General features: G+C 61.4%; 50 protein-coding genes (2 of these 50 cut by a window edge). 21 read left to right on the top strand and 29 right to left on the bottom strand.

What is annotated here, in order from left to right; translation table 11 throughout:
* Positions 1 to 434: the end of a translational GTPase TypA gene (typA, locus tag ACLIRY_RS06840; protein WP_413204611.1), read on the top strand. It extends 1402 nt beyond the left edge of the window; 434 of the gene's 1836 nt are visible here — the last part of the coding sequence; the start codon falls outside the window, past its left edge; it ends in the stop codon at positions 432 to 434.
* Positions 435 to 1061: 627 nt separating this feature from the next.
* Complete coding sequence (locus ACLIRY_RS06835; RefSeq protein WP_413204610.1) at positions 1062 to 2723, top strand: AmpG family muropeptide MFS transporter; 1662 nt, start codon at positions 1062 to 1064, stop codon at positions 2721 to 2723.
* A 4-nt stretch (positions 2724 to 2727) separates the two neighbouring features.
* Here the strand turns inward: ACLIRY_RS06835 and ACLIRY_RS06830 are convergent, their stop codons facing one another.
* Positions 2728 to 3759 (bottom strand): glycosyltransferase family 9 protein, encoded by a 1032-nt coding sequence (locus ACLIRY_RS06830; protein ID WP_413204609.1) that lies wholly within the window; start codon positions 3757 to 3759, stop codon positions 2728 to 2730.
* A 162-nt stretch (positions 3760 to 3921) separates the two neighbouring features.
* Between ACLIRY_RS06830 and ppa the strand changes: the two genes are divergently transcribed.
* Positions 3922 to 4458 carry an inorganic diphosphatase gene (gene ppa, locus ACLIRY_RS06825; RefSeq protein WP_413204608.1) on the top strand — a complete coding sequence of 179 codons (537 nt, stop codon included), beginning with the start codon at positions 3922 to 3924 and terminating at the stop codon, positions 4456 to 4458.
* Positions 4459 to 4945: 487 nt separating this feature from the next.
* Positions 4946 to 5476, top strand: a complete 531-nt coding sequence (locus ACLIRY_RS06820; protein ID WP_413204607.1) for an O-acetyl-ADP-ribose deacetylase — start codon at positions 4946 to 4948, stop codon at positions 5474 to 5476.
* 45 nt (positions 5477 to 5521) lie between these two features.
* Here the strand turns inward: ACLIRY_RS06820 and phoU are convergent, their stop codons facing one another.
* From phoU to trpS, 9 genes are all read right to left on the bottom strand, one after another.
* Positions 5522 to 6277: a phosphate signaling complex protein PhoU gene (gene phoU / locus ACLIRY_RS06815; protein ID WP_413204606.1), complete on the bottom strand. Its 756-nt coding sequence runs from the start codon at positions 6275 to 6277 to the stop codon at positions 5522 to 5524.
* 122 nt (positions 6278 to 6399) lie between these two features.
* Entirely contained in the window at positions 6400 to 7842 is a 1443-nt protein-coding gene (locus tag ACLIRY_RS06810) for an ATP-binding protein (protein WP_413204605.1), read from the bottom strand.
* A gap of 67 nt (positions 7843 to 7909) precedes the next feature.
* On the bottom strand, positions 7910 to 10171 hold the full coding sequence (locus tag ACLIRY_RS06805; protein WP_413204604.1) for an NADP-dependent malic enzyme: 2262 nt from the start codon (positions 10169 to 10171) through the stop codon (positions 7910 to 7912).
* 920 nt (positions 10172 to 11091) lie between these two features.
* Positions 11092 to 11724, bottom strand: coding sequence for a malonic semialdehyde reductase (locus ACLIRY_RS06800; protein ID WP_413204603.1), 633 nt, complete (start codon positions 11722 to 11724; stop codon positions 11092 to 11094).
* 137 nt (positions 11725 to 11861) lie between these two features.
* Positions 11862 to 12413 carry a NifU family protein gene (locus ACLIRY_RS06795; RefSeq protein WP_413204602.1) on the bottom strand — a complete coding sequence of 184 codons (552 nt, stop codon included), beginning with the start codon at positions 12411 to 12413 and terminating at the stop codon, positions 11862 to 11864.
* A 147-nt stretch (positions 12414 to 12560) separates the two neighbouring features.
* The gene (locus tag ACLIRY_RS06790) at positions 12561 to 13094 is read right to left on the bottom strand and encodes a universal stress protein (protein ID WP_413204601.1); all 534 of its coding nucleotides are present in this window, start codon (positions 13092 to 13094) and stop codon (positions 12561 to 12563) included.
* A 45-nt stretch (positions 13095 to 13139) separates the two neighbouring features.
* Complete coding sequence (locus ACLIRY_RS06785) at positions 13140 to 14006, bottom strand: TIGR02186 family protein (protein ID WP_413204600.1); 867 nt, start codon at positions 14004 to 14006, stop codon at positions 13140 to 13142.
* Positions 14007 to 14114: 108 nt separating this feature from the next.
* A complete protein-coding gene (locus ACLIRY_RS06780) occupies positions 14115 to 15077 on the bottom strand; it encodes a DUF2333 family protein (protein WP_413204599.1) in 963 nt (320 codons plus the stop codon).
* Between the two features lie 105 nt (positions 15078 to 15182).
* Positions 15183 to 16181 (bottom strand): tryptophan--tRNA ligase, encoded by a 999-nt coding sequence (gene trpS / locus ACLIRY_RS06775; protein WP_413204598.1) that lies wholly within the window; start codon positions 16179 to 16181, stop codon positions 15183 to 15185.
* 122 nt (positions 16182 to 16303) lie between these two features.
* On the opposite strand from trpS, the gene bluB reads away from it, so the two are divergent.
* The gene (gene bluB, locus ACLIRY_RS06770) at positions 16304 to 16969 is read left to right on the top strand and encodes a 5,6-dimethylbenzimidazole synthase (RefSeq protein WP_413204597.1); all 666 of its coding nucleotides are present in this window, start codon (positions 16304 to 16306) and stop codon (positions 16967 to 16969) included.
* Positions 16970 to 17019: 50 nt separating this feature from the next.
* On the opposite strand, the gene ACLIRY_RS06765 is transcribed toward bluB, so the two are convergent.
* The 3 genes from ACLIRY_RS06765 to murJ form a co-directional block, all read right to left on the bottom strand.
* Entirely contained in the window at positions 17020 to 18144 is a 1125-nt protein-coding gene (locus ACLIRY_RS06765; protein WP_413204596.1) for a two-component system response regulator, read from the bottom strand.
* Positions 18141 to 21572, bottom strand: a complete 3432-nt coding sequence (locus ACLIRY_RS06760; protein WP_413204595.1) for an MHYT domain-containing protein — start codon at positions 21570 to 21572, stop codon at positions 18141 to 18143. The genes ACLIRY_RS06765 and ACLIRY_RS06760 overlap by 4 nt, the downstream gene beginning before the upstream one ends.
* 1371 nt (positions 21573 to 22943) lie before the next feature.
* A complete protein-coding gene (murJ, locus tag ACLIRY_RS06755) occupies positions 22944 to 24494 on the bottom strand; it encodes a murein biosynthesis integral membrane protein MurJ (RefSeq protein WP_413204594.1) in 1551 nt (516 codons plus the stop codon).
* A 284-nt stretch (positions 24495 to 24778) separates the two neighbouring features.
* On the opposite strand from murJ, the gene ACLIRY_RS06750 reads away from it, so the two are divergent.
* A complete protein-coding gene (locus tag ACLIRY_RS06750) occupies positions 24779 to 26065 on the top strand; it encodes a glycosyltransferase (RefSeq protein ID WP_413204593.1) in 1287 nt (428 codons plus the stop codon).
* A 19-nt stretch (positions 26066 to 26084) separates the two neighbouring features.
* Here the strand turns inward: ACLIRY_RS06750 and ACLIRY_RS06745 are convergent, their stop codons facing one another.
* From ACLIRY_RS06745 to cobB, 8 genes are all read right to left on the bottom strand, one after another.
* Complete coding sequence (locus ACLIRY_RS06745; protein WP_413204592.1) at positions 26085 to 27116, bottom strand: hypothetical protein; 1032 nt, start codon at positions 27114 to 27116, stop codon at positions 26085 to 26087.
* A 17-nt stretch (positions 27117 to 27133) separates the two neighbouring features.
* Entirely contained in the window at positions 27134 to 29917 is a 2784-nt protein-coding gene (locus ACLIRY_RS06740; protein WP_413204591.1) for a [protein-PII] uridylyltransferase, read from the bottom strand.
* 266 nt (positions 29918 to 30183) lie between these two features.
* Positions 30184 to 30981: an SDR family oxidoreductase gene (locus ACLIRY_RS06735; RefSeq protein WP_413204590.1), complete on the bottom strand. Its 798-nt coding sequence runs from the start codon at positions 30979 to 30981 to the stop codon at positions 30184 to 30186.
* Between the two features lie 3 nt (positions 30982 to 30984).
* Positions 30985 to 31986, bottom strand: a complete 1002-nt coding sequence (locus tag ACLIRY_RS06730; protein ID WP_413204589.1) for a 2-dehydropantoate 2-reductase — start codon at positions 31984 to 31986, stop codon at positions 30985 to 30987.
* Between the two features lie 25 nt (positions 31987 to 32011).
* Positions 32012 to 32770 (bottom strand): class II aldolase/adducin family protein, encoded by a 759-nt coding sequence (locus ACLIRY_RS06725; RefSeq protein ID WP_413204588.1) that lies wholly within the window; start codon positions 32768 to 32770, stop codon positions 32012 to 32014.
* Between the two features lie 282 nt (positions 32771 to 33052).
* Positions 33053 to 35728 (bottom strand): DNA mismatch repair protein MutS, encoded by a 2676-nt coding sequence (gene mutS / locus ACLIRY_RS06720; protein ID WP_413204587.1) that lies wholly within the window; start codon positions 35726 to 35728, stop codon positions 33053 to 33055.
* Positions 35729 to 36167: 439 nt separating this feature from the next.
* Entirely contained in the window at positions 36168 to 36773 is a 606-nt protein-coding gene (locus tag ACLIRY_RS06715) for a uracil-DNA glycosylase family protein (protein ID WP_413204586.1), read from the bottom strand.
* Between the two features lie 3 nt (positions 36774 to 36776).
* Positions 36777 to 37535, bottom strand: coding sequence for a Sir2 family NAD+-dependent deacetylase (gene cobB / locus ACLIRY_RS06710; RefSeq protein ID WP_413204585.1), 759 nt, complete (start codon positions 37533 to 37535; stop codon positions 36777 to 36779).
* 137 nt (positions 37536 to 37672) lie between these two features.
* On the opposite strand from cobB, the gene ACLIRY_RS06705 reads away from it, so the two are divergent.
* Both ACLIRY_RS06705 and ACLIRY_RS06700 read left to right on the top strand, forming a co-directional pair.
* Positions 37673 to 38146, top strand: a complete 474-nt coding sequence (locus ACLIRY_RS06705; protein ID WP_413204584.1) for a low molecular weight protein-tyrosine-phosphatase — start codon at positions 37673 to 37675, stop codon at positions 38144 to 38146.
* Between the two features lie 34 nt (positions 38147 to 38180).
* On the top strand, positions 38181 to 38504 hold the full coding sequence (locus ACLIRY_RS06700; RefSeq protein ID WP_413204583.1) for a YbjQ family protein: 324 nt from the start codon (positions 38181 to 38183) through the stop codon (positions 38502 to 38504).
* 142 nt (positions 38505 to 38646) lie between these two features.
* Here ACLIRY_RS06700 and ACLIRY_RS06695 read toward each other — a convergent pair whose 3' ends face one another.
* Genes ACLIRY_RS06695 through ACLIRY_RS06685 form a run of 3 tightly spaced genes read right to left on the bottom strand, consistent with a single transcriptional unit; the run spans position 38647 to position 42688 of the window.
* Positions 38647 to 41193: an ABC transporter permease gene (locus tag ACLIRY_RS06695; RefSeq protein ID WP_413204582.1), complete on the bottom strand. Its 2547-nt coding sequence runs from the start codon at positions 41191 to 41193 to the stop codon at positions 38647 to 38649.
* Entirely contained in the window at positions 41190 to 41936 is a 747-nt protein-coding gene (locus ACLIRY_RS06690) for a class I SAM-dependent methyltransferase (RefSeq protein WP_413204581.1), read from the bottom strand. Before ACLIRY_RS06690 ends, ACLIRY_RS06695 begins: the two co-directional genes overlap by 4 nt.
* Positions 41933 to 42688, bottom strand: a complete 756-nt coding sequence (locus tag ACLIRY_RS06685; RefSeq protein ID WP_413204580.1) for an ABC transporter ATP-binding protein — start codon at positions 42686 to 42688, stop codon at positions 41933 to 41935. The genes ACLIRY_RS06690 and ACLIRY_RS06685 overlap by 4 nt, the downstream gene beginning before the upstream one ends.
* On the opposite strand from ACLIRY_RS06685, the gene ACLIRY_RS06680 reads away from it, so the two are divergent.
* Positions 42687 to 43439 carry an arylesterase gene (locus tag ACLIRY_RS06680; protein WP_413204579.1) on the top strand — a complete coding sequence of 251 codons (753 nt, stop codon included), beginning with the start codon at positions 42687 to 42689 and terminating at the stop codon, positions 43437 to 43439. The two genes, ACLIRY_RS06685 and ACLIRY_RS06680, sit on opposite strands and share 2 nt — an antisense overlap.
* The gene (gene thpR / locus ACLIRY_RS06675; RefSeq protein ID WP_413204578.1) at positions 43436 to 43981 is read left to right on the top strand and encodes an RNA 2',3'-cyclic phosphodiesterase; all 546 of its coding nucleotides are present in this window, start codon (positions 43436 to 43438) and stop codon (positions 43979 to 43981) included. The genes ACLIRY_RS06680 and thpR overlap by 4 nt, the downstream gene beginning before the upstream one ends.
* 8 nt (positions 43982 to 43989) lie before the next feature.
* Here thpR and ACLIRY_RS06670 read toward each other — a convergent pair whose 3' ends face one another.
* Complete coding sequence (locus ACLIRY_RS06670) at positions 43990 to 44847, bottom strand: fructosamine kinase family protein (RefSeq protein WP_413204577.1); 858 nt, start codon at positions 44845 to 44847, stop codon at positions 43990 to 43992.
* Positions 44848 to 44957: 110 nt separating this feature from the next.
* Between ACLIRY_RS06670 and ACLIRY_RS06665 the strand changes: the two genes are divergently transcribed.
* Complete coding sequence (locus ACLIRY_RS06665; protein WP_413204576.1) at positions 44958 to 45608, top strand: tetratricopeptide repeat protein; 651 nt, start codon at positions 44958 to 44960, stop codon at positions 45606 to 45608.
* 149 nt (positions 45609 to 45757) lie between these two features.
* On the opposite strand, the gene ACLIRY_RS06660 is transcribed toward ACLIRY_RS06665, so the two are convergent.
* A complete protein-coding gene (locus ACLIRY_RS06660; RefSeq protein WP_413204575.1) occupies positions 45758 to 46222 on the bottom strand; it encodes a helix-turn-helix domain-containing protein in 465 nt (154 codons plus the stop codon).
* Between the two features lie 176 nt (positions 46223 to 46398).
* On the opposite strand from ACLIRY_RS06660, the gene hisB reads away from it, so the two are divergent.
* From hisB to ACLIRY_RS06630, 6 genes are all read left to right on the top strand, one after another.
* Positions 46399 to 47007, top strand: a complete 609-nt coding sequence (gene hisB / locus ACLIRY_RS06655) for an imidazoleglycerol-phosphate dehydratase HisB (RefSeq protein WP_413204574.1) — start codon at positions 46399 to 46401, stop codon at positions 47005 to 47007.
* Between the two features lie 196 nt (positions 47008 to 47203).
* Positions 47204 to 47848 (top strand): imidazole glycerol phosphate synthase subunit HisH, encoded by a 645-nt coding sequence (hisH, locus tag ACLIRY_RS06650; RefSeq protein ID WP_413204784.1) that lies wholly within the window; start codon positions 47204 to 47206, stop codon positions 47846 to 47848.
* A gap of 98 nt (positions 47849 to 47946) precedes the next feature.
* Positions 47947 to 48669, top strand: a complete 723-nt coding sequence (gene hisA, locus ACLIRY_RS06645) for a 1-(5-phosphoribosyl)-5-[(5-phosphoribosylamino)methylideneamino]imidazole-4-carboxamide isomerase (RefSeq protein ID WP_413204573.1) — start codon at positions 47947 to 47949, stop codon at positions 48667 to 48669.
* A gap of 57 nt (positions 48670 to 48726) precedes the next feature.
* Entirely contained in the window at positions 48727 to 49509 is a 783-nt protein-coding gene (gene hisF, locus ACLIRY_RS06640; protein ID WP_413204572.1) for an imidazole glycerol phosphate synthase subunit HisF, read from the top strand.
* Positions 49506 to 49871: a phosphoribosyl-ATP diphosphatase gene (locus tag ACLIRY_RS06635; protein WP_413204571.1), complete on the top strand. Its 366-nt coding sequence runs from the start codon at positions 49506 to 49508 to the stop codon at positions 49869 to 49871. Before hisF ends, ACLIRY_RS06635 begins: the two co-directional genes overlap by 4 nt.
* A 128-nt stretch (positions 49872 to 49999) precedes the next feature.
* Positions 50000 to 50362 (top strand): histidine triad nucleotide-binding protein, encoded by a 363-nt coding sequence (locus ACLIRY_RS06630; RefSeq protein WP_413204570.1) that lies wholly within the window; start codon positions 50000 to 50002, stop codon positions 50360 to 50362.
* A 609-nt stretch (positions 50363 to 50971) separates the two neighbouring features.
* Here ACLIRY_RS06630 and ACLIRY_RS06625 read toward each other — a convergent pair.
* The 3 genes from ACLIRY_RS06625 to ACLIRY_RS06615 all read right to left on the bottom strand — a co-directional run bounded on the left by ACLIRY_RS06625 (position 50972) and on the right by ACLIRY_RS06615 (position 54148).
* Positions 50972 to 51715: a hypothetical protein gene (locus ACLIRY_RS06625; RefSeq protein WP_413204569.1), complete on the bottom strand. Its 744-nt coding sequence runs from the start codon at positions 51713 to 51715 to the stop codon at positions 50972 to 50974.
* 62 nt (positions 51716 to 51777) lie between these two features.
* Positions 51778 to 53304 carry a YifB family Mg chelatase-like AAA ATPase gene (locus ACLIRY_RS06620; RefSeq protein WP_413204568.1) on the bottom strand — a complete coding sequence of 509 codons (1527 nt, stop codon included), beginning with the start codon at positions 53302 to 53304 and terminating at the stop codon, positions 51778 to 51780.
* 166 nt (positions 53305 to 53470) lie between these two features.
* On the bottom strand, positions 53471 to 54148 hold the full coding sequence (locus ACLIRY_RS06615; RefSeq protein WP_413204567.1) for a cytochrome b/b6 domain-containing protein: 678 nt from the start codon (positions 54146 to 54148) through the stop codon (positions 53471 to 53473).
* Positions 54149 to 54367: 219 nt separating this feature from the next.
* Here ACLIRY_RS06615 and ACLIRY_RS06610 point away from each other — a divergent pair, with 219 nt between their 5' ends.
* The 4 genes from ACLIRY_RS06610 to pssA form a co-directional block, all read left to right on the top strand.
* Entirely contained in the window at positions 54368 to 55219 is an 852-nt protein-coding gene (locus ACLIRY_RS06610) for a hypothetical protein (protein WP_413204566.1), read from the top strand.
* Between the two features lie 143 nt (positions 55220 to 55362).
* On the top strand, positions 55363 to 56589 hold the full coding sequence (locus ACLIRY_RS06605) for a LysM peptidoglycan-binding domain-containing protein (protein WP_413204565.1): 1227 nt from the start codon (positions 55363 to 55365) through the stop codon (positions 56587 to 56589).
* Between the two features lie 70 nt (positions 56590 to 56659).
* A complete protein-coding gene (locus ACLIRY_RS06600; RefSeq protein ID WP_413204564.1) occupies positions 56660 to 57373 on the top strand; it encodes a phosphatidylserine decarboxylase in 714 nt (237 codons plus the stop codon).
* Positions 57373 to 57671: the beginning of a CDP-diacylglycerol--serine O-phosphatidyltransferase gene (gene pssA / locus ACLIRY_RS06595; protein ID WP_413204563.1), read on the top strand. The gene runs 583 nt beyond the window's last position; only the first 299 of its 882 coding nucleotides appear in the window; it begins with the start codon at positions 57373 to 57375; its stop codon lies beyond the right edge, outside the window. Before ACLIRY_RS06600 ends, pssA begins: the two co-directional genes overlap by 1 nt.

Below are 57671 nucleotides of genomic sequence, written 5' to 3'. Positions count from 1 at the left end.
CCGGCGTGATGAACCGGTTGTTCCACGGCTACGCTCCCCACAAGGGGGTGATCGAAGGCCGCCGCGAGGGTGTGCTGATCTCCAACGGCCAGGGCGAAGCGGTGGCATACGCCATCTTCAACCTTCAGGACCGCGGCAAGATGTTCATCGAGCCGGGCAACAAGGTCTACGAGGGCATGATCATCGGCGAGCACAGCCGGGGCAATGACCTGGAGCTGAACATCCTGAAGGCCAAGCAGCTGACCAACATCCGCGCCTCGGGCAAGGATGAGGCCATCCGCCTGGTCCCGCCGGTCCGCATGAGCCTGGAAGAGGCGCTGGCCTACATTCAGGACGACGAGTTGGTCGAGGTGACGCCGAAGACCATCCGTCTGCGCAAGCGCTACCTGGATCCGCATGAGCGGAAGAAGAAAGCGAAAACCGTCGAGGGATAACAGCCTCGATCGGTGTGACGGTTACGGAAAGGGCGGTCCCATGGGGCCGCCCTTTTCTTGTATCCGGCGCCATCTCTTTAAGGTCCTGACCACGCCCTTACAAAACTCTGGGCTCCGCCCAGACCCGCAAAGGGTTACAAACCCTTTGATCCCATGCGTTTAAAAGGAATCAGGCCCCTGACCTTTGGTTTAGCGTAAACAATGAATCACTCTCGTGTTTCATACAGAATATCGTAGCTTCGGCAACCTGGCCGGAGGGCAAAGGAATCTCCAAGACTTTTTGCCTCGTCATCCAAGAACCGATCAGATTGAACGAAGGTCCGATTCACTCCTTTTCCGAATGGATCATTGAAGAGGCAGCAAGATCGTGAAATTCACTGTCTTTGTGTGTTCCACATCGCAATACTCGACAGTGTCTCGTCTTTTTTTGGGCGATTGCTCAAACCCATTTTTTTATGGCCTGGGGTCTGGGGCCGTTCGGCCCCAGTGGGGAACGGGGCAAAGCCCCGTGACGGGAAAACAGACCCCTTGAAGGCCGGGACAAAGCCAGAAGCTCTTCCCCAAACCCTTGACGCAACTCGGGCTTTCTGGCTCCCTGAGTCACCTCTTTCCAGCAGGATATCCGCCATGACCGAGACCTCCGTTCCCGCGCCCTGGCGTCTGCGCGTTTTTCCAAGAGGGACGGGGGCCGTCATCGCCAACTTGGCTTGCGCTGTCGGACTCGCCGCCCTGGGACACGCCTTGCTCGCGCCGCTGCCCCAGCGCTGGAGAGATGCCATCCTCGCCGCCGGGGATACCCGGGTGGGGCGCATGTTCTTCCTGGGGTTCTCCTCGGGTCTGCCATTGCTGCTGGTCTTTTCCACCCTTTCGGTCTGGCTGCGGGAAGCAGGAGTGGACCGCTCGACGGTCACCATGCTGAGTTGGGCCGCCTTGGCCTATTCGGTCAAATTCGTCTGGGCTCCCCTGGTTGACCGGCTGCGCCTGCCGATCCTCACCCCTTGGCTGGGGCGGCGGCGGGGGTGGATGCTGCTCGCCCAATCGGCCCTCTGCGTCGGTATGGTCTGGACCGGATCCTTTGACCCGGCCACCAGCCTGACCCTGACCGCCATCGGCGCCGTGATCATCGGCTTTTCCTCTGCCACCCAGGACGTGGTGCTGGATGCCTACCGCATCGAAGCGGCGGAGCCGGAACTTCAATCCATGATGTCAGCCATGTATATCGGTGGCTATCGGGTCGGCATGCTGGTGGCCGGAGCCGGATCCCTCTGGCTCGCCTCGGCCCTGGAGCACGGGGACGTTTATGACGCCGCCAGTTGGGGGATGGTCTACAAGGCCATGGCGCTCTGCGTGGGGGTGGGGATCCTCACCACCCTGATGGTGCCTGAACCGGTGGTCGAAGGCCGTACCGCCGACGAGAGCCCAGGCCGAACCCGGGACCAAGCCCGCTTCGTCGCCGTGGTCATCCTTGCTGCGGCGGGGTTTCTCACCACGTTCCTTCTCACCGAGACCTGGATCGCCGGTCTCTCTAAAGCCATGAGCGAGAATTGGGGCCTCGCGACCCACCTCGCCGGTTTCTTGGCGGGCTGCCTGCGCTTTGTCCTTTCCGTGGTGGGTGCTGGAAGTTTGGCCGTGCTGTTGATGGTCGCAGGTGTTGCCTCCCGCCGCCATGTGGCCTTGACCTACTACGCCCCCATCGCCGATTTTTTCGTGCGCTACGGCAAGCTCGCCCTCTTGGTCCTGGCTCTCATTGGCTCCTACCGGGTCGCCGATATTGTCATGGGAGCCGTCGCCAATCTGTTCTACGTGGACATGGGCTTCACCAAGGACCAGATCGCCACCTACACCAAATTCCTCGGCCTGTGGACAACCATCGGGGGCGGATTTCTTGGGGGTGTGCTCGCTCTGCGGTTCGGGGTGATGAAGGTTCTGTTCCTCGGCGCGGTCCTCGCGGCGGGATCAAACCTGTTGTTTGCCCTTCTGGCAGTTCACCCTGGGGAGACGCCCTATCTGATGATCGCCATTGTCGGCGACAACTTAAGCTCGGGGATCGCCTCCGCCGCGTTCGTGGCCTATCTCTCGGCCCTGACCAGCATCCAATTCACGGCTATGCAATACGCTCTGTTCAGTTCGCTGATGACCCTGTTCCCCAAGATCCTGGCCGGATACGGAGGCACCTTCGTTGACGCCGTGGGATACGTGAGCTTCTATGTGGGTACGGCGGTGATCGGCCTTCCCGTGCTGATCCTGGTGGTCCTCGCGGCGAAATTCGCGCCCCCCAGAAACAGCTAACCAGTCACAGAGGAGAGGGCAGGGCGGCCCACACGGCCTCCACGACAGCTTCCACGGGAATCCGCTCCATCTCCGGCCCCCCCCAGTCCTGGGCACGCAGGATGGTGCCTTTGTCTGTGCAGGGGGCGAATTTCTCTGGTGCCGTGGGGCCAAACAGGCTGATCAACGGGGCCCCAGAGCCTGCGGCGATATGCCCCACCCCCGCGTCGTTGCAAACCACCGCCGCGCATTGGCCCATCACTGCAGCCGACAGGGTCAGGGATCCCCAACCGGCCTCCTGCAAGGGGAAGCGGGCGGGGGATAGGGCCTTCGCCAGGGGCTCGCGCCATTCGGTCTCATCCGGCCCGAGCAGGAACACCGGTCGGGCCCCCCGATCCGTCAGCTGGCGCGCCAGCCCGATAAAACACTCCAGAGGCCAGCATTTCCAACGCCCTCCGGCCCCGGGACAAAGCGCCACCCAGGGCGCGGTCTCCGTACCGTCGTTGGGAAGCAGCCGCGCGGCCTCCTCCCGGTCACCCGGGGCGGGAATCAGGTCGTAGGCCATGGGGAAGGTCCGGGTCTTCCCCGTTGCCAACCACAGCAGATCCAACAGGCGCCGGGTCATATGGGCCGGACGATGGTACTCGGCGGGGGGCCGCTCGAAACAAAGCCGGTAACTCAGGGCACTGGAAAGATAGAGCCGGTGCGGCACCCGCCAGAGGATCAGGGCCGGGCGGGTGGAGGTCTGGGTGTCAATCACCAGATCCCAGGACCGCCCCGCCCCCGCCGTGCCGCGCAAGGGGTGACCGAGGATCCGTTTCCAGGATTTGGTCAACCCAGTGGTCTGGATGACCTCGTCGATTTTTCCCTCGACCTGGGCTTTCAGCGCCCCATCGAAAACCGTCGGCCCCGTCCCGGCAAGCCACGTAATCCGGGCCTCGGGGAAGGCCAGCCGCAGGCCATTGACAAAGGGCAGCTTCAACAAGCCATCGCCAACGAGGTCCAGCCCCACATGGACAAGAATGGATTCGGGTGGGGAAAAGGGGGGAGAGGGCACGGGAAAAACCTTCCATACAGCAACAATCGGACAATAGCAGGTCGCTTCCCCCCGTAAAGTACGGACTCGGGCTTTTCCCGCACCTGCAAAACAGATACTGTGCGCCCGCCGCCGCCCTGGGGGAGACGGCGATTTCGTCTATCGAGAGAGGAAACAGGTTTCATGGACATCAAGAAGATCCCCGTCGGCAAGAACCCGCCGGAGGACGTCAACGTCATCATCGAGATTCCGATGCGCGCGGATCCGGTCAAGTACGAGGTGGATAAAGAATCCGGGGCCATGTACGTCGACCGTTTCCTGCACACCGCCATGCATTACCCCAGCAACTATGGCTTCATTCCCCACACCCTGTCCGAGGACGGTGACGCGGTAGATGTGGTGGTGATCGGTCGTATCCCCGTGGCCGTTGGCTCCGTGCTGCGGACCCGCCCCATCGGCGTGCTGTACATGGAAGACGAGGCCGGTAAGGACGAAAAGGTCCTGGGCGTTCCCCATTCCAAACTGCACCCCTACCACGACAACGTAAACAGCTACAAGGACGTCCGTCCCGTCGAGCTGCAACGCATCGAGCACTTCTTTGCCCACTACAAGGACTTGGAAGAGGGCAAGTGGGTCAAGATCCTCGGCTGGGGTGGCCCCGAAGATGCGTGGAAGGTGATCCAAGCCGGTATTGAAGCAGAGAAGAAGGCGAAAGCCTAGATCACCCCCCCCCCCCTAAATCGAAACCGATTTAGGGGGGATCATTTGATCTAGGCTCATATGGTTAAAGCATCGCTTGGACCGGCTCCCCACAGGACACGACTGTGTCTCGTGTTTTTTGGGCGAGTGCCCAAGCCCATTTGGGGGCGATGCCCCCAAACCCCTCTTTTTCTTTTGAAAATAACAACCTGGGGTCTGGGGCCTTTCGGCCAGCAACTGCCCGGGGTCTGGGGCCTTTCGGCCCCAGTGGGGAACGGGGCAAAGCCCCGTGACGGGAAAGGACCAGCTGTCGTGTACAGTGCCGGAAAACCGGTTGTCCGCTCCGCGTTCCCTTCGGTCCCCACTTTTCCGCTCGATGCTCTAACCCTTCGCATCCCACGCCACTTGAGAACGCGCGCGGTATTCAGGACCGCGCGCGTTTTGCGTTTTCCGCCAAGACGTCTATCTTGTTCCATGACAGATAGAGAATCTGGGGGAGATGCACACCATGTCCGAAGATATTCGAGACCGCCTGGAGGTGATTCTTGGGGACATCACCACCTTGGCCGTTGATGCCATTGTCAACGCAGCCAATTCCAGCCTGCTGGGGGGTGGGGGCGTCGATGGAGCCATCCACAGGGCTGCCGGTCCAGAGTTGCTTGAGGAGTGCAAGCGGCTCAACGGCTGCGAAACGGGGGATGCCGAAGTCACCCGAGGGTATGGCCTGCCTGCCCGTTATGTGATCCATACCGTCGGCCCTGTCTGGGACCATCATGCACCCAGCGAAGCTGACCGCCTGCTCGCCTCCTGCTACCGGCGGTGCCTGGAGGAGGCGGCGCAGTTATCCCTCGAAACGATTGCCTTTCCTGCGATCTCGACGGGCGTCTATAGCTTTCCGCCCGATCGCGCCGCCACCGTCGCCGTGCGGGAAGTCACGCGTGTTCTCCGCACAACCCCCTATCCCGCCCGTGTGATCTTCGTCTGCTTTTCCGAAGCGTCTGAGCACTTGCTCAGAACCGAAGTCAACACAGCGTGGTGAGGGGGGATCCCTTTCGAGGAAACAGTCTATACCTCAACGGAACGATCAATCCTGAAATCGGGGCTCAACAACCATATCTTGATCTGAAACCGCAACGGCGCTGGATGTGGTGTCGTCCTTGGGACGATCCATATCCAGGTCTTTCCCCGTTGCCCGATAATAGGCGGCTTCGGCAATATTGGTGGCCTGATCCCCCACCCGTTCCAGGTTCTTGGAGATGAACATCAGTTGGGAACAGACCGAAATGTTCCGGGGGTCTTCCAACATATAGGTCAGAAGTTCCCGAAACAGGCTGGAATGGAGAGCATCCACTTCCGTATCCCGTTCCCGCACCTGGATTGCCAATTCGGGATCCCGGTCCTGAAAGGCCCGCAGCGCATCGTCGAGCATGGCGATCACCAACTCGCCCATACGTGTTACCGGGCTTTTCACCGGCACCATGGAACTATCGGCCATGGTTTCGCCCCGGCGGGCCGCATTGGCGGCATAATCGCCCACCCGCTCCAGCATGGAGGACGCCTTTAAGGCGGTTACCACGGTTCGCAGGTCATTGGCCACGGGTTGGCGCAGGGCCAAAAGGCGCACCACCTGCTCATTGACCTGGTGTTCCAGCGCGTTGATTCGCTCTTCCCTTTCCTTGATCAGCGCATCGCTTTCATCGGACTGGTTGACGATTCCCTGGATGGCGTCGCGGGTCTGGGAAATGGCCAGACCGCCCATCTGCTGAATCAGGGAATCCAGACCCCGCAGTTCATCGTCATAGGAACTCACGGTGTGGAACGGCGGGCGGGTCGCAGTCATAACGGCGGCACTCGTTTCAATGGGAGAGAACAGCAAACCTGTTCATATCATTGAAACGGCCTTGACGCAAAATAGACCCGAGAGTGAGAGCAATTTGCGGAAAAAGAAACCTCTTGCCCTCCCTACTCTGCGGCGTTGACCGCCCCCATCCGTTTCGCCCCATGCAAGGGAAGAAAGACACTGATCGTCGTGCCCTCGCCCTGCTTGCTTTCAATGGTCAGGGCCCCACGGTGACGCGCCACCACATGTTTTACGATGGCCAGACCCAGACCCGTCCCCCCCATGGCCCGGGAGCGCGCTTTGTCCACCCGATAGAACCGCTCGGTCAGGCGAGGCAAGTGTTCCTTGCCAATGCCCTCGCCCTGATCACGGACGCTGACCTTGAGGCAGGGCGCGCGCAAGGCCGCAGGCATGGCCGGCGGACCTCGGTCGCACAGGGCGACGCCGACCATTACCGGCGTTCCAGGGCGTCCGTATTTGATGGCGTTGTCCATCAGGTTCTGAAAGATCTGCGACAGTTGGTCCCCATCGCCAATGGCCGGGGGGAGGGCGGCATCCGACTCGATTCGGATCTCCATGGATTTGTCCCGTGCCTTGATATCCAGGAACTTGCGCACGCTTTCCAGAACACGGACCACCTCCACAGGGTCATTGGGGGGACTATGCTCCTCCATCTCGATTCGGGATAGGGAGAGCAGGTCCTCAATCAGGCGCTGCATGCGCTGGGCCTGTTCCAGCATGATCGCCAAAAAAGCCTCCCGCGCCTCGGGATCATCCTTGGCACTTCCCGCCAGGGTCTCGGTGAAACCGATCAGACTGGACAGCGGGGTCCGCAATTCATGGCTGGCATTGGCCACAAAATCGGCGCGCATCTGCTCCAACCGACGCAGGGCGGTGATGTCGTGAAGGGTCAAAAGCGCCAAGGAACCATCCACCCCTTTGGTGGGCAAACGGGTGGCCCGCACTTCGAATTCCCGCTCCACGGTACCCGGCATAATCCAGGTAGCCTGCCGCGATTCCTCGGTGGTCAGAACCGATTCGATGGTATCCAGAACATTGGGGTCCCGCAGGAAACTGGTGATTTCCTGTCCTGCGGGTTCCCTGTTGAACAGAACACGAGCGGCTTCGTTGGCCCGTGTGACGATGGCATCGGTACCGATCATCAGCAAGGGATCGGGCAGATTGTTGAGCACCTGGCCATCCGACCACACTTGATCTCGCAGGACCTTGTGTCGCTTGCGCCAAGTCCGGTCCAGGGCATTGGCCGCAGTCAGAATCCGCTGGGCCACATCCAGGCGGGGAAGGGGGCCCCCCTCTTCCATCCGGTCCGCCTCAATGGATTCGCTGGTCATGATCCGCATCCGCAGAATGACCAGGGACAAATCCCCCAGGAACGACCGGATCAACAGAGCCGTCAGACCGATAATCGCCCCGATGGCCGGCAGAGCCGTGGCCGGATTGGCTTCCCCCGTCAGAACCAGGGCCAACAGAATCCCCGTTGCGGGTGAACAGACCAGGGCTGACACGCCAATCAGGCGGCCAAGGCTGGGAGTCTGGCGGTCCATGGGGGGTCCTTTCCTATGGGCCGGATCCAAAAAATTGGACCCGGCCAATCGCGACCAAAGGACTCCGCTACCGCCCGGCCTCCACTGCAGCGAGGGTGGCCATATGCACGATATCGGAGACCGTGGCGTCCATTTGAACAATCTGGCAGGGGCGGGACAAACCCATCATCACCGGACCAATCATCGTCGCCCCGCCAAGTTTCTGCATCAGCTTCGAAGAAATATTGGCCGAATGCAGTCCCGGCATGATCAACACGTTCGCCGGTCCAGACAAGCGACAGAACGGATACAATTTCAACAGGTTCGGGTCCAGGGCCACATGGGCGCCAATCTCGCCGTCGAATTCGAACTCCACGTTCCGCTCTTCCAGGATCGAGACCGCTTGACGGGGTTTATCTGGCGTTCGGCCCTGGGGCGCGCCGAAGGTGGAATAGGACAACAAAGCGACCCGAGGCTCATGCCCCATACGGCGGGCCAGCGCGGCGGTCTGCACGGCGATATCGGCCAGGATCTCTGCACTCGGCGCTTCATGGACATTGGTGTCGGCAATGAAAACCGTCCGACCCCGGGCAACCATCAGCGAAACCGAGAAAACCCGTTCTCCAGGATTGGTGTCGACGGCCTTGGTGATATCGTTCAGGCAGGTGTGGAAATGGCGAGTCGTGCCCGTAACCATGGCGTCCGCGTCTTCCAGTGCCACCATGCAGGAGGCAAAAATATTGCGATCCTGGTTCACCATCCGCTGGACGTCCCGATACAAATAGCCCTGCCGCCGCAGGCGCCGGTACAGGAAGTCGGTATAATGCTTGGTGTGATAGGATAGGCGGGCATTGTGGATTTCCATGCCCTCCAGACCCGTCAAACCCAAGGACTTCATGGTTTCCTTGATCTTTTCTTCGCGGCCTACCAGCAAGGGCGTGCCGTACCCAGCATTGCGGTAGGATACGGCAGCGCGGATCATCTTCTCTTCCTCGCCCTCGGCGAAGACCACCCGCTTGGGATTGCTCGCCGCTTCGCGGGCCAGGGCTTGCAGGCTCGCCGCCGTGGGGTCCAAGCGAGCGGACAGCTCCCGTCGATAGCCATCCATGTCAATGATCGGCTTTTGGGCCACCCCAGAGGCCATGGCGGCTTCCGCCACGGCCGGAGGAATGGCGGCGATCAACCGAGGATCGAAGGGCACGGGAATGATGTATTCCGGGCCATAGCGCAGGCGCCGCCCCGAATAGGCCGCCGCCACCTCGTCGGGCACATCCTCCCGGGCGAGCGCGGCGATGGCCTTGGCAGCGGCAATCTTCATGTCCTCATTGATGGTCCGAGCCCGCACGTCGAGCGCGCCACGGAAGATATAGGGAAAACCCAAGACATTGTTGATCTGGTTGGGGTAATCGGAGCGGCCCGTCGCCATGATGGCGTCCTTGCGCACGCTCCTCACCTCTTCCGGTGTAATTTCCGGATCGGGGTTGGCCATGGCGAAAATGATAGGCTGATCGGCCATGGAGGCGACCATCTCCGGCGTCACCGTGCCCTTTTTGGACAAGCCGAAAAACACATTGGCCCCATCCATGGCCTCTGCCAGAGTCCGGGCTTCGGACTCGACGGCATGGGCCGATTTCCACTGGTTCAGGTCTGTGCGACCCTTGTGGATGACCCCCTTGGTGTCACACATGGTCACGTTGTTATGGGGAACGCCCATGGCCTTGACCAGCTCAACACAAGCGATGGCTGCGGCACCGGCACCGTTGACCACAATGCGGATCTCGTCAATGGTCCGGTTCGACAACTCCAGGGCGTTCACCAGACCCGCGGCGGCAATGATGGCCGTACCATGCTGGTCGTCATGGAACACGGGAATATCCATCAACTCACGCAAGCGCTGTTCGATGATGAAGCATTCCGGCGCCTTGATGTCCTCCAGATTGATCCCGCCAAAGCTGGGACCCAGATAGCGGACAGCGTTGATGAATTCCTCCACGTCCCGGGTGTCGACCTCCAGGTCGATGCCGTCGACGTCGGCGAATTTCTTGAATAGAACCGCCTTGCCCTCCATCACCGGTTTGCTTGCCAACGCGCCCAGATCCCCCAGGCCCAAGACTGCGGTGCCATTGGAGATGATCGCCACCAAATTCCCCTTGGCGGTATAATCGTATGCGGTGGCGGGATCGCGCTGGATTTCCAGACAGGGAGCAGCCACGCCCGGCGAATAGGCCAAAGACAGGTCCCGCTGGGTGTTCAACGGCTTGGTTGGGGCGATTTCAATCTTGCCGGGGCGACCGGTGGTGTGGAACAGAAGCGCTTCGCGTTCGAAATTGCGTTTCGTGTCGTCGGACATCTTGGGCGGGTATCCTGAAAGTTTCCTGGTGGGGACCAGTCCTCTCCGGTCCATGATTGGGAACCAGCGGGACGGCCTTGTTTTTCGACGCGACTCGAGACGCTCCCACCACAAGGCAGGAACCGAAAGGGGCATCCGGCTGGCGATTGAAGTCGATCGTTTGGTACCGATCGGCGATGGTCGTCGAACTCTCGTCCCCGCGCTCCCGCTCCGGGAATCGTCCATGGTGGAAATCTGGGCCATGGGGGAAATCCGGGGACTCGCGCCGTGTTAGGGAACAGTGTGCCCCAGGGCAGCCCCACCGCATAGACCAAAAAAACCCGATCCAGGGCAATCGGGTGAACCGGCTTGTCTGATTTTCCCCCGCCCTCAAACGCCGGGCGCAGCCCCCTTGTTTTCAGGATAAACCGGAGACGCGGCAGGTCCCCGGTCACACCATTAGATCAAACCGCCCTAAATCGGAATCGATTTAGGGCGGATAATTTGATCTAAAATCATATGGTTAGAGCATCGCGTGGACCGGAAAACCGGTTGTCCGCTCCGCGTTCCCTGCGGTCCCCACTTTTCCGCTCGATGCTCTAAGAGCCCAAACCAAAAGTCATGCCGTGAAATTAAAGGTTTCCGTCATGCCCGTGAAAACGGGCATCCAGGGTTGATTTCGGTGCCGCTGTCAAATGCACTGGCGTCGCGGGATTTGCTTCCCTTGCCTGCTCCCACCCTGGATTCCCGCGTGCGCGGGAATGACGACCAAGTGGTTGAAATAATGAGAGTCATTTCGGGTTGGGCTCTAGAGTATTCCGAGATCGAGTTGGGTCGCTTTGCGACCAAACTTGGCCTCGAAGAGACTCTAAAACTTATAGAATCAGAGTGAAACTGGGCCAGTTTGACTCAAGCTGATCCCATTTCACTCTAAGGCAAAACTACACCACCTGGCACACGTCTTCGAAGGGCAGGCGCGGTCCCCGGGGGAACAGGCCTTCCTCGGCACCATATCCGATATTCACCAGGAAATTGGCGGTCCAGGTGCCGCCCTCAAGGAACGCCTTGTCGACCTTCGCGGCGTCGAAACCGGCCATCGGACCGCAATCCAGACCCAGGGCGCGGGCCGCCAGGATCAAATAGGCGCCTTGCAAGGTCCCGTTTTTCAAGGCCGTCATCTCACGCAGGGCTTCATTGGACTCGTACATTCCGCGCGGATCGGAAACGGACCAAAGCTTGGGAAAGTGATCGTGAAAGCGCGTGTCATGGGCCACGATGACCGTGACCGGAGCGGCCTTGGTCTTGTCCACGTTGCCCGGCATCAAGCAGGGGAGCAAACGGTCCTTGGCCTCGGGCGACGTCACGAAGATGAAGCGGGCCGGGCTACAATTCATGCTGGTCGGCCCCCAGCGGAGAATATTGTACAGCCGCTCCAAAACCACCGGTTCAACGGGCTTGTCGGTCCAGGCCGGGTAGCTGCGAGCGGACAGGAACAACTGCTCCAAGGCCGCCTTATCAAGAGCCTCCCCATGGCGAGGTGGTTCGACGGACTGGGCAAGGGGATCGGTGGTCATGGCAAACTCCGTGGAAAGGATAGGGAGATCAATAGCCCCATATGGACAGCGGGACCGGTCCATGGCGACCGGTCCCGCGTCAACACACTGTTTCCAAAACGGGGACAATGACACGGTCCCCGCCTGGGGCATACGCCCTACTGGACGGCCTGAACCGACTGAACTTCGGGAATATAGTGGCGCATCATGGTTTCGATCCCCTGTTTCAGGGTTGCCGTGGAACTGGGGCAACCGGCACAGGATCCGCGCATGTTCAGGTAGACAACCCCATCCTTGAAGTCGTTGAACATGATGTCGCCGCCATCCTGAGCCACCGCCGGGCGCACCCGGGTTTCCAGAATTTCCTTGATCTGGCGGACAACCTCGCTGTCTCCCTCGACCGCACCGCCTTCGTGGGCGTCTCCGGCCTTCAAGACCGCATCACCGGAGGTGAAATGCTCCATGATCGCCGCCAGAACCTGGGGTTTGATCACTGACCAATCCTGACCATCGGCCTTTGACACGGTCACGAAGTCCGCCCCCAGATAGACTCCGGCCACCCCTTCGACCGCAAAGATGCGGGTGGCAAGGGGCGAGGCCTGGGCCGCAGTTGCGCTCGAAAAGTCCCGGGCACCGCCGGGCAAAACAGTCTTGCCGGGCAGAAACTTGAGGCTTGCGGGGTTGGGTGTTTGTTCGGTCTGAATGAACATGGAGGTCTCCGGGGAGGGTGGCGTGTCAACGGGACCCCAGTGAATTCCGAAAAAAGAGGTCCTTTGAATTTATATAGAACCAAATTAGTCGGATTTCCAGCCTCTCCAAGACACTCTAAACTTTATGGAACCAGAGTGACACTGGTCTCATGCCAATCGCCGGATGTCCTCTTCGGTCATACCGGCTGGCACAATGGTCACGGGAACCCGTAATTTATTCGTCAGGCCCGCACCACAGGCGGAGACCAAGGGACCAGGGCCGTCCTTCCCCTTGCCCGCAGCCAGGACAAGAATGGAGATCGTCGGTTCTTCTCCCACAAGCGCCAGAAGCTCGTCGACGGGCTTTCCTTCCCGCACGTAGAGCATTGGCATGTGGCCGGAGTGCCGATTGACCTCCGCCGCCATGCGCTGAAGCAGTTGTTCGGCCTCTTCCCAGGCTTCACTGCTCATGAGTTTGTCGATAAAGGCAAAGACCTGGGAGCCCTGGGGTTCGATCACGCGCAACAGGGCGACTCGACCATCGGTGGCCCGGGCGCGGCGGCAGGCAAAGGCCAGGGCCGCAGCCATTTCCTCCGTATCGTCGACGACAACCAGGAAGGTCCGGTGGCGATCTGACCCCCGACCCCAGTCCCCCTCGGAAGAGGCCTTGTCCAGCCCGATCTCGCGTTCATCTTCACCCATGGGCACCCCATTTGGTTTGATCAAAGACAACACCCCGGAAGGCAATCAGGACTTCCGGAACGCAACCCCAGCCAGCCATCCCGACACCACCGCCAGGATCACCGCCAAAACGCCATAGATGATGGCCTGCTCATGGGCGAAATCGTAGATCTCCGCACCGACACCGATCTTGCTGATCACCAGCGGGGTGATTTCTGCACTCACCACCTCACCATCGCGGAACAGATAGACTTCCACGATGTAGCTGCCAACCGGCACGTTGGCTGGGAAATACAGATTCACCCGGAACAGCCGATTGTCCAGCATGGCAATCCGTGCGTCTTCCAGCCCCACCGGGCTATCCCCACCAGCGCCATAAAGCCCCGCCTTGCGCTTCAAACGCAGAAATCCGTCCCGGAATTCGCGCTGGGTCTCGTCATCGTACAGGTACTCATCCCGAATGGGCAGGCTCAGCCGCTCTACACCAATCTGATGGCGGGCCAATACCTCAGGCCGGGCAAAATCCTTCATCGGACGGTTGGATGCCACCCGGTAGAAGGTCGGGACGTCATCGAAGGTAACGCTTTCCTTGTTCACCCAGATGACGCCCATGTGGTCCTTGCGGCGCACCACCTCGGACCGGGAGGGCCCGCGCACCACCATCACCACGTCCCCGGGACCATCCGTGGCCCCGAAAAGCAACACATCGGTACCGGTGAAAGCGGTGGTGATGGCAACAAGATGCTTGGACAGGTCCGCCACCAATGGCTGGACCTGGGCATGGGCGGCCAAGGCAACAAAGACACAGGACAGCAACGCGGCCACCGCCGCAGCCCGCTTGCGGAAGCGGCCTGTCAGGCGGATCAAGCCCGCGACTTTTCGTCCCCAGCTTTTGGACCCCCACCCTCTGCGTCCCAAGACCTCGTCGGCCATGGCTTGCCGCCTCCCTTTGGATCAAGCGCCGCGATCGCGCCCCACAGCCATGAACATGAAAGGGCAGGGGGGCCTGACAGGTCAAGCCCGAGGAAGCCCACCGATCCGTTATTTCTGAAGAATGGCGATCACTTCGTTCATCTGGGTGCGGGACCGCAACAGGTAAAAACCCTGGTCTGCCAAGTGGCTGGGCGGGAATAGTCCACCAGGGGTCCCATTAAACACCACCAAGGGATCCATTTCGGCTGCCTGCTCCAAAGATTGGACCATCTGAGCCCAGGCCGAGTCCAACTGCCGTTCAGCAATCACATTGGCAAAGTCCTCTCCCATGGCCTTCAAGATCATGGCGTAGCCGTACAAGCGCCCTTTGGTCGCGTAAAAGACATTATCATCCTTGAACGTAAAGAAACCACCGTCGCGGATTTGCCGGTCCAACAGGGCGCTCGCCGAGCCCAGGTCCTTGGCGAACCGGTCCAGGCTGGCCTGCAGGTTATCGGCCCGCGCCTCGAACACCGCATCCCCCTTGGCCAGACGGGTGTTATAGGCGAGCAAGGCCCGTCTGGCGGCCATGTACTGGTCTTCGGAGGTGGACTGGGGCCAGAAGGAAGTGGAGAAATCAATGTACCAAACCGTACCGGGCAGCTTCAGACGCCCCGCCGCCAGATCCAAATCCTTGTCCACCTGGCTGGATCCCCGGGTGCGCCCGATCTGGTCACTCATTTCCAAGGCATAGCGCGACAGGGCGTAGAGAATGCCCATCTGGAATTCGGGCATGTTGTCCAGGGCGCCGGAGGGGAAGAAGAAGGGGTTGTTGGCCACCCAACCGTTCACCTCCACCTCCCGTTGGATCAAGCCAGCGGCCATATCCACGGAGGCAGAGCCCCCTTCGGTCCGAGGCGGTTCATAGGCGATGTCATCATCCACTTTGTTGGAGATGACCATGCCAATGGGATAGTAAAGAATGATCAGCACCAGGAAAACGGCGGCGATTTTCAACAGGACCCCGCCGGTCAGCACCCGGTCCACCATGGCGCCAACCTTGTCCATCACGGACCCCAGTAACCGTTTCATAGCTGCCTCTTTCCTTAGCCCGATAGAATAAAGGGCCGCGCCCCTTGGGAGCGGCCCTGGGGTCTAAAGTAAGGTGTCAGATGGGCCGGTGAAACCCCAAAGGCTTTACGGCTTCAAGAAACCGACAATTTCATAGACATCCTTGAGGATCGGCTCTGCGATGGCTGCAGCTCTCTCCGCACCCTCGCGCAGCACGGCATCAACACTGCCCGGGTCGGCCATGAGCCGGGCCATTTCACCGTTGATCGGCGTCAGCACGGACACGGCCAGTTCGGTCAGGTCTTTCTTGAAGTCGCTGAAGGGCTTGCCCCCCACTTCGGCCAGCACCTGAGCCTTGGTCTTGTCAGACAGGGCGGCGTAAATGCCGATCAGATTGGCCGCCTCGGGTCTGCCCTCCAGCCCGTCAACCGTTTCGGGCAGGGGTTCGGGGTCGGTCTTGGCCTTGCGCAGCTTCTGGGCGATGGCATCTGCGTCGTCGGTCATGTTGATGCGCGCATAGTCCGAGGCATCGGACTTGCTCATCTTTTTCGCCCCATCACGCAGGGACATCACCCGGGTGGCCTCGCCCAGGATCAGGGGTTCGGTGATGGGAAAGAACTCCACGCCGTAATCGTTGTTGAACTTCTGAGCAATGTCCCGGGTCAGTTCCAGATGCTGCTTCTGGTCCTCGCCCACGGGAACGTGGGTGGCCTTATAGGCCAAGATGTCTGCGGCCATCAGATCGGGATAGGCAAACAACCCGACCGAGGCATTTTCCTTGTTCTTACCGGCCTTTTCCTTGAACTGGGTCATCCGGTTCAGCCAGCCCATGCGCGCCACGCAATTGAACACCCAGGCCAACTGGGCATGGGCGGGGACGGTGGATTGGTTGAAAACGACGTTCTTCTTGGGGTCGATGCCTGCGGCGAGCAGACCTGCAGTCACCTCCCGAGTGCAGCGGCGCAATTCTGCGGGGTCCTGCCAAACGGTAATCGCGTGGAGGTCCACCATGCAGAAGATGCATTCATAGTCACCCTGCAGGCTCACCCAGTTGCGGATGGCGCCCAGATAATTGCCCAGATGCAGGTTACCGGTGGGCTGAATGCCCGAAAAAATGCGGTTCATGGAGGAATCCTCGCAGCGTAAGACGGATGGGCGCGGGGTAGACCATTCCCCGAGTCCGGTCAAGTACCCCATCGGGATCCACGGGTCTGGCTTCCGCATCCAACGAGAGATAAAGTGGCGTCATGACCGAACCCCGCGACCCCGAGACCCACAGCCAAACGCCCACCTTCGACAGTGCCTTCCAGGGCGGTTTGGAGACTCTGTTCCGCTGGCGACGGGACGTCCGGCATTTCCGGACCGACTCCCTGCCCCATGGATTGGCCGAACATCTCCTGACCATGGCGGATTTGGCCCCCAGTGTGGGCAACAGCCAACCCTGGCGCTTCATACAGGTAAATACCGAGGACACCCGTGCCCGTATCATCGCCGATTTCGAGCGCTGTAACGCCCAGGCCTTAGCCAATCAGGATCCGGGTCGCCAGGACCTCTACGCCCGTCTGAAGCTGGAAGGCCTGCGGGCCTCACCGCTCCACCTCGCCGTCTTCTGCGACGAAGGGACAGACCAGGGCCACGGCCTGGGTCAGGACACCATGCCGGAAACCCGGCGCTATTCCGTGGTCATGGCCATCCATACCCTCTGGCTCGCCGCCCGAGCCAAGGGTGTCGGGGTCGGTTGGGTCTCCATTCTGAATCCCAGAGAAGTCGCCCGGATCCTGGAGACACCCCCAGATTGGACCTTCGTGGCCTACCTGTGCATCGGCTGGCCCCGGGACAACACCGAAGTCCCAGAACTGGAACGCCTAGGCTGGCAAGCCCGCCGGGGCAAAGTGGAAACGGTCGAACGGTAAAAGAGGGATCGGAAAACCGGTTCCTACTTTTCCGCTCGATGCTCTAAGCCTCAGGCGTCGACAGTGCCTTGGGCCACATCATCGCGGAACCGGGTGGCGATATCCCGGAAGCGTTCCGACATCCCAAGGAACACATCGACGATACGCGGGTCAAAATGAGTCCCCCGACCCTCGCGGATCATGTCCACGGCCTGTTCATGGGTCCAGGCGGGCTTGTAACAACGCTTGGAAATCAGGGCATCATAGACATCGGCCAGGGCCATCAGACGGCCCGACAGGGGGATCTCCTCCCCCGCGAGACCATGGGGATAGCCGCTCCCATCCCATTTTTCATGGTGGTACTCGGCAATTTCCCGGGCGTAGCGCAGGAAGGACGGTTCAGCGGAATCCAGCATGGTTTCCGCTTCCCGAATGGCTTCGGCACCCAGGGCCGCATGGGTCTTCATGATGGTGAATTCTTCGGCCGTCAGCCGTCCCGGTTTCAGCAGAATGGCGTCAGGGATCCCCACTTTGCCAATATCATGCAGGGGCGCCGACTTGAACAGAAGGTCGATATTGGATGGGGTCAACTCTTTGGAAAAGGCTGGCAAAGGCGCCAGATCCTCGGCCAAGGCCTTCACGTAGTTCTGGGTCCGGCGAATGTGATTGCCCGTTTCGTTGTCCCGAGTCTCCGCAAGCGTTGCCATGGCAACGATCGTCACTTCCTTCATGCGGGAGATATCCCGGGTTCGGTTCCGCACCTCGCGTTCCAACCAGACCGCCTTGTCCTTCAGAAAATCCGTGTGGCTTTTCAGGGACAGGTGATTGCGCACGCGGGCCATCACCAAAGCGGGGCTGATGGGCTTGGTGATGTAGTCCACCGCGCCCAGGTCCAAGCCCTTGCGCTCATCCTCGGGGTCAGAGCGGGCGGTCAAGAAGATCACGGGAATAGCCGCTGTCGACCGATCTGCCTTGAGCTGGCGACAGACCTCGTAACCGTCCATCCCCGGCATCATCACATCGAGCAAGATCAAATCCGGCGGTTCTGCTGCGCGGGCGATGCGAAGCGCCTTTTCGCCCCCCGTGGCCACTTTGACACGATAGGTATCCCGCAACAGATCGCTCATCAGGGACAGATTCTCGGGTGTATCGTCCACGACCAGAATGGTGGCAGCCGGTTTGTTTCCTTGCATCATCCGGACGTCCTTTCCCTTGTGTCCATATCCCCATCACCCTCAGAGCCCTCTGTGGCATAGCGTTGCAAAATCACGAGGGCCTCCTCGAACTCGAAATCCATGATCAGATCAGCCAGTGCCTTCGCGCCAGTCGGTCCCAGGGCTCTATCGAAAAGGGCCCGATGCCCCTTCAGGACATCCATTGCCTCTGAATCGTCCTCTTCCAAGAGGGCGGCGAGGCGAGCCAGTACTTTGGGAGCCTCCTCCAGCGGTTCCAAAGCGATGGATCCCCCTTGTGGGGATCCCGAGGTCGTGGTCCCCGTCGACGAAGATCCATCCTGGCCCAGGGCTTGCTGGGCGGCCAGGGCAACAGCAAGGGCTTCGGCCAGCACCCGCCCTTCCGCCGCCAGATCCACTGCGGCCTTGGAAAGGGCGTCTCCATCGGCATCACGGCGAGTCAGGGACTCCACCTCTGCCGCCGCTTGGGCGAGAACGAGAGCGCCCAGGGTGCCAGCCAGGCCCTTCAAGGTATGGGCCGCCCGCTCTACGGTGGCATGTCCCTCCCCGTCCACGGGCGCCATCAGCGCCCGTTCCAGAGTCGACCACCCATCGACGAAACGGCGCAGAAGTCCCAGATAACGCTCCAGCCGCCCCCCCACCCGGGCGAGTCCTTCCCTCGCAGACAGACCGGGAACCCCCAGAAGCAAGGAAGACAGGACGTCGTCCTCGAGTCCCAATCCCGCTGATGGTTCCCGCGTCAGCCCCTTCGCCAAGTCCCCCTTGGATCGCAGGGCCGGGCGGTCCCTGCGACACTCGGATCCCAGGTATTTGACCAACACCTGATAGAGAGCTTCAATATCGATCGGTTTCCCCAGGTGGTCGTCCATGCCTGCGGCCAAAGTTTCCTCTCGATCACCGGGAAGGACGTTGGCGGTCATGGCCACCACGGGCAGGTTCCCGTGGGCGGGGTCTTCGCGCAAGGCCCGGGTCGCCGTCAAACCATCCATCCTGGGCATCTGCATGTCCATCAAGACGAGATCAAAGGGTCCTTCCTGGGCCAGGGCCTCCAAAGCCTTGAGGCCATCCCCTGCCAGAACAACGGATGCCCCCGTGACCTCAAGCAAGTCAACGATCAGTTCTTGGTTGATGGCGTTGTCCTCAGCCACAAGAATCCGAGAGCCGGTCAAGTCCGGGGTCACCGGTAGCGCTTTGGCGACGGTCCGACCCGGTCGTTGAGCTGCTCCACCGGTATTGATCACATCAATCACCACGTCGAAGAGTGCAGACGGCGTGATCGGCTTGATCAGGACCGCGTCAATCCTCTGGTCCTGGGCGATCTGATCACAGTCCGGCCCCGGCCTGGGAGCGACGAGCACCAGTCCCGGCATCTCTTCCATGCCGCTGGCCTTCCGGATCGCGGCCCCCACGTCACAATCAACACCGGACAACAGGCGACTGTCTATGAAGACAACGGCATGGACCAACCCGTTTTCGCCAGCCCTCGCCAAGACGGCCTGCGCTTCCTGACAGGACCCCGCCTGGTCCACCAAAAAGCCCATTTCCGTCAGCATGGTCGCCAGGATGGCACGGGCATGGTCGTTTCCATCGACGACCAACACGGTCTCTCCCAAGGCCGTCGACCGGAAAGGCCGCTCCGTGGTCCGCTCTCCGTCGCAGAGCCAACGGGCTTCGAACCAGAAGGTACTCCCTTCCCCCTCCGTACTGTCCACGCCGACTTCGCCCCCCATCAACCCTGCCAGACTACGGGTGATGGCCAAGCCCAACCCCGTTCCCCCATAGCGCCGCGTAATGGACGTATCGGCCTGGTGGAAGGATTGGAACAGGCGGTCTTTCTGCTCCTTCGTCATGCCGATCCCCGTGTCGTGGACGGAGAACCGGAGGCGGACATCCCCCTCCGCCTCCTCAACCACACGCACCGCAAGGGACACTTCACCGGATTCGGTGAATTTCACGGCGTTATTGGCGAAGTTCGATAAGATCTGATTGAGCCGCAAGGGGTCTCCCACCAGAGACAGAGGCACGGTGGGTTCAATGTCCAAAAGGAATTCCAAGCCCTTGCTGGCTGCCCGTTCGGCGACAACCGCGGCAACGTTCCGCAGCACCTCTTCCAGGTCGAAGGGCACGGATTCAATCTCCAGCTTGCCCGCCTCCACCTTGGAGAAGTCCAGAATATCGTTGACGACGCCCAGAAGATGACGCCCTGCAGCCTCGATGCGTTGGGCATATTCCTCCTGACGTCCCTCCAGACCCGTCGACCGTAGCAGATGGGTCATACCAATGACTGCGTTCAAGGGCGTGCGGACCTCATGGCTCATATTGGCCAGGAAATTCGACTTGGCCTGATTGGCGGCGTCCGCCTGACGCCGGGCATCGATCAGCTCTGCTTCGAACTTCTTGCGCTGCGTGATATCCCGAAGAACCCCGGTGTAAAAAATATCTTCGCCCGTGCGCGTTTCCGCGACGGACAGTTCCAGGGGGACCAAAGATCCGTCCTTGCGCCGCCCCACCACCTCTCGGCCAATGCCGATGATCCGGGCCTCTCCCGTTGTTCGGTAGCGCTCGATGTATCCGTCATGAGTCGCCGCAGAAATGTTCTCGGTGAGTATCGATACATTGCAACCGAGAACATCCTCTGCCGTGTATTGGAAAATCCGCTGGGCACTGGGACTCCATTGGCGAATCCGCCCATCCCGGCCAATGAGAATAATCGCCTCGAGAACCGTATCGAAAATGGCTTGGAGCCGTCCCTGTTCCGCACGTGCAGCCTTTTCAGCGTCCTTGCGTTGCGCCGCTTCCCGCTCCAATCGACGGGAGGTTTCCAAAAGACGGGAGGTGAAAACAGAAGCAACCACCACTCCGGCGATGAGAACCACGCCCAAGGCGATCATCATGACCAGGATTTCCGGATGCAACCCAGTCGGCTGGAGCTCCGGCGAACCCTCAGGCACGAAAAGTGCCGCCGCCATGGCAATGTAATGCATGGCAGCAACTGCCCCACCAAGCACCACCCCGGCTCCCAGACGGCGCCAGAAGACGCTGGCCGACCCTCGGTTGGATCGAACCACAATGACCAGGGCCAGAAACGCGAGCAGAACCGCCATGACCACGGACAGCATCACCAACAGCGGGTCATAGATCAAGGCTGCGGGAAGGTGCATGGCCGCCATCCCCATGTAATGCATGACCCCGATACCGCCCCCCATCAAGACCGCGCCGAAGGCCAACCACCGCCAATCCCCTTGCCGATTGGACACCACCCAAAGGGCGACACCACTGGCCATCAGACCCGGCAGTACGGACAAAACGGTACCAAAGGGATCGTAGGACACGACGCAGGGCAGGGAGAAGGCCATCATGCCCAGAAAATGCATCCCCCAAACACCCAGGCCGAGACTCACACCCCCTGACGCTATCCAGGTGAAGCGCATGCGTGAATCAGACCCATCCGATTCCAAAACCCGTCCGAGGGAGGTCAAAGCCGCCCAGGCCGCAACAAGAGCAAGGAAGATCGACAGGACCACCAATCCGGGCTGGTAGGCACCTTCATAAGGAAGCGCGAGCAGAGTATCTTTAGGTAGAGGAAATAAAAATTTGTCTAGAAGCACATCAGTCCACCCAACCGGAAAAAGAGAAAGAGCCAAGCCGTTCACTCACCAAGACATCAACCTGATACCAGCTTGAGCCTCTTAAGGAGAGGGCCTTCTTTCAAAAAATGCAAGAATCACTTGTATTCTCTACCGATATTCTATTTTGGACACACGAGAATAGTGTATAGTTTCATTATTTTGATACTTGATCCAAAAAATTACATACTCCCGAGAACACTCTGTCACATTCTTTCACTCAAACAGGATCACTGAGTCTTCTTACGGAGATCGTCGCTGACCGGATCAGGTCTTTTGGCACCTTCCTTTCCGGCTGTGCCATAGAGCATTGAGCGGAAAAGTAGGAACCGGTTTTCCGGTCCACGCGATGCTCTAACCATATGATTTTAGATCAAATTATCCGCCCTAAATCGATTCCGATTTAGGGCAGTTTGATCTAGAGCCCAACCCGAAATGACTCTCAATATTTCAAGAGCTTGGTCGTCATTCCCACGCAGACGCTAATACCAAGCGGCGCGGGTTTAAACCCACGCCGCTTTTCTTGCGTTCAAACGCCAGGCGAGCTTTTACGCGCCATAAGGCACGGCGGCCACTTGGCCGCTTCCAAGGTGCGGTGAGTCAAACTCACCGCACCTTGGTATAAGGGATGCTCGTTTCTCTGTGCCGCTCCAAAGTCAAAGAATACGGTGTTTTCCTTCGTCATTCCCGCGTGCGTGGGAATGACGAAGGAAAAAATCTTAGAGCTAAATAAAGAAACGTGCATGCCATAGCGCGCAGGCGGGACGCCAAGGTGGGAGCAGGCAACGGAGGCAAATCCCGCGACGCCAGTGTGTTTGAGCACCAGCATCGAAATCAACCACGGCACACGTTACGGGGCTTTGTCCCGTCCCCCACAGGGGCCGTAAGGCCCCAGACCCCAAGCTCTTATCTGTCAAATAAAAAAGGGATTTTAGAGCATTTCCCCCAAATAGGCTTGAGCCACCACAAAACAAAACAAGACAAGACACTGTCGTGTACCGTGGAAATAAACCCTGAATGCCCGTTTTGATGGGTATGATGAAAACCTTTTATTTCACGGCATGATTTTTGGACTGATCCCGGAATACTCTAAGGGGAGGGAGGAGGCATCCAGTTTGCGCTCTTCAAGAGTATTTCCTCTATTTACGGCAATCCCGAAACGCGACATCTGCTTGGTCACGCAGCATCGCGCCGCAAAAATCCCTTGAAATCCGACAGGGCTGTGGCGCGGATCAGAAAGGCGAAGCCAAAGTAGACCACCATGCCCAAGGCGATGAGCCCGGCTAAGGTTCCCGCGCGCACAGCCTCACTCCCACGAAGAAGAGACCCGGCAACCTCCGCCCCGCCCCATAGGGTTCCAGCCATGATCAGAGTCGCCAGCAGGATTTTCGGCAGACGGGACAGCAGACGCCCATCCAGCTTCAGCTCCGCCCGTCGGTGGAGAATCCAGCCCAACAACAGAGCGTTCACCCAACTCGACACCGTAGCGCCAATGGCGATTCCCAGATGGCCCAAGGTCCACATAAGGGACAGATTCAAGGCGATATTGACCGCCATGGACACCGCAGCCACCTTCACTGGCGTGGCCGTGTCCTCGCGGGCATAGAAAGCCGGAGAGAAGACCTTAATCATGACGTAGGCAGGCAAACCCGCCGCAAAGGCCACCATCGCCGCAGCCGTGGCGGTGACGTCCTGGGCAGAGAAGGCGCCCCGCTCGAACAGGACAGAGATCACCGGGCCGGAGATCACCATCAAGGCTCCGCCTGCGGGTAGGGTCAGCAACAGGGCGAACTCCAGGGCTCGGTTCTGGTTCCAGAACGCCGCATTCAAATTACCCGCCTTAATCTGGCGGGACAGCAGGGGCAGCAACGCCGTCCCCACAGCAACCCCGACCACCCCCAGGGGCAATTGGGTCACCCGATCGGCGTAGTAGAGGTAACTGACCGCCCCATCGCTCACCATGGAAGCCAAAACGGTGCCGATCAGCAGGTTCACCTGATAGAGGCTGGAACCAAAAACCACGGGCAGGATGCGCCTCCCCAAAAGCTTGACCTTTTCCGTCACCCGGGGCCAAGCGAAGCGAACCGACGCTCCGGCCGCACGACAGTGGTGGGCCAACCAAAGGAACTGGATCACACCCGCTGCGGTGACACCCCAAGACAAGGCGTGGCCGGGCGTATCACCCAGGTCGGCGGCACCCAGCAGGGCGGCGATCAGCGTCAGGTTCAGCAACACCGGTGCCGCAGCAGCGGCGGCGAACCGCCCAAGGGAGTTCAGCACCCCCGATTGCAGGGATACCAGCGAGATAAACAACAGATAGGGAAAGGCGATCCGGGACAATTCCGTCGCCAGTTCCATCTTGCCCGGCACAATCTCGAAGCCCGGTGCCAGAATAACCATGGCCCAGGGCATGATCACTTCCATGACCGCGACGAAAACCACCAGAATCAGGGCAAGGATCGTGGCCGCCCGGTTGGCGAAGTGCTGGGCCGCCTCCTTCCCCTCGACCTCCACAGTACCAGAATAAAGGGGAACGAAAGCCGCAGAAAAGGCCCCTTCGGCAAAAAGACGTCGGAACAGATTGGGAAAGCGGAAAGCCACGAAAAACGCGTCGGAGACCATGCCGGCGCCCAAGTAACGGGCGATCAGGATGTCCCGGGCAAATCCGGTGATCCGGGAGAGCATGGTATAACCGCCCACAGTGGTAACGGCGCGTATCAGGGACATGGATGGCAACCTCTGGACCCGACGGGTGAAAAAATAGAGCCGCGAAAGGTGCGCCGGCAAACCGGTCTTTTCAAGCGACTTCACGGGCACCTTCAAAGGCGGATCGCGAAATCTGACCGATAGATCAGTGGAAATCGGGTTGCAATTCACCAATATGAGTGCACGGTGGGGCTGCCCGGGCGGGACCTTGCCGCCCATTGTCAGGCACAAGGGCAAAGTCTCTGCCCTTCCAGCCACTTATTCATCCTCCCATGCCTGCGTGGGCCCCGACCGGAGACCACGTCTTGCCCTCTCTGATTTCCCCCACCTTGCGCGACGGGTGTCCCATCCGAGTAGCCGTTCTGGTGACCCTCCACTGGACACCCTCCGCCGGTGGCCATGTGAAAGTCTGGGAACGCTTCGCAGCAGCGGCGGCCCAAACGACAGATCTTGACCTGACGATCTTCTTCCTCGGGGCGGAAGACAGGGTCGTCCCCATCCACGATCACGCCCGCTTTCACCTCCTGCCTCCCCGCCTGGGCACGGACCGTCTGCCTTTCCTGGATAGTGGCGCCGGCCATACGGACCTGGCGAGCTTCCATCCGCGCCTGGCAGCACTGCTGGCGGGCTTCGATCTTTTGCTCAGCACGGATCATTTCTCCTTTGGCAAGACGGCCCGGCAAGTGGCCAGGAAGCAGGGCATTCCGATTGCCCATTCCATCCATACGGATGTGGAGACCCTGGCCCGCACCTATGGTCCCAATATCCTGCGACAGGCCCTGGGGTCCCGCTTTGGCGGGTGGTTGGCCGATGGATTGAACTTGGGAGACCGCATTGCCAAGGCCGAAGGCAATAAACTGCGCGCTCAACTGGCTCCCGGCGCCCATATCTTTGTATCCCGGCCCGAGGATACCGCCCTGGTCCAAGCGAGTTACCCAGGAAAATCTACCAGCCTGTTGCGCCGGGGTATTGATCTGGAGATGTTTTCCCCAGACAAGCGGGACCGGTCCTGGCTGGCGGAGCGTTTTGGCCGGACTCCCGATCAAACCGTCGCCGTCTTCGCGGGACGGGCCGACGGCAGTAAGCGCGTCCTGGTCGCCGCCCAGGCCCTGCGCATCCTCGTGGATCGGGGCCATGACCTGACGCTGATCATCGCCGGGTCGGGCTCGGACCTGGACAATGTGAAAGCCCTGCTGGGCGACCACGTCCTTACCCCCGGATCCCTGCCCCAGGCGGATTTGGCGCGGCTGTTGGCCTCGGCTGACCTGTTCCTCTTTCCCAGTGAATCCGAGACCTTTGGCAATGTCGCCCTCGAGGCCCGGGCCGCCGGATTGGCTGCCGTCCTGTCAGCGCGACCCGGCGGCACGGCACGGTGGATTCGGGAAGACGGCGTGGACGGCTATGGCGTGGCGGGCGGCGACCCGGAAGATTGGGCCCGAGCCTTGGAAATCGCCCTAACCGGAGACACCCGGGCCGTGGGCCGGGCCGCGCGACGCGCCATGGAGCAGGATGCCCCCACCTGGACGAAAGTGTTCGAGGAGGACCTGATGCCCCATTGGCGGCGGTTGGCGGATCTCCAATCCGCCCCCTGAGACGGACCGCAGCACGGCATCATGGGACGGCCAGACCTCCATCGTTCGCCCCAATCACCACAAATCGCTCCAAAAGGCCGTCCCAACACCAGTGGGCATCGGCCGTATTGACCCGGACCCCGCCCAACCACTCATCCCGAGGCCAGCGCTCGCTATCAAGCCCTGCAAGAACAACGCAGCCCCGATCGGTCACCATCAGCCGTTGGGCACGAAAAGCCTCCGACGGCCCCTCCCATCCCTCTGGCCGCAAGAAGACGCCCCCTCCCTCCAAGGCCAGAAGGGGATCCTCTCCGGCGCAGAGGCTGGCGACCCGGTCGAAAAACGCCCAGTCGCCCAGGAACAAAACCGTTTCCAGGTCCATGGAGGCCCGAAAAAGCGGCCCCGGCTCGACATGACCTTCCCCCACCAGGGAAAGGATGCGCCGCTCAGTCAGGGTCAAGCCATCAATGATCCAGGGGAATTCAGCACAATGGCGGCAAAGGGCGGCCCCCAGGAACGGCAGGCCCTCCACACCGCGCTCGGCAAGGGCCCGCAGGGTCCGGGGATGGGGGCCCCGGAAGATGGCCCAGGCATGGCGCGCCTGGAGCAAGGTTTCCTCGGTAACCGGCAAACGGGCAGGAAACAGGCCCGCGAGTTGGTCCGGCGTCAACTGGCCCAGCCCCCGGAACGGGGAAATACCGGGAAAAGCATTCACACAAATCAACGAAAGACGCTGGGGATCCCCCGCCCATCCGGTGAAGGCGTCCAGGATTTGCAGGAGCTGCAGCTGGTCGAGCAGATCGTGCTCGAACCAAAGGACAACCTCTTCACCAGAGGTCACCGCCCGGTGCAAACGCGCGTCTCGCTCCCGAAAGTCAGCGGTCACGGCCGCCGGATCCAGTCTATCCCCGGCTAAATAGGCGGCGCGCACCGGTGCCAGATCCTCCAGCGAGAGAACCGGAGGAAAGGGGCCATGGTGCATCAGGTCACGCCAGGGCAAAACCTCTCCACCGAGGCCCGCCTCTTTCAGGGCCTCTCCCGCCCCATCGCCATTGGTCACATGGAGAGTCACACGAATCCCCCTTGTTCCTATTCCGCTGCCAGTTTGCCCGCTGCGGTCTTTCCCTTCCCCTTCGGCTTCTCGGCAATGGCTTCTTCCAAGGTCGTGCGAATCTGTCCGAGCTTGCCCTTATGGACCACCTTCATGCCAAACACATCCTTGACGTAGAACACGTCCACCACCCGCTCCCCATAAGTGGACACACGGGCCGATGAGATTTGCAGAGCCACCTCGGTCAAAGCCGTGGTGACAGCGTACAAAAAGCCCGGACGATCCCGGCCATTGATCTCGATCACCGTATGGGTCTTGGACGCCACATTATCGATGATCACCCGGGGCGGCACGGTGATAGCGCGGGCCCGTTCCGGCAGGCGCGGCACTTGCTCCCGCAGAGCCTTATCCAGGGAAATGAAACCAATCAACACGTCATGGACGGTCTTGCGCAACCGGGTGATGCGGTCTTCGCCCTCAACCAGATGCCCTTCCATGGTTTGCACGGTGAAGACATCAAGCGCCATACCGTCGACCATTGTGGTGATCTTGGCATCCAGGATGTTCACTCCGGAGAGCGACATGGCCCCGGCAATCTTGGAGAACAGGCCCGGATGATCCTCGGTCAGGATCAGCACTTCGGAGACGGCGCGGGCTTGGTCGGAGACAACCTCCACCGCCACCGCCTCGCCCTTGACCCGGGCGCGGCGGATCATGCGGGCATGGCTTTCATGGGTGTCGGAATCGAAGGTCAGCCAATAGGCCGGGTAATGCAGGTCGGCATAGCCCTCCCGTTCCGCTTCTGGCCAGTCTTCCAGCGCTGCGACCAAGGCCGCCCGTCGCGCCGCCACCCGTTTGTCCCGGGCCTCCGCCTGAAAGCCGCCGGTCAGGACATCCTGGGCCCGGTTAAACAACTCCCTCAGAAGGGAGGCTTTCCAGTTGTTCCAGACATTCGGGCCGACGGCGAGAATATCGACCGTGGTCAAGACAAGCAGCAGGCGCAGACGCTCCATGGACTGGACCAGATCCGTGAAATCCAAAATGGTCTTCAGATCATCCACATCCAGCTTGAAGGCGGTCCGCGACATATCCAGGTGATGGCGCACCAACCAGGCCACGGTCTCGGTTTCCTCAGGGGTCATGCCCAAGCGCGGCCCCAGCTTCAAGGCCACATCCGCCCCGAGAACAGAGTGGTCTCCACCCCGCCCCTTGGCAATGTCATGGAGCAACACCGCCAAATACAACGCCCGACGGGACTGGATTTTGCTAACGGCCATGGCTGCGGTGGGCATCAACTCCTTGCTCTCACCCTTTTCCAGCTTGTGGAGAAGGCCGATAGCTCGGATCGTGTGCTCGTCCGTCGTGTAGACATGGTACATGTCAAACTGCATCTGCGCTGTCACCCGTCCGAAATCGGGAATGAAGCGGGCAAAGACACCAGATTCGGACAGGTGACGCAGGGTCACTTCCGGATCCTTGGGCGAACAGAGAATCTCCATGAACAGGGCATTGGCGTCCGGATCATCCCGCAGGACGGTGACCCGGGGCAGGTTTTCGGTCACCAGCCGCAGGGTATCGGGGTGGATATCCAACCCCTGGTCCTGGCCCACCTTGAACAGACGCATGATCAGGATCGGCTGTTTTTCCAGATCGTCCGGCTCCTTGACGGCCAGCCGTCCCCCGTCCAGTACGAAATCCCCCAACTGCTTCTTGCCCAGGAACATCGCGGCGCGGGACAGGATCGGACGCCGCTTCTGTTGTTCCTCCAGCACGGCGCAAAAGATGCGGGTCAGATCGCCCACGGTCTTGGCCATCAGGAAATAATGCTTCATGAACCGCTCGACACCCCGACCGCTCTTGCGGTCCGTGTAGCCCATGCGCTCGGCAATCGTGGGCTGGACGTCGAAGGTCAGGCGTTCTTCCGGTCGATTGGTCAGGTAGTGCAGGTGACAGCGCACGGACCAGAGGAAATTCCTCGCCCGGTTGAACTTGGAGGCCGCATCCGGGGTCAAGACACCCAGTTGCACCAACTCCCGCATCTCCGACACGCCGTAGATATAGCGGGCGATCCAAAACAGGGTATGAAGGTCACGCAGCCCTCCCTTGCCGTCCTTGATATTGGGTTCCAGCACATACCGGGAATCCCCCATGCGCAAATGCCGCTGGTCGCGCTCACCCAACTTGGTTTCGACGAAATCCGGGCCGGTCCCATTGACGACGCCCGTCCAGTATTTCTTTTTGAGTTGCCCGAAAAGGGTCCGATCCCCCCATAGGTACCGCGCTTCCAGCATGGCCGTTCGAATGGTGATATCGCCCTTGGCCTGGCGTAGACATTCATCAACGGATCGGGTCGCATGACCCACCTTCAACCCCAGGTCCCAAAGCACATAGAGCATATATTCCACCACCTGCTCATGCAGGGGGGTGGCCTTGTAGGGCAGAAGGAACAGCAGATCGATGTCCGAATGGGGGGACATTTCACCCCGCCCATAGCCTCCAACGGCAAGAACACTCATCTGCTCGCCCCGGGTGCGGTTGGCCCTGGGATAGACATGGGATGTGGTGAAGTCGAACAGGAGCCGGATGATTTGGTCCATCAGGTAGCTGTATTCGGCGAAAGCCGCAGCGCCCGAGCCCTTTTCCTCCAAAAACCGGCGGCGAATCTCCGCTCGGCCCTCTCCAAGCGCGTCCTTGAACAGGGGCAGCAGCTTGGTCCGTCGGTCCCGGTTGTCGCCAACGGCGGAGGCCAGATCCTCCAACCGACCCGTTACGGCCTTGCGGTCAATGATCTCGCGAGGTTTGCGAATACGGTGCGCGCTCATAAAAACCCTTTCCTTCCCGCCAATCCAGAAAGGAGGAGCGGACTTCGGACGCTCCCCCATTGGCGGGTGTGACTGACATGGGGAGTCTAAAGGGTTTCGCACCCGGATAAACGGTGAATTTTTCTCCGTTCTCCTGGCCTGGGCTTAGAGTGAAACGGGATCAGCTTGAGTCAAGCTGGCCCCGTTTCACTCTCATTCTATAAGTTTTAGAGTATCTTCGAGGCCAAGTTTGGTCGCAAAGCGACCCAACTTGATCTCGGAATACTCTAGAGCCCCGGCGTGGCGCCACCATCCACATTCAAGACAGCGCCATGCACATAGGACGCGGCATCGGAGCACAAAAAGGCCACCATGGCCGCGATATCCTCCGGAGTCCCATATCGGGCGATGCCCGCAGCTTCGCGCAGGGCCTCCCTGGCGTCGTCTAAAGAGAGACCCGTGGCCTCCGCATGGGCCTGGACCCGGAATGCGAGGCGATCGGTCACCACATGGCCGGGGCAAACCACATTCACCCGGGGCGCCCCCCCACCGGCTTTATGCGCCAGGGCTTTGGCAAAATTGATCATGGCCGAATTGACCGGTCCCCCAACGGTGAAGTCAGCCCGGGGGGTGTGGGCACCGATCCCCGAGATCATCAGAATGACCCCCCGATCATGGGTGAGATGGGGCCAGGCCGCCCGGCAGAATCGGACCGCAGCATGATATTTCAGGGCGAAGCCATCCAAGTGATCGGTGTCGCTCAGCTCCAAAAAATCCCCCCGCTTGGTGGCGCCAGCGTTATTGATCAGCACATCCAACCCGCCCAGGATTGAAACGGTTTCCGAAACGATCTGTGCTGGCACTTCGGTTTCCGTCAGGTCTCCGGGAAAACACAAAACCTCCGGTGCGCCCTTGGCCAGGGCTTCGGTTTTCACTGCCTCCAGGGCCTCCGCATCCCTGGCGGCCAGGGACAGGGCCATCCCCTCAGCCGCGAGAGCGAGCACAATGGCCCGGCCAATCCCCCGACTGGCGCCGGTCACGATAGCAACGCGCGGCCCGGTCCGCGCCCGATCATTTCGATCCACGAGTCAATCCTCCGGATAAAGACCCCGGGTGCGCGCCTGGACCCGGATCATGCCAAACAAGGCATCGATATTAGGCGTTTTCACCCCGACCTGTCCCGCGATTTCCCGGACCGCAGCCACCAAGGCATCCAATTCCAGGGGTTTCCCCGCGTCGGCATCCTGAAGCATGGAGGTCCGAAAGGCGCCCAGTTTTCGGGTCATGGCGTGGCGTCCTTCCGGATCCATATCGATGGGAATGCCGATCCGCCCTCCGACCTCGGCGGCCTCGACCATGCAACGGGACAGGAAGGCGCGGAGCAAGGGGTCGTCCAGAATCCGGTCACAGGATGCCCCGGTCAGGGCCGAAACCGGGTTCATGGTCATATTGCCCCAGAGCTTCAGCCAGATCTCCCGCTGGATGGAGTCCACGGCCGTAACGTCAAATCCCGCCTCGCTCAGGGCGGCGCAGATCGCCCTGGCCCTTGGTGTTTCTCCGCCCCCGGTCGGTTCACCGATGAACAATCCCTTGCCAGCAATCCATCGCGCCACGCCGGGTTCCGGCGCCGTCGCGGCCAGATGAGTGACACAACCCAGCACCCGGTCTGGGTCAAGCGCCCGGGTCACCCCGCCACCGGGGTCAACCGTTTCCAGGGTTTTTCTCCCCTCGAATGCCGACAGACCATGGAAGAACCACCAAGGGATCCCATTCATGGTCGACAGGAGGGTCGTTTCGGGACCGAGCGCCGCACCCAGAAGGGGCGCCACCTCCCCCAGAGCCGTGCTTTTGATGGAGAGGATCACCAAATCCTGGGGTCCCAGATCCTCCAGCCGGTCCGCGGCGATCACGGGGACTTCCGTCCGCGTTTCCCCGCCTTCGGGATCGGATTCCACCAGGACCATGCCCCGCTTCCGAACGGAAGCCAAGGTCGCGCCCCGGGCGACGGCGGACACCACATGACCCGCAACACCCAGACGAGCCGCCATCAGGCCTCCGATAGCACCCAAACCGTAAATACAAATCCGCATGTGCCTTTTCCTCTCCGCTCCGGGGTCAATCCAGGTCCCGATAGGAGGGGTCGATGGTATCCACCAACCGAACCATGGCATCGAAACCATCCCGCCCCGCCCCGTACTTGGGATTGAACTGAAGGGCATCCCGGGCGCATTTCTCCAGCACCGGTTCCTCAATCGGCAGGGTCGGCCCAAGCGCGGCGCCCATCACCTGGATCTCGCAGGCGCGCTGAGCGGTCCACAGATAGGCGAAAGCCTCTTCCACCGTGCCGCCCCAGGTCAAAAGACCGTGGTTGCGCAGAATGAGAACATTCCGGTTATTTATTGAATCCACAACCCGGGGTCCTTCCTCCGCATGGACGGTGATCCCCTCGAAATCGTGGGTGGAGACCCGACCATGGAGTTGGGCCGAGTAGAAATTGTCCCAGGACAATCCCTGGGCACTACAGGCCACGGCGGACCCGGCAGTGGTATGGGTATGCATGACGCAATGGGCACCCGCAACCCCGGCATGGATGGCCGAATGCAGGGTGAAGCCCGCAGGATTCACCGGATGATTTGATGACGAGACAATCTGTCCCTTCAGATCGATCTTCACCAGATTGGATGCCGTGACCTCCGAATAGTGCAAGCCGAAGGGATTGATCAGAAAATGCCGGTCCGGCCCGGGCAAGCGCAGGGTGATGTGGTTGTAGATCAACTCAGTCCAGCCAAGCATATGGAAAATTCGGTAGCAGGCGGCCAGATCAGTGCGTAAGGCACGCTCGCTCTCGTCCATGGAGGCGGTCGCCAGAGTCATGGGTCACTCCCTGTATTCAGGACACGGGTTGAGCCCCGGGCCAATCGTTGCCCGCTATTTATAAATATATTAATGAAAAACGGAAATCCCCATCCGTTAGATCACGATGAAATTAGGTCTGTCCCACGGTACCCGACAGGATCTCGTCTTTTTCTGGGCGATAGCCCAAGCCCATTTTTCTTTTATAAATAAGAGCTTGGGGTCTGGGGCCTTTCGGCCCCAGTGGGGGACGGGGCAAAGCCCCGTGACGGGAAACCGATGCCCACTTTTCCTCATTCCGTTCTATGACGATGGGGATCCCCCCACCATCCCCTTCAACCGATAGAGCGCATCCAGGGCTTCCCGGGGGGTCAACTCATCCGGATTGACGGCCTTCAGAGCCTCTTCCAAGGGATGGGGTCCGCTGGACGCCCCGCCGCTTCCGCCAGTCCCCGTGCCTGACTTGGGCCGGGCCGCCGCGAAGAGGGGCAGGTCGTCGGCCAGTCGGGTCGCAGCGCCCGATTGATCTCCCTTTTCCAGAAGGTCGAGGACTTCCTGGGCGCGGGCGATGACCCGGGGCGGCAAACCGGCAAGGCGCGCCACATGGATCCCGTAGGATCGATCCGCAGCACCCGGTCCCACCTCATGCAGGAAGACCACCTGATCCTTCCATTCCTTGATGCGCATGGTGTGGCAGGAGAGGTGATCCAGGCGGGATCGGAGCGCCGTCAGTTCGTGGTAATGGGTAGCAAAAAGAGCCCGGCAACGGGTCATATCGTGGAGGTTCTCCACCGTTGCCCAGGCAATGGACAGGCCATCGTAGGTGGCCGTGCCCCGCCCGATTTCATCCAGAATGACCAACGAACGCTCTGTGGCCTGATTGAGGATGGCCGCCGTCTCCACCATTTCCACCATGAAGGTGGAGCGACCCCGGGCCAGATCGTCCGCAGCGCCGACGCGGGAGAACAGGCGGTCCACCACGCCAATCCGCGCGCTTTCCGCAGGAACGAAGGACCCCATCTGGGCAAGCACGGCAATCAGGGCATTCTGCCGCAGGAACGTGGACTTACCGGCCATGTTCGGACCGGTCAGCAGCCAAAGCCGCTGTTGGGCTTCCAAGTCGCAGTCGTTGGCGACGAAGGCCTCCCCCCCTTCGGCGGCGAGGGCGGCTTCGACCACGGGATGGCGTCCCCCCTTGATCTGGAAGTCCAACCCGGCCGTCACCTCCGGCCGGGCATAGCGCAGGTCGGCGGCCAGATCGGCCAACCCCTGGCAGACATCCAGTCGGGCGAGACCCGCCGCAGCCCGGGCGATATCTCCGGCCCGGGACAGGATCTCCTGGCGCAAATCGGCGAAAAGACTGAGTTCAAGGGCCAGGGCTTTGTCTGCGGCGCCGCGGATCTTGTCCTCCAGTTCGGACAGATCGACCGTGGTGAAGCGTACTTGGTTGGCCAGCGTCTGGCGATGCATGAAGGGGTTGGCCTCCCCGTCACCCTCGCCCTTGGCCGTCATCAATTTGTCTGCCCGGCCCGCCGGAACTTCGATGAAATAGCCCAGAACGTTGTTATGCTTAACCTTCAGGGCCTGGATTCCCGTTTCCTGGGCGTAACGGGATTGCAGATTGGTGATCAAGCGGCGGCTTTCCTCCCGTAGCCCCCGCAGTTCATCTAAAGCTGGATGAAATCCCTTACGGATAAACCCCCCATCCCGGGCGAGCAGGGGCAAATCCTCTGCCAGTGCCCGATCCAGCAAGTCCACCAAACCATCATGCTGGCCCAGATCGACCAGGGCACCATCAAGCTCCCGGGGAGGGGCGCCACCCGCTGCGTCCCGCACCAGAAGGCGGATGGTGGGCACCCGGAAGAGAGCCTCCCGCACGCTGGCGAGATCCCGGGGGCCGCCCCGCTCAAGGGACAGGCGAGACAGCGCCCGTTCCATGTCCGGACAGCCCTTCAGGTGAGCCCGCAAATCCACCCGGGTCTGTTCCGCATCCAAAAGAAATCCCACAGCGTCCAATCGCTCGGTGATTTCCGCCGGATCCGTCAGGGGCGCGGCGAGGCGGTCAGCCAGCAGGCGGGCGCCTGCGCCGGTCACCGTGCGATCCACTTGGGCCAACAGGCTTCCCTTGCGACCTCCGGTCAGGGTCTCGGTCAGTTCCAGGTTCCGCCGGGTGGCCGCATCGATTTCCATCCGCGCGCCACGGGACAGGCGACGCGGCGGAGAGAGGTGGGGCAGGCGCCCCACCTGGGTCAGTTCCACGTAATCGATCAGGGACCCGATGGCCGCAACCTCGGCCCGGGTGAACCCTCCGAAGCCGTCCAGTGCCTTGACCCCGAACAAAGCCTCCACCCGCTTGCGGGCGTTCTCACTATCGAAACGACTAGAGGGGAGGGGGCTAAGGCGCGACTTATGGGGGCCGAAGACCTCGAACAGGGCCGGATCCTGGATCAACTTTTCCGACAGGATCAACTCGCCGGGGGACAGCCGGGCCAGCGCCGGGGCAATATCGCCCTCTTCCAACGGTTGGGAGAGAATATCGCCCGTGGACACATCAACCCAAGCCAGGGCCGCCGCATCCCGCAAACGGGTCAAGGCCGCCAGGTAGTTGTGGGAGCGGGCATCCAGCAGCTCCTCCTCGGTGATCGTTCCGGGGGTGACAAGGCGCACCACCTCCCGCTTGACCACCGCCTTATAGCCCCGCTGCTTGCGGGCCTCGGTGGGATCCTCCATCTGCTCGCAGATGGCGACCTTATGACCGGCACGGATCAGGCGGGAGAGGTAGGCCTCGTGGGAATGGATCGGCACGCCGCACATGGGGATGTCATCGCCCGAATGCTTGCCCCGTTTGGTCAGAGCAATATCCAGGGTTTCCGAGGCCTTCACCGCGTCCTCGAAGAACAGCTCGTAAAAATCCCCCATGCGGTAGAACAGCAGACTGTCGGGATAGGCCCCCTTGATGGACAGATATTGGGCCATCATCGGGGTCGCATCGGCAGGGATGTCTCTGTCCGGAGTGGACGCAGACCTATCGATGTCGGATGCGGAGGCTTGGGGCTCGGCAGTCAAGGTGGACCTACGGGGGCTCGGGTTTTGGACAGGGGCGGACGTGGAAGTGGGCGCGGCAAACTAACACGAATGACCGCGCCCGGGTCCAGACCTTGATGAAAGCGCCCCTACCCCCGAATGGAGGTCAGGAACGCCCTGACCTGGCTCCGAAGACCATCAGCCTCGTTCAACAGGCTGTTGGCAACGTCCCGCAGACCCTCCGCAGAGGCAGCGGAGTCTGTCCCTCCGTCTGCTTCGCGGCACCGATCGACCAAACCCAGCCGTAGACCGCCTCGCCGAGGTCATCCAAGAGGGTCTGTTGTCTTTTTGATTTCGCAACGAAAAAGGCTTCCTGGATCAAAGGGGTCCGTGGTCAGGAGTGAGGACAGGTCAGAAGATCCCGCACCCTCTCTTTGAGAACAGGCAGAACCTCTGCCTCGAACCAGGGATTCCGGCGCATCCAGGCGGTGTTTCGCCAACTTGGGTGGGGGAGGGGGACGTACCCAGGCCCGAAGTCCGCGAACCGGCGAACCGTTTCGGTCATGGTCGCTGCACGGGCCTTCCCCAGATGGAAGGCTTGGGCATATCCTCCGACGAGAAGGATGCACTCCACCTGGGGCATGGCCTCGAGGAACGGCGGCTGCCAAAGGGGGCCACATTCGGGACGGGGAGGAGCATCCCCACCGCCCTTGCCCTTGGCTCGCCCTGGGTAGCAAAGCCCCATGGGCAGGATCGCCACCCGGGACAGGTCGTAGAAGGCCGCGCGATCCAGCCCCATCCAGTCCCGCAACCGATCCCCACTGGCGTCATTCCAGGGGATCCCCGTTTCATGGACCCGGGTCCCGGGCGCCTGACCGACCACCAACAATCGTGCCGTATCCGAAACACGCAAGACCGGCCGTGGCCCAAGGGGCAAGTGATCAGCGCAAAGCACGCAGGCCTCAGCCCTGGTGCGCAAAGCGTCCAGGATATCCGTCACGGATCAAAGTCCCGCCAGCAACATATCCACGAAGGCGGGAACCGCGCGACTCGCCAGGTCATGGACGTGCTGATCAAACAGGCTGGACCCCTCTCCGGCCTCCAGGTTCAGCTCCACCGTATGGGCATCCGCCTCCAACTTGGCGACCTGGACGAAGCCCGCCGCCGGATAGACCGTTCCGGAGGTGCCGATAGACAAAAACAGCCCGCAACGGGTCAAGGCGTGATGGATCCGCTCCATGTCCAGGGGCATTTCCCCGAACCAAACCACATGAGGCCGCAGGCCTTCCGGTCGCCCGCAGGCCGGGCAGGGGTCCTGCCGGGACAGGTCGGTACGCCAATCGAAGATCACACCGCAGGGGTCGCAGCGCACCTTGAACAGCTCCCCATGCATATGGATCAAATTCTCCGGAGAGGATCCCGCCCGTTCGTGCAGGTCGTCGATGTTCTGGGTCACCAGCAACACCCCACCCGGCCATTCCCGTTCCAGGCGAACCAGGGCTTCATGGGCCGCATTCGGCACAACTTCGGTGTCCAGCAGGGTCCGACGGCGGGCATTGTAGAACGCATGGACTCCGTCGGGATCCCGAGCGAATCCCTCAGGAGTTGCGACATCTTCCAACCGCACCTTTTTCCAGATACCGTCGGCGTCGCGGAAGGTATCGAGACCGGATTCCTTGGAAATCCCCGCCCCGGTCAGAATGACGATGGAATCTTCGGGATCCAGGTCGGAGCGTGTGATCTCCGGAAGGGCATTTGTCATGGTCGTTCGCTTTCTTAAGTTGGGCGCTTCCTTAAGTTGGGCGCTTCCTTGAACTGGGAGGGTCATGCTATCCAGAAGCGCTTGGTCCGATCCAGGGCCGAACCAACATACCCCCCCCCACGGAAAATGAGGCTCCCATGATCCGTGTCCTTTTCGTTTGCACTGGAAACATCTGCCGCTCCCCCACGGGCGAGGCCGTCCTGAAGGCCAAGGTCGCGGAGGCCGGACTGGCCGACCGGATCCAGGTCGACAGCGCAGGGACCACCGCTTACCACATCGGAGAACCACCAGACTCCCGATCCCGGGCCGCAGCACGGTTGCGGGGCTATTCCATGGAGGGGCAAAAGGCCCGACAGGTGGAAAAAGCGGACTTCGACGGGTTCGACTATATTCTGGCCCTGGACCGGGGTCATTTCCGCAGCCTCCAGCGATCCTGTCCAGAGGACAAACGGGACCGGCTCCACATGCTCATGGACTTTGCCACCCTCCATGCCAAGGGCACCGACGTGCCCGATCCCTATTATGGTGGAGAGGACGGGTTCACCACCGCGCTCACCATGGTGGAAGACGCCTGCGATGGCCTGCTCGCCGATTTGAAAGCCCACCTGTGACCATTCCCAATTTATAACGAAGGAAACTCCGTCCATGATCCTCACCACCACTGAGTCCGTCGAAGGCAAACATATCACCGCCTATCTGGGCATCGTTTCTGGCGAGGCCGTGCAGGGCACGAACATTTTCAAGGACTTCTTTGGATCCATCCGCGATGTGGTCGGTGGACGCTCCGGCAGCTATGAAAGCGAGTTCCTGGAGGCCAAAAACGCCGCCCTCGCCGAACTGGAAGAACGCGCCCAAGCTGTCGGCGCCGATGCGGTGATCGGCGTGGACCTGGATTACCAAGTTCTCGGCGGCGACCAAAAAATGCTGCTGATGGTCGCCGCCAATGGCACGGCGGTGAAACTGGGCTGAACGACCGAGGCAAATGGAATAGAAGCACGGTACACGACAGTCAGTCCTTTCCCGTCACGGGGCTTTGCCCCGTCCCCCACTGGGGCCGAAAGGCCCCAGACCCCAGGCTGTTCTTTTTTCCTCATTGCGCTCTAGCCCCAGTCTATTCGTTCCTCAAATACGGCGCCGGACGGGCTCCCAAGGCTGTCCAGGTGCCCGCAAATCCGGCGAACACCGTGAAGACCACGCAGACCACCAAGGTTCCGGCCACCACACCGGGCAGGAAGACCCACTCGGCGCGCATGACGAACACCAGGACCGCCCAAGCGGCCACGGAACCAATGACCGCAGCGATCCCCCCCGTCGCCAGACCGAGTACGCCATACTCCATCATATAGGCCCGCAGGATCATGCCTCGGGTGGCCCCGAGCACTTTCAGGGTGACCGCTTCCCGGACCCGACGGCCATGGTTGGCGGCGAAGGATCCAGCGAGAACCAGGATCCCGGCCAACAGGGTCACCCCAGCGGCGGCCCGGACTGCGGTGCCCACGTCCTCCATCATCGTCATCACCAGATCCAGGGCATCGCCAACCCGGATGATCGACACATTGGACGCCTGCTCCGCCACCGCCTGTTCAATAGGCGTGACCTGGGACGGGTCGGCCCGAACCGTGGCGATATAGGTGCGCGGCGCTCCGGCGAAGGCGCCGGGGGAGACCACGAAGGCGAAGTTCATGGACAGGCTCGCCCAGTCCACCTCCCGCGTATTGGCGATGACGCCGGTGATGTCCCGGCCCAGGATGTTCACCGTGACCGAATCCCCGGGAACCAGCCCCATGCCCTCGGCGAGATCGGCGGTCAGGGAGAACAGCGGCGGCCCCGCATAATCCTCCGGCCACCAAGTCCCGTCCTTCAGGGTGGAATTCTCCGGTAGGGTGGCTGACGTGGTAAACCCTCGGTCGCCGCGAACCGCCCATTTGGCGTCCGGCGCCACGGTCGCTTGGTCCACCGGCACATCTTTCAAAGCGCGAATCCGCCCCCGGACCATATCGGCCAACAAAATCTCCGCATGCGGCGCCACGGAGAGCACCGTCTTGCGAAACGCCTCCGACTGGTTGGACTGGATATCGATGAAGAAGAAGGTCGGCGCCTTATCGGGCATGTCCTCCTGAATCTGCCGATGCAGGTTCCCCTCGATCAGGGCCACGGCCACCAGGACCGTCAACCCCAATCCCAGGGACAGCACAACACTGGGCGTCGGCGCGCCGGGGCGGTGCAGGTTGGTCAAGGCGAGACGCAGACTGGGCATACCCTTGGGGTGCCGGACCCGCTTCGCCAGGGCCATCACCCCCCCGGCCGCCCCCCGGAACAGGGCGAGAGACACCCCCGCCCCCAGGACAAACCATAGGGCGAGGGTGGGATCCTTGGACCCCAGGACGGCCAGGGTCGCCAAGGCCAGCCCCACCAGACCCACGGTGACCCTGTCCCGACGGCGAACCCGAACGGCCCCCATGCCCGTTTCCCCCCGGAACAGGGCGGTGGCGGGAATGGCCCGCGCCCGGGCCAGGGGCCAAAGTCCGAAGGCCAAGGCCGTGAGGAATCCAAAGGCCGCCGCTTGAACCAGGGGCGCGACAAAAAACCCTGCCGCCGCAGGCACCGGCAACCGATCCCCATAAAGGGCCAGCAACAAGGGCGGCAGTCCACCGCCCACCACCAGACCCAAGCCAATCCCGATGGTGGCGATCAAACCGGTTTGGATCATGTAGACCTGGAAGATCAGCTTTGCCGGAGCCCCCAGGCATTTCAGGGCGGCAATGGTCCGCACCCGACCATCCATATAGGCCTTCACCGCATTGGCCACGCCGATCCCCCCCACCAGTAGGGAGGTCAGGCCGACCAGCACCAAAAAGAGGGTCAAGCGATCCACGAACCGTTGAAAATTGCCCCCCGCCTGTTCCGTATCACGGATCCGCCAGCCCGCCTCCGGATAGGTCGACTCCAGGGTATCCTTGGCTTGATCCGTGGTCACACCCGGGTGGAAGCGGATCAGGGTATGGTATTCCACCAGACTGCCCGGTTGGATCAGCCCGGTCTTCTCCACCGTCTCGGCCGCCACCATCAGGCGAGGGCCAAGACCGAATCCACCGGTGATCTGATCCGGTTCCCGATCGATCAGGGCGCGCAGTTCCACCGTGATATCGCCGACCACCAGACGGTCACCCAAGGACAGACCCAGTCGGTCGGCCAAGGCCGGAGCCGCCGCCGCACCGGGGATACCATGACGGACCGCCAGGGCCTCCCTCAGGGACGAAGCCCCGCTCAGCGTGATCTTTCCGAACAGCGGGTAGGTCCCATCGACGCCCTTCAGTTCCACCATGGAGCGGCGGGAGCGATCCCCCTCGACCCCCACCATGGAGCGCATTTCCGTATATTGGGACAGGTCTCCCAGGCCTTCCAGGGTCGCCCGTTCCTCCGGCGAGACCTCGCGGTAGAGCAAGCGCAGCTCCAAATCTCCCCCCAGAAGGGCCTGGGCATCGGCCCGCATCCCCTCGGTGATGGAGGAGTTGACAGACCCGGCCAAAGCGATGGCTCCCACGCCAATGGCCAGACAAGCCAGGAAAACGCGGAACCCGGCCAATCCAGCCCGCAACTCCCGCAAAGCAAAGCGTAGGGGCACGGGCCCCCGGGTCAGGGCAACTCTCCGGCTCATGCTGAGTCCTTCCGAAAGCTGAGCCAGCCGTGAACATGCAAAGCCTGAAACAGGCGCTGGGGAGCGGCGAACCCGGCGCCCTCGAGCAGAGTCCCCAGGCGCTTTGGCCCCACAGGATGGGTTTTGGCCCGGGCATGGGCGAGGCCGCGCGTGATGGCCTCCTCTGGGATCTGACGGTCGCGCTGCCAGGCGACCCAAGCGGCCTCCATCAGCTCTGCGCCGGGGAGGGGAGGCTCGGGCGGCAGGAAATCGGCCAGAATCAGGGGCGCGCCCGGTTTCACCAGGGCAGCTATCCCGGCGAACAGGGCCGCCTTTCCCTCCACCGTATCGGGCAGAAAATGGCTCACCAGCACGCACAGGGCCGCGTCGAAGGGGGAGGGGGGGGCGCAGGACAGGTCCTCCAGGGTTCCCGCCATCAAGTCCACACGGTCGATCAATCCGCCCTCGGCCAGGGTCAATCGCTCCCGGGCGACAGCCAGCATGTCTTCCGCCGGGTCCAAACCCAGGAAGGACCACCCCGGCTGGTGGATGCCCAGGCGCAGGATCTCCGCTCCAGTCCCTGCGCCGACCACCAGGATCCGGGCCTCTTGGGGCAACAGGCTTGCGGTGACGGCGGCGATTACATCATGGAGGGTGGCATATCCCGGAATGGCCCGAGCCACCGTATCGTCATAGGCCAAGGCGCGTTTGGCATCGAACCGGGCGACGGAGAAGGTTTCAGGCCCTGGATTGCTCCCGGTCATGATGCGGCCTCCAGGCTGGTGGACTCCGTGGACCAGGGGTGCTCCCCCGGTTCCTCGCCGGTGATCAGGCCATCCTTGACGTGAACAACCCGGTCACAGCGGTGGGCCAAATCCATGTCGTGGGTGATCAAGACCAAAGTTGTGCCATGGCGCGCCCGTTGGGCGAACATCAGATCCATGATCCGTTCGCCCGTTTCCCCATCCAAATTCCCGGTGGGTTCGTCGGCCAGAAGCAAACGGGGCCGTACCGCAAAGGCCCGGGCCAGGGCCACACGTTGTTGTTCGCCCCCGGACAACTGCCCCGGATAGTGCCCCAGGCGATGGCCGAGACCCACGGCCTCCAATTCCTCCCGGGCGCGCTCAAAGGCGTCGACCCGTCCGGCGAATTCCAGGGGGACGGCGACATTTTCCAGGGCCGTCATGGTGGGGATCAGGTGGAAGGCCTGGAAAACGATGCCCACCCGATCCCGGCGGAACAGGGCAAGACCATCTTCGTCCAGGGCGGTCAGATCCTTGCCCGCAACGATAACCTGACCGGAAGAGGCCCCCTCCAGCCCGGACATGACCATCAGCAAGGAAGTCTTTCCAGAGCCCGATGGACCGACCAATCCCAGGGTTTCCCCCTGGGCCACGGTCAGGTCGATGCCGCGCAGGATGTTGACCTCGCCCGTCGGCCCCCTCAGCTTAAGGTGAAGATCCGCCAGCGCGATGACCGGCGCGCCATCCCCCGAACCCGTTTGGGAGCCATCCATGGACTATTTCTCCAGTTGTTTCACATTGGACCGAACGCGGCCTCCCCGGCGATATGGGGCAGTGCGGCGGTGGATCCAAGGCGCCGCCTTGGCCTTAGCCCTGCTGCCCGCATCCGGCCTCCTGGCTATCTATACGGCGCAAGCGGGGGAACCGATCACTCTGGTCGCCCTGGGGGACAGCCTGAGCGCGGGCTATAACCTGCCGCAGGAGGCCGCCTTCCCGGTCCGCCTGCAAGCAGCCCTGCGCGACAAGGGATACGATGTAACCGTGATCAACGCCGGGGTCTCCGGCGACACGACGGCCGGCGGGCTGTCCCGCCTGGACTGGATGCTGGCCGATGACCCCGATGGGGTGATCCTCGAGTTGGGAGCCAACGACGGCCTGCGCGGCCTGGATCCGGCGAAGACCAAGGAAAACCTGGCCGCCATCATCACCCGCCTGAAATCCGAGGGGGTCGCCGTTCTGCTCGCGGGGATGCTCGCCCCCCCCAACCTGGGCCGGGACTATAGCCGGGAGTTCAACGTCCTCTATGGGGAGCTGGCCCGGGAACAGGATGTGCTTCTGTACCCCTTCTTTCTGGATGGCGTCGCGGGCCAACCGGATTTAAACCTGGAGGACGGCATCCATCCCACGCCCGAAGGAGTGAATATCATCGTGTCCCGTATCCTGCCCATGGTGGAAGCCCTGATCGACCGGATCCAAGTCAGCTCGAAAGGCGCCGACTCGAAAGGGGAAGGCAAAGGCCAATGATCCGTCTTTTCCTTGCCTTGACCCCTCCAGACTCCCTGCGCGACACCCTGACCGGGCTGGACCAGGGTCTACGCGGCGCCCGTTGGGTGCCCAGGGAAAACCTGCATGTGACCCTGCGCTTCATCGGCGAAGTGGAGGAAGGGCTGGCCCGGGAAATCGACCAAGCCTTGATGGACTTACGGGTCGCTCCCTTTTCCCTGACCGTCTTGGGCCTTGGCCTGTTCGGCACGGGGCACCGACAAAGGACCCTTTGGGCGGGTGTGGAAAAAACGCCGGACTTGGTGCGCCTGAAACACAAGCTGGATCGGGTCCTGGACGAGCTGGGCCTGGAACCGGATCGGCGCCAATACACCCCCCACATCACCCTGGCCCGCCTGGACGACCCCCACCCGGACCGCCTGCGCGCCTATGTGGAAGCCCATAATCTGTCGGTCTCCCATTCCTTCCCGGTGGAGGCCTTCAGCCTCTTTTCCAGCCACCTCCGCCGGGACGGCCCCTTGTACACCGAGGAAGCGGTCTACCCCCTGGGCAATGGGTCATAAGGCCCACCTCACACCCCAAAACGATCCAGCACACGCACCACAGACGCCACGTAGGACCCTCCGAACAAACGGACATGGACCAGAAGCGGATAGAGATTGTACAGGTCCCGCCGGTCCTCGAAGAAGCCCGGTTCCAGGGGCCGATGCTCCCTGTAGCGATCAAAGAAGGGGGTGCCGAGGGTCCCAAACAGGGTTCCGAAGGCCAGCTCGATTTCCGGATCGCCGTGGTACAGGGCCGGATCGATCAAGGCCACCACCCTACCTTCTCGAGAGAGAATATTCCCGCCCCATAGGTCCCCGTGGAGCAGGCTGGGGTGGGCCGGTTCCCGCAACCACCGCTCCAGACGCCCTGCCAGAGTCTCCACCCGGGCCATGAGAGCCGGAGAGAGGTGCCCCGCCGTCATCGCCTGACGGGCCATATAAAGAAGGCGATGCTCCGCAAAAAAGGGAACCCAACGGTTGCCTTCTGGATTGGGCTGGCGCAGCCCACCAATCACCGTGTCCCGATCAAATCCATAGACGTCCTGTGGTACGGCATGGAGGGTTGCCAGCATGTCCGCCAGATGGCTCTGGGCTGGGGTATCCAAGACGTCGCCCCCCTCCACATGGGCCATGAGCAGAAGGTCATCCTCGGCAAGCAAGACCTCTGGCGTCGGGACCCCCGCCTCAGCCAAATGGCGGAGCATAAACCCCTCCAGATCGAGCCGATCCCCCGAGGCCCCCTTCTTGGCCACGAGCACCCGGTCATCTTCAAGATCAATACGCAAAACCTCCGCGACACAGCCCCCACCGAGGGGAAAGGCGCGCCGGGGTACGGCTCCCGTGGCACGAAAAATGCGGGCAACGAAAGGGGCATCCAGGGACATGGTGGAGGGGATCCTTCGGCGATTGGGTTTGAGGATGGACGGCACTTGGCGGCGTGGGACCGTCCGGGGTACTCTGCCGACCGCACCCCGCGCATCCGGAGGATACCGCCATGCCCTTGCCTGGAGAAGGCCCCACATCAAACCCTGCTTTGTCCTTGATTGCCCGGCTTTTCCGCTGTGTGGCAGGGCCGCTGGTGGTCGCCCTTTTGGTTACGGGTTGTTCGGCCTTCACCCCCATCGCGCCCCCCAAACCGAAAGCCCAGGAGTTCAGTCTCGACGCAGCAAAAAGCGCCATCAACCAGGCCAAGGCTGCGGAAGAGGCCGGAAATTGGGATAAGGCCACGGAGTACTATAGGGAAGCTGCGGCACGCTGGCCCGTTTACCAGGACGCCTGGTCAGGCTTGGCGCGGACAGCTATGAAACGGGGGGACGGACAAACTCTGGCCCTTGCCCGGTTTTTCGAGGACCGGGTGGTGGATTCCGACAGTATGCACCCCCGTCAAGCCCGCATGACCTATGTAAACGCCGAAAAGACACCGCCCAAGGATATTCCCGCTGTTGCCGAATGGTCCAAGCGCATGGTCGCATTTTTCGAGTACAAGGACGCCTATATCCAACGGGAAGCCTTCGATAGTCGAACGAAACGATCTGCGGTGGAACGGTACGCAATTTATCCCGTCGCCGTGGGAAGTGTGACGGCAGGCGTGTTTTCCCTTTGGACTGTCTTTTCAGATGTCGGGGGCGGATCAAGCAGCGACTGATATAGTGAAAATATTGTGTTAATTCTGCTCTAACCACCTGATCCAAGTGGAACTCAAACAAACGCCAGGAACTGATATCCTGGCGTTTGTTTTTTGGTGGGGGGATAGTTCCGGTGCCAATACCCAAGGCAGCCACCGGATCGAAAATGTTAATCCCGCCCGGACAGGCTTTTCAGCAAGTCCAGGGCCTTTTTGCGCACGTTTTCCGTGGGCAAGCGCCAGTAGGCGCGGATCAGCTCCAGGGTTTCATTCTTCTGAAGAGGATCCTGCTCGTAGGCCGGAATGGCCGGTTCGGACAGACCGTCGAGCTCAGGCAGGGTTGGTGCCTTACGCACGGCGGTGACATCCTCACCGATATCTTCGAAGAAAAACGCCACAGCGACACCCAAAACCTTGGATATGTCGTAAAGGCGACTGGCGCTTACGCGGTTGCTCCCGCGTTCGTATTTTTGGATCTGCTGAAACGTCACACCAACAGCGTTGGCGAGTTGCTCCTGGCTCATTCCCAAAAGGGTTCGGCGCAGGCGCAGACGACGTCCCACATGCACATCAACGGGATCGGGCGACTTTGCCGCACCATCACCCAGGGTCTCTTCGGTTTTTGACCTTCTCACGTTCTTGCCCCATGATCTAAGCAGGTTGCTAAATCTTGAACCCATCTCGCAAAACCTTAGCGTGTCCGGGTTCTCGACTCCAGATTTTTCGCCGACGGGATTACGCACCTATATAGCGAGACACCGCCCTTTACCCTATTTTCGCTTCTTTTGCGAAGCATTGGAGAGCACACGGCATGCGACAAGCAAGCATTAAGCGCGTTACCAAGGAAACTCAAATCATCATAGACCTCAACATTGACGGAACTGGGGCCTACGATGTGTCGACGGGTATCGGTTTCCTTGACCACATGCTTGAGCAATTATCGCGCCATAGTCTCATGGACCTTACGGTACGCGCCCAGGGTGACACCCATATCGACTTCCACCATACAACCGAGGATGCCGCCCTGGCGATCGGTGAGGCGGTCTCCAAAGCTTTGGGAAATCGCAAGGGAATTCAACGCTATGGCTCGGCTTTGATCCCTATGGATGAGACCTTGACTCAGGTCGCCCTGGACCTGTCCAACCGGCCTTATCTGATCTGGAAAGTCGCCTTTAACCGCGACAAACTCGGCGATATGGACACCGAACTTTTCAAGGAATGGTTCCAGGCTTTTTCGCAAACCGCAGGTGTCACATTGCATGTTGCAAATCTTTATGGCGAAAATAACCATCACATAATTGAATCCTGTTTTAAGGCTCTTGCCCGCGCGCTCCGTCAGGCCTGGGAGATTGACCCACGCAAAGCAGACGCCGTGCCATCGACCAAGGGTGTCCTGGGGGGCGGAATAGAAGAAACCTGATTCCGTCTGACAGAAAGCAGGGTAGAACCCGGCTCACACCCAGGCATGGGTCCTGTTACCGGGCACCTTGGCAGGGTACTGGGGGGCTGCTAAAAGCCCTTCATAGAGATCTTCTCCTCATGTATGGACGGAAGCGGACGCGGTTTGACGTTCGTTTCCAGGGAACGACCGAGCTATGACATCCTCTCAACTGGCCATGACCGTTGCCATCGTCGACTATGGGTCCGGCAACCTGCGATCTGCGGCGAAGGCCTTTGAACGGGCTGCCCTGGAAGCGGGCATCCAAGCCAAAATCCTGGTCACGGACGATGCCGAGACCGTGCGCCGCGCCGATCGCATCGTCCTGCCCGGCGTGGGCGCCTTCGCCGACTGCCGCAGGGGCCTGGGTGCTGTCTCTGGCATGGTCGACGCCTTGGAAGACGCGGTCCTGGCCCAGGGTCGCCCCTTCCTGGGCATTTGCGTCGGCATGCAACTACTGGCCGATGTCGGTGTCGAGCACGGCCGACATGAGGGACTGGGCTGGATCCAAGGAGAAATCCGCCAGATCTCCGTTCCCGACACCACCTTCAAGGTCCCGCACATGGGCTGGAATTCCCTGGACTTCACCCCGGGCTCGCACCCCCTGCTGGAGGGCCTGACCCCGGGAGATCACGCCTATTTCGTCCACAGTTACCATTTCCTGCCCGCCGAAGATCAGCAGCGCTTGGTCTCAGTGGACTATGGCGGGCCCCTTACCGCCATGGTTGGCCGCGACAATCTGGTGGGTACCCAGTTCCATCCGGAGAAGAGCCAAGCGACGGGCTTTCGCCTGATCACCAACTTCCTGCGCTGGACGCCCTGACCGGGCGCCGACGTCCTCTCTGTTTCATAACCGCTCGCCAAGCTTCAGGTTCCAAACCGCCTGATTCCAAGCCTCAGATTCCAAGGAAGACGACTGCGATGATTCTGTTTCCTGCCATCGACCTGAAGGACGGCCAATGCGTCCGCCTGCTGAAGGGCGAAATGGACAAGGCCACCGTCTTCAATGACAGCCCGGCGGCCCAGGCCGCATCCTTCGCTCAGGCCGGATGCCAATGGATCCATGTCGTGGACCTGAACGGCGCCTTTGCCGGACGGCCGGTCAACGCCGATGCCGTGGACGCCATCCTCGGCGCCGTGGAGGTCCCCGTGCAATTGGGAGGCGGGATCCGCGACCATGGGGGGATCGACCTCTGGTTGGCGAAAGGCGTGCGCCGGGTGATCCTGGGTACGGTGGCCCTGCGCGATCCGGAGTTGGTGAAAGAAGCCTGTCGGCGCCATCCGGGACGGATCGCGGTGGGGATCGACGCGCGGGACGGCAAGGTGGCCGTGGAAGGCTGGGCAGAAACCAGCGAGATCACCGCCCTCGACCTGGCCCTGCGGTTCGAGGATGCCGGAGTTGCCGCCATCATCCATACGGATATCGACCGGGACGGCCTTCTTTCCGGTCCCAATGTGGACGCTACCGCTGCCCTGGCCGATCGACTGACCACGCCTCTGATCGTTTCGGGGGGGGTATCCTCGCTGGAGGACCTGCTGACCGTCAAAGCCCAGTGCCACCGGGGCATTGAAGGGGCCATCAGTGGCCGGGCACTCTACGACGGTCGCATTGACCTCCCCGCTGCCCTATCAGCCTTGGCGTGACCACCCTGGCCTGAGCCGATTGAGACCGCGACGAAGCGGAGAGAAGGAAGTCTCACCATGTTGAAGATGCGCATCATCCCCTGCCTGGACGTCAAGGACGGGCGCGTGGTCAAGGGCGTTAACTTCGTCGGTCTGCGAGACGCCGGAGATCCGGTGGAGCAGGCCCAGCTCTACGACGCTGCGGGTGCCGACGAGCTTTGCTTCCTGGACATCACCGCAAGCCACGAGAAGCGCGATACCCTGTTCGATGTGGTCCAACGCACTGCCGAGCACTGTTTCATGCCCCTGACCGTAGGGGGCGGTGTCCGCGTGACCGAGGATATCCGCAAGCTCCTTCTGGCAGGCGCCGACAAGGTCTCCATCAACACGGCCGCCGTCCACCGACCAGAGTTCGTAAGGGAAGCGGCCGAGAAGTTCGGCAACCAATGCATCGTCGTGGCTATTGACGCCAAATCCGTAGGTCCAGACAGGTTCGAAATCTTCACCCATGGAGGCCGCAACGCCACAGGCATCGACGCCGTAGAGTGGGCAAAGCGCATGGTCGCGCTGGGCGCCGGAGAGATCCTGCTGACCTCCATGGACCGGGATGGCACCAAACAGGGGTTTAACCTGCCGCTGACCCGGGCCATTGCCGATGCGGTCACCGTGCCTGTGATCGCCTCAGGTGGGGTGGGCACCCTGGACCACCTTGTGGACGGGGTCCGTGAAGGCCACGCGACGGCGGTGCTCGCGGCGTCCATTTTCCACTTCGGCGAATACACCATCGCCGAAGCCAAACGGCATATGGCCGCCGCTGGCATTCCCATGCGCATGGACGGATTGAAGGAGGCTTCCCTATGAGCGACGAAACCATGACGGCGGGAGGTGCGGGCCCGGAAATCATCGATGCCCTGCACGCCGTGATCCGCAGTCGGAAGGGGGCCGACCCTTCCGGCTCTTACACCGCAAAGCTGTTCTCCAAAGGACCAAAAAAGATCTCCCAGAAGGTGGGCGAAGAGGCCGTCGAGGTTGTCATCGCCGCTCTCGCCGAAGGCCCCGACAAGGTCGTGTCCGAAAGCGCCGACCTGCTCTATCACCTGATGGTGCTCTGGGTGGAAAAGGGAGTGGCGCCGGAGCAGGTTTGGGATGAATTGGCCCGCCGGTTCGGCACATCGGGATTGGAAGAAAAGGCCTCCCGACCCAAGGCCGCGAAGGCACTCTAAAGTTACTCTCGTTCTGGGACAGAAGAAGTTTTTGCACACCACAAGATCCGACCTTGTCCCTCAGCGCCCGATCAAAACGTCATGAATTTCATTGACCCCTGAGAACCCTGAACCGGAGAGCGATTGCCATGGCCTATGATCCCGACAATATTTTTGCCAAAATCCTGCGGGGCGAGATCCCCTGCACCAAGGTCCACGAGGACGAACACACCCTCGCCTTCAAGGACATCCACCCGCAGACCGCCGTCCATGTCCTGGTCATTCCCAAGGGCGCCTATCAGTCTTGGGATGATTTCTCCACTAAGGCCAGTGACGCCGAAATCGGCGCCCTCATCCGGGCCGTGGGCAAGGTTGCTCGGGACCTGGGCGTGGCCGAGGAAGGCTATCGGGTCCTGTCCAATATCGGGGAAAATGGGGGCCAGGAAGTGCCTCATCTGCACATTCATCTGTTTGGTGGGCAAAAATTGGGCCGGATGATTAAGCCTGCTTAGAAAAACAGAAAACTTCGAAAGAAGTTAAGGGAATGCCCCGTTTGAAAAGAGGGCATATCGCAACTTCATTCGAAGTTTTCTTTTTATTAAAACAAATTAAATGCCTTTTCGAAGGGTACTGTCGGATTGCGCCTCGTGGCTCTCTGACCCAACTGATAGCGCATTTCGTGAATGGGTTGACGTGAATCGAGCCGTATGTCGCAAAATTACAGCTCTCCCGTTGTTATTACGCCACACGTCATCCCTCTTTTCGATCCACCCTCCCCCCACCAAAGGGCACCTGATCGAAGCCACCCCTCTCCCCAATCGGACCGCACCCCGAGACACCCGGCGGGCCCTTCCCAAGCGCGACCAGAAAGAGGCAGGAAGCCCTCTCCATGCGTCTTGATCAAGTCCTCTCTTCCACTCCCTGACCAGACTCTCCCCAGAGAGTCCCGATCCCAAGCGGCAGGTTTGTCGTTCAGGATGGACTGTGGCACACCACTGCGGTGCCTCCCTGCCGACGCGGGTCCACACCCTGACGACACAGCGGACAAAGGCCAATCTCACAGCCCTCTCCCACTGACGTAGCCTCATGGATCCTAGAGTGCCTTCGAGGCAGAGGCGGAGCTATTTACCAACCGAATGCGCTGAACGACAGCTCCCGTCCCCGGCCGTGGGATCGCAAAGAATGAACTTCGGCAACAGCTCCATGGTCTCTTTTTGCTCCTCCGCCGAGATGGAGGGACCCTCGTTTCCGAAGGGAGGAACACGCCAAGTTCGTTGAATCAGGTAGACCGCTTTCTGACCCTGGATGAACAGGTTAAAAACCGTCTCCCCCACATCCATATCGTTTCGCCGGTTACACCCAAGAATCCAAAAGGCCCGACCCACATTGTTTTCAACGTGCGTTTGAGGCGTGGTCGCTGTGTAGGACTGACACTTCGATTTATAGGCCTCGACCGTCCGCTCATAGACCGGTTTCAAGCCCGGGGCCTGGGGACCCCGAGTGGTCTTGATGGTAATCATGTCCTCCCATTTATCCGCGCTCTGTCCCTTGGGAACGTAGTAATCAAATTGCACGGTGTCAGAGGAAACCTTGTAGATCAAAGCCCATCCCTCAAGGCGGGGGACCACGAGAGCCTCTGCTCCCCCTGCCGACAAACCACCCCGCCCCGGGGAGGGGTTTTGAGCTGCCGCAGGAGGCCCCCCCAAAGGCATGGGCTGTCCCTGGGATTCTGCCTGGGCCTGGGAAAGGGAAAGGGAACCAGGGGCTCTGAGCGCACCCTGCGACGACTGAGCACCCACAGGCGTGGCCAAAAGACCAACGAGCAGGGCGCCAGCCAAAGCGGAAATGGGGATCAAATGGGTCATGGTCCAAGCCTACCGCGAAACCATGGCAAAAGGGAGGTGGATTCCCCCGTACTCGGGCACCCTTACGCCACCATCCGTTTCCCCGGGGCGAGGCGGCGATAGGCCAGGGCCTCGGCAATATGCAGGCGTCCCACACCTTCGACCCCCTGCAGATCGGCGATGGTACGCGCCACCCGCAGGATCCGGTGATAGGCCCGGGCGGACAAACGCAAACGTTCCGTTGCCTCCACCAACAGGGCCTGCCCCGCGCGGTCGGGCGTGGCCACGGCTTCGAGAACTGCGCCATCGGCATCCCGGTTCAGAGACACCCCCTCCCCCTGGTCGGCATAGCGGCGGGCCTGCCGCTCCCGGGCCGCAAAAACCCGCTCCGCCACGGCCGCTGAGGGCTCTCCCCCCTTAAGCCGCACCAGATCCAGCGGGTGAACGGCGGGCACGTCCACATGCAAATCGATGCGGTCGAACAGGGGACCGGACACCCTCCCCTGATAATCCTCTGCACAGCGAGGAGCCTTCGAGCAAGCCTGGGAGGGATCATCCAGGTAACCACAACGACAGGGGTTCATTGCAGCGACCAGTTGGAACCGGGCTGGATAGGTCACATGCAGGTTGGCCCGGCTGACGGAAACCGTTCCCGCCTCCAGGGGTTGGCGCAGGATCTCCAGGGCTCCCCGTTGGAATTCGGGCAATTCGTCCAGGAAAAGCACCCCATTGTGGGCCAGGCTGATTTCCCCAGGGCGGGCGCGGATGCCCCCACCGGCCAGCGCGGCGGAAGAGGCCGTATGGTGGGGATCCCGGAAGGGGCGGCGGCGCAACAGGCGACCCTGATCCAATTTTCCCGCCACGGAATGGATCATACTCACTTCCAGGGCTTCCCGGGGGGAGAGGGGGGGCAACAGGCCGGGCAAGCGCTTGGCGAGCATGGATTTGCCCGACCCCGGCGGCCCAACCATGAGCATGTTATGCCCTCCCGCAGCGGCGATCTCCAAGGCGCGGCGGGCGCTTTCCTGACCCTTGATATCGGACAGGTCGGGGATTGGGGTGTTGTCCTCTGCCATTTCCGGTCGGGGTCGGGCCAGGATTTGGGATCCCTTGAAGTGATTGATCAGCTCCAGAAGCGTGCCGGGGGCGAGCACATCCCCATCTCCGGCCCAAGCCGCTTCGCCCCCCTGCTTTCCAGGGCAGATGAGCCCCCGGTCATCGGCGTGGGCGGCCAGGGCTGCGGGCAGGACCCCGGCAACCGGCGCCACGGCCCCATCCAGACCCAACTCCCCCAAGACGACTTTGGACGCCAGATCGTCATGGTCGAGGATCCCCATGGCAAGCAAAAGCCCAAGGGCGATGGGCAGGTCGAAATGGCTGCCTTCCTTCACCACGTCGGCGGGGGCGAGGTTGACGGTAATCCGTTTGGGCGGTAGGGCCAAGCCAATAGCCATAAGAGCGGAGCGCACCCGCTCGCGGCTTTCCCCCACCGCCTTGTCTGGCAGACCAACGATGGTGAAGGCGGGCAGACCGTTGGTCATGGACACCTGGACCTGGATCTCCAGGGTGTCGATGCCCTGGAAAGCAACCGTATTGACGCGTGCAACCATGCCATTCCTCCACAAGTGTTGGAGGATCATACACGGTCCAGGTGAGCGAAAAAGCGACGAAGTGTCTCGGTCCCTTTGATCCCCCAGGTTTGAAAGGAGTGGGCTCCGGGACTTGAGGCCCTGATGGGGAGTGGGGCAGGGCCTCGCATAGAAGTCTCGACCCGCATCACCCGCCCAGGGAGACAATCCCGTAGACGATTCCCACTGCCACCGCCAAAAGCGCCGCAGCGATCAGAGGATTCACGAACTTGGGCTCGGTGACACCGGGGATGGCCGGACGCACACCCAAAACCATGGGGCGGATCAAATTGTCCTTCTTGACGATCAGGTAGAAGAACGCCGCAGCAATATGCAACAGGATCGCCGCCATCAGCAGGTTGAACAGGAATTCGTGAATTTCGGTGATCGTCCCGGAAGTGGAGGAGGACACCAGGGAGGCCAACGGTCCCTCGGTCAGGACATCGTCGTTAGAGAACAGCCCGGTCACCGCCTGGGCCGCAGCCAGGGCCATCAGCAGAAGGACCATCAAACCACCGGCCGGATTATGCCCCAGATAGGCTTGATGCTTCCCCGCCCGGGCGGCCTTCAGATAGGCGATGGCGGCACCCGGCCCCTTGACGAACTGGCTAAAGCGCGCCGTATCGCTGCCCACCAACCCCCAGAAGAAACGGAAGACGATCAGAGTCAAAACGCCTTCCCCGGCCAGGACATGAACATCCATGTCAAAAACCACACCCTCGGCCGTCAGATAGGCCAAGAGGATCAGAGCCACCAAGGCCCAATGGAAAAGCCGGACGGGACTGTCCCAGATCCGCATGCGTCCGCCAGTTGTCGATGTCGTCATAATGGTCACGCCTTTTGCTACATCACGTTGATAACCGGACGGATTTATGGTGCTCTGCGCCCCGTTGGATCCTCTCGCCGGTCCTGAGCCACCGGTTCTTTGGTCCAAAACCGGGGGAATCCCGAAAGGTTTTGCTCCCCCGTGACACCACCCAGCGTCCGGCGATATGGTGGCGCCATCCATTGCGCATCGCAACCCGGAAAGGATGACCATTTTTTCATGTTGCCTCTTCTGCTGCCCTATCTGATTCCCCTCGGCTTGGCCATGACTGGTGTGGGCGCCTCGATCCTGGCCGGTGCGTTGACGGGCCACCGCATGGGAGGCGAGCGCCTTGCCGGGGTGGGAATCGCCTTGGGCACCCTGGCCGGGTGGCTATGGATCCGTTGGCTTCCCCAGGTCTTGCTGCCCCTGGATTGGGCCGTCCTCGGTGCCGCCCTCGCCGCCGCAGTGGGAATGGCCATCGATGGAGTCAATCCGAAACCCAAAATCGCCCTGGCCGCGTCCGCCCTCGGCGCCGTCGCCCTGACCTGGGGGGTTGCCGTGACCATCGCTTCGGCGACGGAGTTGGGACCCATGATGGCTCTTCTTGCCTGGGGCCTCGCGGCCCTCTATTGGCTCACCCTGCTTTGGCGCATGGCCCACCGGAAAGGGGACCATGTCAACGACCTGGCCGGACTCGTCGGACTTTTCCTGGGTCTGGTCGGCGTCGCTTGGGCCGTCGATGCCTGGGTCGCCCGCGACCTGTCGTTGGCCGCCCTTTGCGCACTGGCCGGTTGGATGATCTGGATGGCCTTGGCCAAGGTTCCCTTTTCCCAGACAGCCCGGCTTTCTGCCTCTGGGCTCGCGGTCTGTTTAGGGATGGGACTCGCCCTGACCGAGCCTGCCGCCCTTCCTGGGCTGGCGGTGGTGGCGTTGGTCCCCCTGGCCGATGGCACCGCAGCCCGGGTTCCCCTGCCCAAAGGCCGTTTGGGACTCTTTCTCCGCCCTGTCGTGGTAGGCGTATTCGCCCTGATGCCCCTGCCCATCGCCGTCGCCATGGCCCTGGTTTCTGCGGGAATGCCGGTGAGTTGAAACAGAAACCGTTGGTTTCCGTGGGAATGCCTGCGAACTGCCTCAGAAACAGGACTCGGATTTTCCCGTTCCGACGCTTTGCGCTATAGTGGGAACCCGTTCCATCGCAGCTTGCTCCCACCCTGGACGCCAGGAGCCCGGTCTTGAAGAACCGTCTTCCCCTTTTGATCGCCATCGGCATCGGTATCGCCGTCGCGGTGCTGGCCTTGCTGGCTTATCTGATGCTGTCCGGTGGATCCGACGACCAAGTCGGGACTGCCGGTTCACCCGGCGGGTCCCCGGCCCTGTCGATGGCCGAACCGTCTTCCCCGTCGAAACCGACGGACAAACCGAAAACATCCCCAGTCTCTCCCGAAGCTTCGAAGGACATAGCCCAGAGCCCATCGACGCCGTCACCATCGGCTCCGGAAACAGGGCCCCAGGCCAACGCTTCCCCAGAGACCTCCTCCGAAGCTTCTCCCGAGCCCTCCTCCAAGGCTTCCCCCGAAACCTCCATGCAAACCGCGCTGAGGTCGGATCTCGAACCGCCTAGGCCCGCCGCACCCGACCCCCAGCCTCCAGCCTTTGACGTTGTCCGGGTGGAAAAGGATGGATTCCTTGTGTCTGCAGGCCGAGCCGAGCCGAACAGTCAGGTGACCTTGCTGGACGGCAAAGCGGCCCTGGACAACGCGCCCGCCAACTTCCGGGGAGAGTGGGTCATCACCCCCGACGCTCCCCTGAGTCCGGGCGACCACGAGTTGTCCCTTGAATCCAAACTACCCGACGGCACGATCCTGCGGTCCACGGAATCCGTCGCCGTCAACGTGCCCGCTCCGGCCTCTACCGCGCCCGTCCTGGCAGTCGCCCAACCCAAGGACGGCAAGGGGGTTTCCCGCGTGCTCCAGGGTCCCGGTGCGAAACCCAAGGAGAAGGGATCGGATGATCTGGCCATCGAGGTCGTGGATTATGATGACAAAGGGCGCTTGGCCGTCGGTGGATCGGCGCCGGAAGGGGAATCCGTCCGCGTCTATTTGAACAATAAGCCCATCGGCAACTCCACCTCCGACCCGGCCAACCGCTGGGACGTGTTGGACCAAGCCCCCCTCGCCCCCGGTCGCTATACCCTGCGAGCGGACCAGATTGCCCCCGATGGCACGGTCACCAAGCGGGTCGAGATCCCCTTCCTGCGACCCGAGAGCCTACCCGTTCCCGCCGATGGCGGTATGCTGTTTGTCGTTCAACCGGGCAACAACCTGTGGACCCTGGCTCGCAATGTCTATGGCGAGGGCCTGCGGTATTCCGTTATCTACGCCGCCAACAAAGAGCATATCCGTGACCCGGATCTGATCTATCCCGGTCAGGTCTTTACGGTTCCCGCCAACGCCCAGTAGAACCGCCTTTTCGGGAACGGATCCCCCGCCGTTCCCGTTTCCTTGTTTCAAAACCATGGAGGACACCGCCGTGCGACGTTTTGACATCGGCTGGAAAACCTATCTGCTGCCCGAACTCCACCCCGAGGGTTGGCGCTTCCTGGCCGTGTTCATCGCCGCCACCCTGGGCCTTTGGCTGCTGTGGGATTGGCTGCTGATCCCCGCCCTGATGGCCTGCGTCTGGTGCTTCTTCTTCTTCCGCAACCCCAAGCGCATGGTCCCCGATCGGGACGGGTTGGTGGTGACGCCGGCCAGCGGAATCGTCCAGATGGTGGGCGAGGTTGATCCCCCCGCCGAACTGAACCTGGATCCCCCGGGCCCACGTCAACGGATCAGCGTGTTCATGAGCGTCTTCGACTGCCATGTGAATCGCGCGCCCATCGCCGGTACGGTCAAGGACATCGTCTATTCCAAGGGCAAGTTCGTGAATGCGACCCTGGATAAGGCCAGCGAAGACAATGAACGCAATTCCGTGGTCCTGGACCTGCATGGGGAGCGCGGACAGCTCGCCTTCGTCCAGATTGCCGGTCTGGTTGCCCGTCGCATCCGCTGCGACCTGACCAAGGGTCAGTTGGTCCTGACTGGCGAGGTGATGGGTCTGATCCGCTTTGGCAGCCGCCTGGACATCTACCTTCCGCCCGGCGCCGCGCCGCTGGTCGCCCCCGGACAGAACTGCGTGTCCGGTGAGACCGTGATCGCCGACCTGGCGTCTTCCGAACCCGAACGCCCGGGAGTTCTCCGTTGATGGGACGCCGCCGCCGCTTCCAACCCTCTCGCCGTCGCACGCCCCGCCTGAAGGGTCTGCCCCTCAACAAGATCGTGCCCAACGTGATGACCCTTCTGGCCCTCTGCGCCGGATTGACGGCCATCCGCTACGGTCTGCGTGAGGAATTCGAAAAGGCCGTCATGGCGATTTTCCTTGCTGCAGCTCTGGACGGGCTGGATGGACGGGTGGCGCGTATGCTCAAGGGCACCAGCCAGTTTGGGGCCGAGCTGGACAGCCTGTCGGACTTCGTCTGCTTTGGCGTCACCCCGGCCATCCT

This window comes from Rhodospirillum sp. A1_3_36 (genome assembly GCF_047263945.1).
GTDB lineage: Bacteria > Pseudomonadota > Alphaproteobacteria > Rhodospirillales > Rhodospirillaceae > Rhodospirillum.
Note: the sequence above shows the minus strand (reverse complement) of the source record. Positions and strands in the feature narration are given on the sequence as shown.

Excerpts from the sequence above, each read along its gene's own strand:
- ACLIRY_RS06835 (WP_413204610.1), top strand. The coding sequence starts at position 1,062 with ATGACCGAGACCTCCGTTCCCGCGCCCTGGCGTCTGCGCGTTTTTCCA.
- ppa (WP_413204608.1), top strand. The coding sequence starts at position 3,922 with ATGGACATCAAGAAGATCCCCGTCGGCAAGAACCCGCCGGAGGACGTC.
- ACLIRY_RS06820 (WP_413204607.1), top strand. The coding sequence starts at position 4,946 with ATGTCCGAAGATATTCGAGACCGCCTGGAGGTGATTCTTGGGGACATC.
- phoU (WP_413204606.1), bottom strand. The coding sequence starts at position 6,277 with ATGACTGCGACCCGCCCGCCGTTCCACACCGTGAGTTCCTATGACGAT.
- ACLIRY_RS06810 (WP_413204605.1), bottom strand. The coding sequence starts at position 7,842 with ATGGACCGCCAGACTCCCAGCCTTGGCCGCCTGATTGGCGTGTCAGCC.
- ACLIRY_RS06805 (WP_413204604.1), bottom strand. The coding sequence starts at position 10,171 with ATGTCCGACGACACGAAACGCAATTTCGAACGCGAAGCGCTTCTGTTC.
- ACLIRY_RS06800 (WP_413204603.1), bottom strand. The coding sequence starts at position 11,724 with ATGACCACCGATCCCCTTGCCCAGTCCGTCGAACCACCTCGCCATGGG.
- ACLIRY_RS06795 (WP_413204602.1), bottom strand. The coding sequence starts at position 12,413 with ATGTTCATTCAGACCGAACAAACACCCAACCCCGCAAGCCTCAAGTTT.
- ACLIRY_RS06790 (WP_413204601.1), bottom strand. The coding sequence starts at position 13,094 with ATGGGTGAAGATGAACGCGAGATCGGGCTGGACAAGGCCTCTTCCGAG.
- ACLIRY_RS06785 (WP_413204600.1), bottom strand. The coding sequence starts at position 14,006 with ATGGCCGACGAGGTCTTGGGACGCAGAGGGTGGGGGTCCAAAAGCTGG.
- ACLIRY_RS06780 (WP_413204599.1), bottom strand. The coding sequence starts at position 15,077 with ATGAAACGGTTACTGGGGTCCGTGATGGACAAGGTTGGCGCCATGGTG.
- trpS (WP_413204598.1), bottom strand. The coding sequence starts at position 16,181 with ATGAACCGCATTTTTTCGGGCATTCAGCCCACCGGTAACCTGCATCTG.
- bluB (WP_413204597.1), top strand. The coding sequence starts at position 16,304 with ATGACCGAACCCCGCGACCCCGAGACCCACAGCCAAACGCCCACCTTC.
- ACLIRY_RS06765 (WP_413204596.1), bottom strand. The coding sequence starts at position 18,144 with ATGATGCAAGGAAACAAACCGGCTGCCACCATTCTGGTCGTGGACGAT.
- ACLIRY_RS06760 (WP_413204595.1), bottom strand. The coding sequence starts at position 21,572 with ATGCGCTTCACCTGGATAGCGTCAGGGGGTGTGAGTCTCGGCCTGGGT.
- murJ (WP_413204594.1), bottom strand. The coding sequence starts at position 24,494 with ATGTCCCTGATACGCGCCGTTACCACTGTGGGCGGTTATACCATGCTC.
- ACLIRY_RS06740 (WP_413204591.1), bottom strand. The coding sequence starts at position 29,917 with ATGAGCGCGCACCGTATTCGCAAACCTCGCGAGATCATTGACCGCAAG.
- ACLIRY_RS06730 (WP_413204589.1), bottom strand. The coding sequence starts at position 31,986 with ATGCGGATTTGTATTTACGGTTTGGGTGCTATCGGAGGCCTGATGGCG.
- ACLIRY_RS06725 (WP_413204588.1), bottom strand. The coding sequence starts at position 32,770 with ATGACTCTGGCGACCGCCTCCATGGACGAGAGCGAGCGTGCCTTACGC.
- mutS (WP_413204587.1), bottom strand. The coding sequence starts at position 35,728 with ATGATGGCCCAATATCTGTCCATCAAGGGGGCCTATCCCGACAGTCTG.
- cobB (WP_413204585.1), bottom strand. The coding sequence starts at position 37,535 with ATGACAAATGCCCTTCCGGAGATCACACGCTCCGACCTGGATCCCGAA.
- ACLIRY_RS06705 (WP_413204584.1), top strand. The coding sequence starts at position 37,673 with ATGATCCGTGTCCTTTTCGTTTGCACTGGAAACATCTGCCGCTCCCCC.
- ACLIRY_RS06700 (WP_413204583.1), top strand. The coding sequence starts at position 38,181 with ATGATCCTCACCACCACTGAGTCCGTCGAAGGCAAACATATCACCGCC.
- ACLIRY_RS06695 (WP_413204582.1), bottom strand. The coding sequence starts at position 41,193 with ATGAGCCGGAGAGTTGCCCTGACCCGGGGGCCCGTGCCCCTACGCTTT.
- ACLIRY_RS06690 (WP_413204581.1), bottom strand. The coding sequence starts at position 41,936 with ATGACCGGGAGCAATCCAGGGCCTGAAACCTTCTCCGTCGCCCGGTTC.
- ACLIRY_RS06680 (WP_413204579.1), top strand. The coding sequence starts at position 42,687 with ATGGACTATTTCTCCAGTTGTTTCACATTGGACCGAACGCGGCCTCCC.
- ACLIRY_RS06685 (WP_413204580.1), bottom strand. The coding sequence starts at position 42,688 with ATGGATGGCTCCCAAACGGGTTCGGGGGATGGCGCGCCGGTCATCGCG.
- thpR (WP_413204578.1), top strand. The coding sequence starts at position 43,436 with ATGATCCGTCTTTTCCTTGCCTTGACCCCTCCAGACTCCCTGCGCGAC.
- ACLIRY_RS06670 (WP_413204577.1), bottom strand. The coding sequence starts at position 44,847 with ATGTCCCTGGATGCCCCTTTCGTTGCCCGCATTTTTCGTGCCACGGGA.
- ACLIRY_RS06665 (WP_413204576.1), top strand. The coding sequence starts at position 44,958 with ATGCCCTTGCCTGGAGAAGGCCCCACATCAAACCCTGCTTTGTCCTTG.
- hisB (WP_413204574.1), top strand. The coding sequence starts at position 46,399 with ATGCGACAAGCAAGCATTAAGCGCGTTACCAAGGAAACTCAAATCATC.
- hisH (WP_413204784.1), top strand. The coding sequence starts at position 47,204 with ATGACCGTTGCCATCGTCGACTATGGGTCCGGCAACCTGCGATCTGCG.
- hisA (WP_413204573.1), top strand. The coding sequence starts at position 47,947 with ATGATTCTGTTTCCTGCCATCGACCTGAAGGACGGCCAATGCGTCCGC.
- hisF (WP_413204572.1), top strand. The coding sequence starts at position 48,727 with ATGTTGAAGATGCGCATCATCCCCTGCCTGGACGTCAAGGACGGGCGC.
- ACLIRY_RS06635 (WP_413204571.1), top strand. The coding sequence starts at position 49,506 with ATGAGCGACGAAACCATGACGGCGGGAGGTGCGGGCCCGGAAATCATC.
- ACLIRY_RS06630 (WP_413204570.1), top strand. The coding sequence starts at position 50,000 with ATGGCCTATGATCCCGACAATATTTTTGCCAAAATCCTGCGGGGCGAG.
- ACLIRY_RS06625 (WP_413204569.1), bottom strand. The coding sequence starts at position 51,715 with ATGACCCATTTGATCCCCATTTCCGCTTTGGCTGGCGCCCTGCTCGTT.
- ACLIRY_RS06620 (WP_413204568.1), bottom strand. The coding sequence starts at position 53,304 with ATGGTTGCACGCGTCAATACGGTTGCTTTCCAGGGCATCGACACCCTG.
- ACLIRY_RS06615 (WP_413204567.1), bottom strand. The coding sequence starts at position 54,148 with ATGACGACATCGACAACTGGCGGACGCATGCGGATCTGGGACAGTCCC.
- ACLIRY_RS06610 (WP_413204566.1), top strand. The coding sequence starts at position 54,368 with ATGTTGCCTCTTCTGCTGCCCTATCTGATTCCCCTCGGCTTGGCCATG.